Below are 57,671 nucleotides of genomic sequence, written 5' to 3' on the forward strand. Positions count from 1 at the left end.
AATCGTCAAAATGTACTTCAAAAGTGCTGCCATCGTAAGGTATCTCAACATTATATTTCCAATGAAATACACTGCCGTCACTTTTACCTGTCGCTGTACCTAGGACATCAGAGGCTGTTCCTGTTAAAGTATTATCGTCATTTAAAACGATTTTCCAAATACGTTTTTGGGTCTCGCCGTCATCATAAACAAAGTCCTCTTCAATCGTCCCTTGATTGCCATCCCAGGTGGCACTCAAATCTACAACAAGCTTACGGGTTAGCTCCCCTTTATAGTCCTGTACAACGCCATAGGCTTTTAAATCACCGCTAAAAAAGCGCTTAAAATCAAAATTTGGTTCTGAGCCTTTGTAATGTTCAACATGAGGCGCTGAGCAGCTGGCAATAAAGAAACTTAAAGCCAATAGCATGGCTACTTGAATGCGTTTTAAATTAATCATATTAAATCCCTAGTAGTTGATTTCTTATCGATGGTTCTGAGGTATTTTCACTTAGCCAAATAGCTAAGAAGTCCTCGGCAAACGTGTCATCTTCAATGCGACCTATTTGGTTATCATTGTGAAAAAAAGTACTGTGCCCTTGCTCATCTGTCAGTAAAGTTAACGACTCACCTTTTTTGATGTCTGGCCATATTGCCAATAATTTGTCAGCATAACGTGCTGTTAATTGCGGTTTGCCTAAATGTTGCCATTGTTCATTGGTTGCTTTTACAATGTCTTTAGCATCAAAATCACGCAAATAGGTTAATTTAAATTTAACTGGGGCTTGGTTAGCAGTGTAAGAACCAGTAGGAGTATAAAGCGTTGCGTCATAAACATCCCAAAACAGATACTCCATTCGCGCTTCACCGACCTTGTTAAACTGAGTATCGGCAAAAGCCGTATTAATCGATACAACGTAAATCAGTAATAAATAGAAAAATGATGTTTTCATGATTATCTCCAAACATTAATGTCATTTTATTAATGTTTTAAAAAAGTGCCTATTTTGCTATTTAAAAACAAAATTAAAGTAAATGTGGCAGCCCATAGAGCGCCGTACAATGGCCAAAATTGCCACAGTGGCAATCCTAAATCTAGCACTTCAAACCGCGAACCCGCCCAGTAACTGCCCGGAGCAAATGCTAAGCACACAATAAACGCTTGCCAACGTTTAAGCGTAGTTAAAAACGACATAGACGTATTTATACACAGTAGTAATGCCATCCATAAAAGCACTAACCAATAGGGAAATGGGTCTACCTTAAATTCAAATAAGCCTAACTGAACTGCAATAAATTCAGTGAATAACGCAAGCGGTAAACATATTAGAACTAATAATACATCCTGCTTTTTTTGTGCCGATAGGTAAAACATAATAGCTATCACAATAGCAGAATAAGCCAGTGAATTTTGCTCAAGTAGCAGGCACAAAAACCACACTACTTGAAACAACACAAAGTTAATAAGCGAGTGCAATTTCATCATTACTACTCGTAAAGCGGGGTTTGCGTGCCATTAAATGTACCGTACTGGTTACACGCGTTCTAAATGCGCCCTCGCAATAAGCAAGATAAAATAACCATAAGCGATAAAAACGCTCATCAAACTTATTACTGTCTAAATTTGGCCAACTTGCCATAAAGCGCTCTCGCCAATCGGCCAGCGTTCGTGCGTAGTGAGCACCAATATCATTAACCGTATGAATATTCATATCGGTGTTATTTTTAATCTGCTCACTCATTTCGTTCAATGAAGGTAGGCAACCACCAGGAAATATATATTGTTGGATAAAGTCTGAATTTTTTAAGTAATGCTTGTATCGCTGATCACCAATGGTAATGGCTTGAATTAACATTGCACCGTCTTCTTTTAACAGCTGACCACATTTTGTGAAAAAACTGGGTAAGTATTCATGGCCCACCGCCTCTATCATTTCAATTGATACCAGCTTATCGTACTTACCGGTTAGTAATCGGTAGTCTTGCTTAAGCAGAGTGATTTTATCTTCAAGCCCTAACTCTTTAATTTTATTAGCAACATAGTCATGCTGCTCATCAGAGATGGTTGTTGTCGTTACGTGGCAGTTAAAGTGAGTAGCAGCATAAATTGCGAACGCACCCCAACCTGTGCCTATTTCTATAACTGTGTCACCTTGCTTTAGCTCTACTTGTTCACAAATACGCTGTAACTTATATTGCTGGGCTTGCTCAAGGGTTGCGTCTTTGCTTGGGTACACAGCGGATGAATAAAGCATTTCTTTACTCAAAAAAGATTCGTATAAATCATTACCCAAATCATAATGAGCAACAATATTCTTTTTTGAACCAGCGTGTGAGTTCTTGTTTTTAATGTGATTTATACGGTGAGCAATATTGCTGAAAAAAGCGAACTTCTTTTCAAAGGCATCAAGCTGATCCTGATTAATGGCAAAAATCTCAATGAGGCGTGTAAGGTTATCACACTGCCATTGCCCTAAAATATATGATTCACCTGCGCCTATACTCCCTGAAAGCGCAAACGCTTTGTACATTGCGGTATCATTAACAGTAACCGTTACTTTATACTCTGAGGAGGTGTCACCAAACACTGATTTTTGGTCATCATCAATTAGCACTATTTGACCAGTTTCAATTGACGAAAATGCTTTAAACACTAACTTTTTATACACGTTAGTAAACCAACTGGTGCGCTCTTGGCAACGTAAACCTGATACTTTTTCCATACACTGACCTATATTATTGTTATTACTTATTTAACAACATAAATTAATAAATTTTATGCTCTACCTGAATGACCCAAAAAAGGAACTTTTTTAATAAAAAGTTTGAATGCCTGATAATATATACCTTTAAAAATAGACCACGTCATCGCCGGAAAACGTTTAAACAAGCTGTTTATTTGTGCACGAGATAAAACTTGTCGTTTTAATCTTAATGACGCATCAAACAGCAACGTCTCTTGGCGTTTATTTTCTATACGTATCAGGATATTGTCTTTGCTTTGTCGAACTGTCCAATGGTAGTTCATATCCAAATCTAAAAACGGTGATACGGAAAACACTTTCTTAAAGTTCACTTTTTTTTGTAATGGTACTAAGTAATAGTGGCATTCATTCCATGGTGTGTTACTCACCTCAGCAATAATATAACTAAATTTATTATCTTGATGGCCAAAAAAATAAAAATTTACTGGGCTAAAGTAAACCCCAAAACAGCGCAACTGCCCTAGCATGTAAACATGACTAAATTTTTCTTCTATACCGAGCGCAACTAATTGAGCGTGGGCACGCTCACTAATTGGCTGATGCAAAACATCTGAAAGTCCTTTTAAATAGTCAGATTGCTGAAACTTTAACGCCTTAAACCCTGAGGTACCCAACTGCTTGTGGACGCCGTTGAGTGCTTGAGTATTATTTAAATCAACCCACATCATATAAAGCGGATAACTAAACGCATGATGTTTTACAGCAAAACGGCGATGCTTTACATCGCCTACATACACTGCACTAGTCAAATTCAACTCCAAGTTGTTTGGCAACATCTACAGCACTGCGAACACCGTCTTCATGGAAACCGTTATACCAATACGCACCACAGAAATACGTATTATTTTGTCCGTCAACGGTATTTTTTAGTTGTTGAGCAGCAATAGATGCCCGATTAAACACTGGGTGGTGATAAGTAAACTCTCGTAAAATTTTACTTTGATTAATGCCATCTAAATGATTCAAAGTAACGCAAAACTGTGTATCAGACTCTATCCCTTGCAGTATATTCATTTGATAAGTCACCACGGCCGCTTTGTCAGTATTATTGTTTAGTAAATAATTCCAACTTGCCCATGCCGCTTTTCTATCGGGTAATAATGATTCGTCGGTATGAAGAACAACTGAATTTTCTGTATACGGGATAGCGCCCAGAACGCTAGTTTCTTGCTCGCAAGGATCGCCAAGTAACGCCAAAGCCTGGTCTGAATGACAAGCAAAGATAACTTTATCAAACCGCTGCTGATTTTCATCTGCAAAGGTAATAGTTACCCCCTCGGGATTTCTTGTTACTGATTTAATATCGCTGTTGAGTTTAATTTTGTCAGCAAAACCCGTAATTAATGGGTTTATATACTCTCGAGACCCCCCGGGAATAACATACCACTGCGGGCGGTTAGTAATGTCTAATAAACCATGATTAAAGAAAAACTTCACAAAAAATTCGACACCAACATCTTCCATTTCTTTGATGCTTGAAGACCAAATAGCAGCGCCCATCGGTAAGATATAATGGTATTTAAAAAAATCATTAAAACCGTTTTGTTGTAAAAGCATGCCTAACGATTGCTCAGCATATTTGCCTTTATGATGCAGCTGTTTACACAATTTATTAAAACGCACAATATCGTACAATAGTCGCCAAAACTTAGGTCTTACTATATTGCGTCGTTGGGCAAATAAGCTGCTAAATGTATGGCCGTTATATTCAAACCCCGTTGCTTCGTTGTGAACACTAAAACTCATTTGGGTTGGCTTGCGTTTTATACCTATGCGGTCAAGTAATTTTTCAAAATAGGGATACGTTCTATCATTAAATACAATAAAACCAGTATCAATCGCGTAGTTTATACCACTGTGTTTAACGTCTACTGTTGCTGTGTGGCCACCAATATAATCATTTTTTTCAAATAGTGTGACATCATAATGTTTATGCAGTAAGTGCCCGCACGTTAAACCAGATACGCCAGTCCCAATTATTGCTATTTTTTTCAACGAGTTAATCCTTTTGCAATTTTAAGCCAAAGCGGCAAAGGGAGTATGCGCAATGCTTTTAAAATAAGCGTAAAACGGTAAGGGAAATGAACTTCTTTACGACGTTTACTTACGCCTTTAATTATATAATCAGCTGCTTTTTCAGCCGTAACAGCCATAGGCATAGGAAAATCATTTTTTTCAGTCAGCGGTGTTTTTACAAAACCTGGATGCACAAGGGTCACATCAACATCGGTTAAATCGACTGCAAGGCACTTAGCTAAATAACTGACGCCTGCTTTTGATGCACCATACGCTTCTGAACGTGGCAATGGTAAATAAGTAACACTTGAACTGACAATTACCAGCTGACCACCTGTGACTATTTTGGGTAGAAGTGCCTCTAAGCAATAGCCCATTGATAATAAGTTCACGTTAATAACACGCTCAAATAATGCACTATCAAAATTGCGCGCATCATCAACGTATTCGCAATTACCTGCATTGAGAATAACACGATCAAATTGAGTGAACCCTATTGTCGCTGTTTTGATAGCTTGTAAGTTAGTTGCATCAAATTGACAAGTTTTAATGTTATCGTGTTTAGCAAGCTCAGCAAGCTTTTGAGTATTTCGCCCACACGCTATAACGGTATCACCTTGCTGAGCATATTTTATAGCAAGTTGCTCACCAATACCGGATGTAGCACCTGTAATAAGCGTAATCATAGTTAGCCAGCCCTTTTGTCAATAAAATTAATGATATTGCCCAGTATAGGGATATGTTTATACAACAGCTCTGCAGCATTGAAGTAATCGCGGTGAATTATAATCTTATCGCCATCAAACACTAGTTTGCTATGTCCCTGAACTGAAATACTATTTCCCGAGTTTAATTTTGGATGAGCGTAATGCATTGTCCAGTAGATAAACGCATTATTGTCTTTGGTAAACGAATCTGTTATGTCAAATCGACAATGCTTTACATTAGAATATAGACCAAGGAAATAACGCCTTAAATCCTCGAGACCATGAATTTCATGCAGTGGATCTATAAATTGTATTTTTTGAGCGTAAATTTCATTTAACAGCTCGAGATTGTTTTTATCAAGTTTCTGATATATTTCTACAAATTTATCAACTGATAACTGGTTATTCATATCACACCTTAAACGCGGCGATAGCTCTTGCTCGTGCCGCTTTATGATCAACAATTGCCGGCCAGTAAATTTTTTCATTTTGCCCTATTGCTGCTAAGTAGGTATGCGGGAAATGAATATGTTTATCTGGCACTTTTTCTAATTCTGGCAGATATTTACGAATAAATTCACCACTTGGATCAAAGCGTTCACTCTGTGTGATTGGATTGAATACTCTAAAGTAAGGTTGTGCATCACACCCGGTGCTTGCCGCCCATTGCCAACCGCCATTATTAGAAGCTAAATCGCCATCAATAAGGTGCTGCATAAAAAATTGCTCGCCTTTACGCCAGTCAATTAATAAATGCTTAGTTAAAAAGCTAGCAACCACCATTCTTAATCTATTATGCATCCACCCTGTTTGTAACAGTTGTTTCATAGCAGCATCAACCAGTGGATAACCTGTACGTCCTTCACACCAAAGTTTAAATTCAGCCTCATCATCGCGCCAACAAACACTGTCGTACTTTTCATTAAAATTAGCACCACGTGATAACTTCGGAAATTCAGCAATTAAATGTTTGTAAAATTCACGCCAAATAAGTTCATTCACCCAGGTAAAGGTTTTACTTTTAGAGGTAGTCAAAATGTCAGGATAGTGCTGTTGTATGTTGACCATTAACTGCTTACTACTGACAACCCCAAGGGCTAAGTATGGGCTCAAGCCCGAGGTTCCTTTTACACTTGGTATATCACGAACATCATCATAGCTTGTTAGCTTATCGAGAATAAAGTTATCGACAACGCTTGATAGGGTTTCATCATCAACAGGCCATTTATTTGAACTATTATCACCACATAACAACTCGCAAGGGTTAATTTCAATAGGGTCTTGTGATAATGGCCACGCGGGCAAACTAAATTGAGTATCTTGATACTGCTTAAGCCACGCACGCTTGAAAGGCGTAAATACCTTATACATTTCGTTATTTTGAGTGCGAACGCTGCCTACGGGGGCAATGATTTCACCCTCATATAGCGTAAATGCTATTTGCTGTTGGTCACATTGTGCTTGAATCGCTTTATCACGATTAAATTCATTCAGCTCATATTCTTTACTGGCTACTATATGTTTAATATTATGCTGCTGACAAAAATCGAGAAGTTTAGTTTTGCAATCAGCAAAATAAGGGGCCTCTATAACATGTAAATTAACACCGTAGCGGGCTAATTGTTCACGAAGATAACTTACTCTGCGTTTTAGTAAGTCAATTTGAATTGCGGCGGTGTTATGCTGTGACCATTGTTTCTCGCACACAAAAAAAATGGCGTGTTTAGCACCATTGTTTAACGCTTCGATAAGCGCTTCGTTAGAAAAAAGACGCAAATCGCGCCTAAACCAAAATAATGTATTCATTACAAACCGTAGCGTAATTTGAGATCATTAGGATAAGGATTAAAGTATACCTGCTTGTTTAAATATTCATTAGGATGAACTTTTAAGTGATGCCTAAGCAAGGTAAGCGGCACATAAAGTGGCACCAACCCTTGGCGGTATTCGTCTATCGCTTCGCTCATTTCTTGTTTTTCTATTTTAGATAGGTATTTTTTAAAGTAACCCTGCAAATGCATTAGCGTATTAGTGTTATTTTTACGAGATGCTGGGCGTTTTAATGCCATCATCAACCCTAAAATATAATCATTGGCAAGTGCGCTCACATCATCCGCAGTAAAAGTGCCCAAACGTTTACCTAACTCTCGATAAGCTTGGTAATTATGCGACATTAACAGGTATTTATATCGAGAATGAAATTGAGTTAAACAGTGAACGGTAATGGGCTCTTTAACTAACTGCTGCCAGTTATATAATGTGTACACACGCATTACAAAATTTTCGCGAAGGTGAACATCGTTTAACCGACCGTTTTCCTCACAAGGCAGTAGCGGGTTGTACTTCATTATTTGCTCAGCAAAAAAGCCAATACCTTCAGATGTATTGCCTGTGCCAGCATCATTATAAATTTTTACCCGCTCCATACCACAACTGGGGCTTTTTGCGCAAAAAACGAAACCACTTAGCTCCCCTGCTTGCTCAGTCGCAATTTTTTTACCATATTCAGTTAGCTGAGGGCCAACATCACCAGACCCGTCAGGACGACACACTTTGATAGTATCAGCTGTTTTCACTTGACGAATAGTGGGCCGAGGTACCGGTAAACCTACCGCTACCTCAGGGCAATACATTTTATATTCAACGTGTTTTGCCAATTCATCCATACAAAAATTAGATTTTTTATGGCCGCTATCAAATCTTACTTTTTCGCCTGCTAAGCAGGCGCTAATACCTATTTTTATTGTTTTTTTGTGCATAGATTCTCTTAATAAATCAAGCCACCAATTGGGTTAAGTAACTTGCTTAATCCTTTATTGAAATGTAATGCGCTACTGACAACAGTAAAGCATAAGCATCCCTCTTTTGTTAAAGGCGTGTGTTGATGACGACCATCTTGCCAAATGAAATCACCAGCAACATACCGGCCTTCTTCATCTGTAAACTCACCGTCAAGTAATAGGGTTACTTCAAAGCCTGTATGTGTATGCTCAGGTATTTCACCGCCAGCATCTATGTGTAACAAACTTGAGCGTAAATGACCATCTTCTAACGCAATACGTGCTCGAGCAAGCTTACCGACTTGCGTAAATTTGCCATGAGAAAAACGCGTCAAAGCCCTTGGTAAATTATAATTATAGTTGTTAACTTCAATGCTGACAGGTTTAATGGCGTAAACTTCATCAATTGAGTCATCAGCTGTAATTAAATTTAAAAGGTTTGACTCAACTACTTCGTTGTCCTGTGAGTCGGCCACGGTATTTATATCGTCATTAAATACACTGTTTGCATTACTTGCCTCTAATTTAGCAACTTTTGCTTGGCATAATGGGCACATGTCAACATGAATGGAAACAGCTAGGCTCAATGATGCTGGAAGCGATGCTGCACAATATTGTGAAAGTAATGTTTCACTTGGATGGTGTTTAATCATGCTGTTCTCCCATTTCATTACGTAATTTTTGCAAGGCTAAACGTAATCGTGATTTTACCGTGCCTACTGGAATATTTAACTGTTGCGCAAGTTGCTCTTGCGACATGTCTTGAAAATAAACTCCACGAACAACTTCTCGTTGTGCTTGAGGTAATTTATCTAAGTAACGTTTTATTTGTTGATCTTCAAGGTGATCACTAAATTCATGATGCGAGTCTTCAGATTCATTCAACAACGGCCAGATATCTTCACTGATATTTTCTTCTTTATTGCTCTTCATTTTTCGGAGCATATCAAAAGACGCGTTACGCATGACAGTGTAAACCCATGTCGTTGCAGCGCCTTTATCGCTGTTATATAAATGAGCTTTGCGCCACACAGACGTTAATGTTTCTTGCACTAGTTCCATTGCTTGTGCTTCTACGCCAAATTGCTTAATGCCAAAACGTTTAATTTTGGGCGCAAAATATTCAAACAAATAAGCGAATGATTTTTTATCACGGGTTTGAGCAACACTAACGAGTGCTTCTCTTAATTCCGTACTGGGTGTCTCTGGCATGGCAGTGTACTTACCTGTGTTAGGTTCACAACTTAGTTGTTGACTCACCATAGTAATTTATCCCGTTATTGCTCTGTTGTGTAATATTACGAGCAAAAAACATCAGTGGATCAAAATTATTAGGCAAATTCATTATTAATCACAGTATGGAGGAAATTCAGCAAATTTTCAAAGTTAGTTTCGAATGCAAGTTGTTGTTTTTTCTCTATTGAGATGGGGAGTAACTCAAGCCATCTAGCAACAACCCAGGATAACTGATCACATTTAGTTTGCTTGTAAAGAGACTGTAGCTCTTTATTACTAGCAAAAACATCTTCTAGAATCGTTTGAAGACGGAGATGTTCACCAATTTCATAATTATCTTTGTTGTACCAATACGGTGTGTTGCATGCTGATACGACACCATGACGTAAATCGTTTTCATCTTGATATACATTGTCTATTTGCACGCTTTGTGACGCAAAAACATCAATAAGTAACGTGCCGCTTTCGTCTTGATCAAAATCAATAATGTCCATTAGGCAACCCTGAGCGCTAATATTGAACGGCGTATCGTGCTCATAAGTGCACAGCACAAAACCGCTATTAGCTTTTAATGCGTTTTTTACCATGGTCAAATAACGAGGCTCGAATATACGTAAACGCGTGTAGCCTTCAGGTAATATAAATATTGGTAGTGGAAAAATCGCACTTTTCATAAAGTCTACTTCTTTGAACATTCTGCCTTTATTTACGTGCGTTTGATTCAAGTCGATCAGCTTTAGTTACATCGATTATTTTAAACTGTAAAAGCACTTAGTAATTTAATATTGTTCCTACATTTTTAATCATGTAAACCAAGTAATATGTAGTTAATATACTTGCCACCGGTGCCAACAACAGGGCTAACAATTCGAATTCATTACTCATAACGTTAATTTCCTAATCCTTTATAGACTTTTTTGCTGCGCTGTTAACACAACTTGCTTTGCATTAATGTCATCGTTATCAGTAGGAGGAGTTGCTTCAAGTAAGCTATCCAACATAGCTTGTGCATTAAAAGAAACGGTTTCTTTTAGTGACTTTTCAAGTTCATTACTTGCCTGTGATACATACGTTGTTATCGTGGTCGATAACATATCTGTAATATTAACATCTACTTCTGTTGCGTGAGCCTGCGAAGCACCTAATACAAATAAACTGGCTACTGTAATTTTAATTGAAGTTTTCATAATGGTATTCCTTGTTTGTTAGTTTATTGATTAATACATCAATACTCTTTCAAGGGATGTGCCATAAAAAACAAACTCATAACAGGTTGTTTTTTATTAGTTTTTATAAAAAAAGTTTCATGCCGAACACTGCATTAGTAAATTTGACCAATAGATTTAAAAATAAAACTAAATAATAGTGAATTTATAAACAAGTGGAAGCGACTGCATAAAACCGCGTTGAATATTTAATTCTGGATTGAAAGCTTCAGCGTACACTTGTACACTAAACACAAATAAATAAGTGGTAGGATCTGTTATGTCTATGGAAGCTCCCTATTCCAAAAAAGAAGAATTATTAAATGTTATTACACATGGTTTAGGCGTTCTATTTGCTATTTTTGTAATCTGGGATCTATTTAAACAAGCAAGTACAATCGAAAGCTATATCAGTACAACTATTTACGGCAGCAGCGTATTAATTTTATTTTTATCTTCAACGCTTTATCACGCCAGTGTACGCCCAAGGTTGAGAGCGTTTTACAAAAAATGTGATCATTGCGCCATTTATTTACTGATTGCAGGCACCTACACGCCCTTTTTGTTGCTGTCGTTATCTGGGGTCTGGTCTTGGGCTACCTTAGTCTTTATTTGGACGGTAGCGTTTGCGGGCATCGCTTATAAGCTACTGGTTAAAAATGGCAATAAGAAAGTATCACTGGCTACTTATTTAATAATGGGATGGTTTGCATTAGCCATTGTGTATCCGCTTTATTTAAACGTGCCTATCAATGCACTTTATTGGCTATTAGCTGGCGGCTTATTTTATAGTGTAGGTACTATTTTTTATAGTGCTAAAAGTACTCAATATAGCCATGCTATTTGGCATCTTTTTGTTATTGGTGGATGTGTTAGCCATTATATTTCGATCAGTAATTATGTTTATTAGGCAGGTTAATCCATTTAGATTGGTCTAGTTTGAGCGAAATATAGTCATTCAGGTGAGTTGTCATTAGCTTGGTAATATTAAGAGGACACTTTCCTTTTTTTTTTGCATGTTATATAAACTGTATAAAGCATAATATTTATAGTTGGCAATAATTTAAACTATTTTCTATTAATATACGTTCACAAAATAAGGACGTTTTTGCGCTAAAATAGGAAATTGTCCTCTGATAAAGTTGTTATAAAAAAGGAGAAATACATGGCAAGTTTAACCAGTTTTAATATTACAAAAACCTTTCCAATGATTGTAAGTGGTAATAGTTACACAATCAGGTTTTCAGAAAATTTAGATGAATTTGTAATTTTTGTATCAAACGACAGCAATGGTAAGCAAAACAAATATCACTTTGATAGAGATACGGCTTCAGATTTTGAACGTTATCACGATGAAGATTTGCATAATCAGGTCTTGGAGATTATCAGAAGTGACATACAAAATGGAATTGTTTGAAGTTGGGGGATAATTTTTTATAACAAAAGCTTCAAACCGTCAAACAACGCGTGGCATATTTGGTTTGCGGTCATTATAGTGTTTAAGGTCTAATGCAGCGGCTTGGTTTGTGCGTTGTCTGCGGTGTAAGCTGGCGTTATGTATCTAATGGTGTATCAAATATTAACTTTTTATATAATGCGCAAAATTTAGAATAAGTGGTTTATGGATGCCAAGTAAAATCGTTTCTCTTGCTGAATACAGAAAAAGAATACAAAAACTCGAAACGCGTGTAGCTTGGAATGATTTCCCTCCTGTTTTTATTTTTTGCCCTTTAGGAACCGCTAAAAATCATCCAGACTATGATGAAGCCAAGAAAAATGGAAATAATGGGGCTGCTTATAGCTTAGTTAAAGACATTGTCCCGTTGGCTAAGCTAAATGAATTAAAAGAAGTTATTGGAGAGTCAAACCCTCTAATTCTTCCCGTTCATGCTATTGAAGAGTTTGGGACCAATAAAATCCCAGCTGCTTTAGCTTATTACTTATCTGTGAAATTAAAGTGTGAGTTGTGTAGCGATATAGTGCAGGCAAATAAGCCTCAGCGAACGGATAAAGGTGCATTTTATCGTTTATCTCAATATCCATTTTTCGATGGGGATGTACAGAAAGGATCTGATTATGTTATATTGGATGATACATTATCGATGGGTGGTACATTAGCTTCGCTAAGAGGCTACATTGAAAACAAAGGCGGTAATGTTATATTAGCAGGGCAAACGGGTAAAAAACATACAAGTACTTTTTGATCATTTGACCGATCCTAATGATCGTGGTTTATAATAGTCTTTGCCTGTACAAAACATGAAAGAAACGACTATCAGCCAAGCTTTTAATCAACTAACCGATCCAAGAAACTCTGCCAGTGTCCGCCATCCACTTATTAATATTCTGAGTATCGCTATTTGCGCTATTATCAGCGGTTGCAATAATTTTAACGAGATAGAAGAATACGGAAAGTCAAAAGTAAAGTGGTTACGGAAATTTTTAGACCTGAAAAATGGTATTCCTAGTCATGACACTTTTAATGACGTACTCAATCGCCTCAACCCAACTGAATTTAACAGCGCATTTACCAAATGGGTCACTGAAATAAGTAAGAATAAAGAAGGAGTGATTGCTCTGGATGGTAAAGTAATGCGCCGTACATTAGATAAAGCCTCAGGTATGCCCGCAACTCATTTAGTCAGTGCATGGTCTGTTGAGAATAATTTTTGTTTAGGACAAGTTAAGGTTGCTGATAAATCGAATGAAATAACCGCTATCCCCATTTTGCTTGAGCTCCTTGACATAAAAGGAGCGACAATTACAACAGATGCCATGGGATGCCAGTATAAAATCGGTGAGCAAATAATCTCTAACGAGGGTAACTATGTGCTTGGACTTAAGGGGAATCAAGGGGAGATTTATGATGACGTTAAACTACATTTAGATACCCAGCTCAACACGCAATTTAAAAATATCCCACACAGCGTGCATCGTTCACTAAATGGTGATCACGGGCGAATAGAAAATAGAGAGGTTTGGTTAACGACAGAAGTAGATTGGCTGGTAGCACGACATCCACGATGGAAAAGCTTAAAAAGTATTGCCGTAATATGCTCAACACGAGAGGTAAATGGTGTAAGTTCGAATGAGAAGCGGTATTATCTTAGTAGCCATAAAGATAAAGACGCTGCATTTATTGCTGATGCTATCCGTAGTCATTGGCATGTGGAGAATAAATTACATTGGCAACTCGACGTTAGCTTTAATGAAGACCAAAACCGTTTACGCAGTGGGTATGCAGCTCAAAACATCGCGTTAATTAATAAAATAGCACTTAATCTATTGAAGAACGAAAAAAGTGCAAAGGTTGGAGTGAAAAGCAAGCGCTTGAAAGCGGGTTGGGATAATGTTTATATGATGAAAGTGCTAACCGTTGGGCTAACTGTATAAAATCAACCCGTTTGCCCTGGTTATATTAGCAGTTGCCTTGACAGGGCATGATGGCGCTGCTTTACTTAATATTAAAGAAACAATGCTAAATAAAATACTTAGCAAGCATGGAGATGAACTTGATGAATGGTGGAAAAAAGAAGTTGGCTTTGGTGTGGACAAACTCACGCAAGGTGAAGCTGGACACCTCAAGAAACCAAGCTTTGAAGAAATCAGAAATAGAATCTTTGAGGGCAGACCTCAAGAATAGTTTCAATGCGTTTGCTCTGAGCGATTCAGGCCTCGTTGAAGCCTAATAAAAATATTTGAAAGAGCCTGTGTTTTACACGGTTTTTTTTGTGCCTGAAAGATACATAACAAGGCGTTTAAACCGTCTTTCCGCACCCAAAAAAATTAACAAAAAAGCTTGACGACGATCTCCATTTTTGATCTATTACTTATCTTTAAGTGGTGTAAAATTTATGGCGTCTTATTCAACAAAAAGTCTTGATCATTTAGGTTTAGTCGCAGGTATGAACAAAGAACTTGGTATTGCTAAGTTAATTGATCAATCACTCCCTGAGCAAAGCCCTGATAAGTTGATTTCTTATGGTCAACTTGTTGAAGCCATGTTTTAAATGAAAGTAAACGGGGTCAAATCCTGACGAATCCCCACAATTTGATAATATAAATCAATAAGATAATGTAAAAAATAGTTGAAGTGCACAGCCAATTTTGATCTTATATGTTTTTTCCAACCAAAGAAATTACAAAGTAAATCGACTATGCACTTGAGTAAATTATTACATAAAACATTTTCTAATACAGCGGGTATTATTGATAAGCGTAACCACTGCACATTAATGAAAGCGGTAGAAACACTCTGCCAACATAAGTTCTTATCCATTGCTGCTTTAGGGCGAAAACTAAAGAGCAACGCGAAGGTTAAACACACTATTAAACGAATGGATAGGTTATTTGGCAACCCTCGCGTCCAGCACTCCCGCAACCACTATTACCAAGAAATCACTCGCCGCGTAATTGGTCAAATTAGACGTCCATGCGTGACGATTGATCTGTCATTCCGCACCCTAAATCTGAATTAAATTAGTTCATTAAATGAGCGGTTGATCGAATTTTGTTAAAAAATACTTGACGGCGATCCCCATATTTGATCTATTACTCTCTTTTGAGAGCGCGTATTTATGTCTATCCCTTATGCCCAAAAACTCGAACACCACGGCTTAGTTGCTGGATTTTGTCACGATCTAGGTTTTGTCGATATTATTGATAACGCACTCGGTGGCGTGGCGCCTGAGCGCAACATCAGTTGTGGTCAATTAGTGTTGGCTATGGTGCTAAACGGCCTAGGTTTCACTGGTCGCACACTGCATATGTACAGCGAGTATTTTCAAGGCAAGCCGCTTGATAGATTAATTGGTGAAGGCGTAAAGTCCGAGCACATCAACGACGATGCGCTTGGTCGCTGTTTAGACACCTTATATGAATACGGCGTATCGAAGCTGTATCAACAATTGGGCGAGGCGGTGGTAGAGAAATTAGGGTTACAAACCCAAGCCTTACACCTTGATTCGACAAGCTTTCATTACGATGGCAAAGCGACAAGCGAGCCTGATGATGACGAACCAAAACCTATCCGTATCGCGAAAGGTTATTCGCGCGACCATCGCCCTGAGCTCAACCAAGTGATACTCAATCTTATCTGTGAGAACCAGTCAGGCATTCCGGTTTATATGAAGCCTGCCAGTGGCAACAGCAATGATATGGAAGGCTTTAAACAGATTGTAAAGGCACATATTGGCAGTTTAAAAGCCGCGCAAGCCAGCCGCTACTTTGTGGCCGATGCCGCCTTGTATGTGCAAGAAACCATTAAAGATTTACATACTCAAGGCCAACTGTTCATTACGCGGGTACCGCAAACCCTCAAAGAAGCTAAAACCCTTGTTAAGCAAGCGCCTAACTTGAATTTCACCCCTATCTCACCTGGCTATGAAGGCGTGAGTTATGACAGTGAATACGGGGGGGTGAAACAAAAATGGCTACTCATTCGCAGTGAGCAGGCGTATAAGCGAGAGCAGCATAACCTGAACAAGCGTATGCTAAAAGCCGGAGAAGTTGCCCGCAAAAGCTTTAAAAAACTGTGCCAACAACGCTTCGCTTGCCAAAATGACGCACAAAGCGCCCTTATAAAATGGCGAGGTAAACAAGCGGTATGTGATGTGGATGCAAATGTTGTTGAAGTAGCCATTTTTAAGGGAGCAGGACGCCCTAAAGCAGGGCAGTTACCTGAGCGTATCGAGTATCAGATTACGGGTGCATTATGCACACCACTGGCATCCAGAAAAGCCGCTTTACAACAACTGGGGTTATTTATTATTGCCACCAATGATGTTAGCGACCATCTTGACATGGCAAACTTGCTGAGCAGCTACAAAGCGCAGCAGAATGTAGAAAAAGGCTTTCGCTTTTTAAAAAGTCCCGACTTCCTTACGAGCGCTATTTACCTGAAAAAGCCTGAGCGCATTGAAGCGTTACTCATGGTAATGACTTGCTGCCTAATGGTGTACGCGGGGTTAGAGCACCAAATCCGTAAAACCTTGGTCGAGAAAAACTGCTACTTCCCCACAATGAAATACAAGCCGGGCCAACGCCCCACGGCACGCTGGGTGTTCCAGTGCTTCGAGCATATCATCATAATGTATTGGTCTGATAAGCCACCCATGGTGGCGAATATGCAGCCGCGCAATCAAACCATTGTTGATTGCTTGGGTGAAAAATATCAGCGGATTTATTCTTAAAATGGGTGCGGAAGATCGGATTGATTGGTCTGGGTTAACACCCTGTGGCGAGTTTCATTTATTACGAGCAGCAGTCCCAGTTAAAGGTCGAGCAATGACAATCTATGAGCAAAGTTTTCGTGAATGTGAATACATGAAGCAAAGCGTGCATAAGGATTTCCTCAAAACACTTAAATCAATATTGCCTTCTGAGTGCAAGCCGATCATCGTTACCGATGCAGGATTTCGCAATCCTTGGTTTAAGTTAGTGCTTAAATTTGGTTGGGATTTTGTAGGCAGAGTGAGGCATCAAACACAATATCAAAAGCCAGAAGATGATACATGTTGGTCACCAGTCAAAACACTTTACTCAAAAGCAACTGCAAGACCCGCTTATTTATTTGAAACACAACTCGCTAAAGCCAATTCATTGAGTGGTCACTTTTACTTATATAAATCAAAACCTAAACAAAGAAAGAAGAAAAATCTTCGAGGAAAAACTATTCGCAGCAGCGTAAGCTTGAAACATGCTAAAGGTGCGACGGAGCCATGGTTATTATTTACCTCATTGTGCAATATTAATTATTCAGCACAAGATATTGTTAAAATTTACAGTCAACGAATGCAAATAGAAGAGTCCTTTAGAGACTTAAAAAACACAAGTAATGGCTTGAACTTACGTCATTGTCGTAGCTATGAAAAAGGCCGCTTGAATGTCGCATTATTGATTGCATTAATTGCTAATTTTATCCTTTGGCTAGCAGGTTTAACGGCAAACATATTGAATGTGCATAGAAGCTTTCAGGCGAATATGATAAGGGATAGAAACGTGCTGTCTTGTTTTAGTTTAGGAACGCAATACTTCGAAAAATTTGGCTATAAAATAAAATTGAAAACGTTTTTAGAAGCACTCAATCAATTAAATAAGGATTGCCGTGAGTGCTTGTAGCTTGGATAAAAAATGTGGGGATCCCTTAGGGTCAAATCTTGACTTCATACATCAAAAATCTTCAATGACTGCTTATGGCACTCTCTAGTCAATCGACAACATAAAATGTTGAGAATTATTGGCAAGGTATTTTACTTTGTCGGATGGCGCTTCGCTTATCCGACCTTCGCGGGCACTTATCTGCCGAGAGTGGTTATATCACTCCCATCTACACTCGCGCATATTCACTTTATTATTCTTAAAACTGACACCTTCTAATAACAGTTTTTGTCGTTGTTCTTGGTATTTATCTGTCATTCCGCACCCTAAATCTGAATTAAATTAGTTCATTAAATGAGCGGTTGATCGAATTTTGTTAAAAAATACTTGACGGCGATCCCCATATTTGATCTATTACTCTCTTTTGAGAGCGCGTATTTATGTCTATCCCTTATGCCCAAAAACTCGAACACCACGGCTTAGTTGCTGGATTTTGTCACGATCTAGGTTTTGTCGATATTATTGATAACGCACTCGGTGGCGTGGCGCCTGAGCGCAACATCAGTTGTGGTCAATTAGTGTTGGCTATGGTGCTAAACGGCCTAGGTTTCACTGGCCGCACACTGCATATGTACAGCGAGTATTTTCAAGGCAAGCCGCTTGATAGATTAATTGGTGAAGGCGTAAAGTCCGAGCACATCAACGACGATGCGCTTGGTCGCTGTTTAGACACCTTATATGAATACGGCGTATCGAAGCTGTATCAGCAATTGGGTGAGGCGGTGGTAGAGAAATTAGGGTTACAAACCGAAGCTTTACACCTTGATTCAACAAGCTTTCATTACGATGGCAAAGCGACAAGCGAGCCTGATGATGACGAACCAAAACCTATCCGTATCGCGAAAGGTTATTCGCGCGACCATCGCCCTGAGCTCAACCAAGTGATACTCAATCTTATCTGTGAGAACCAGTCAGGCATTCCGGTTTATATGAAGCCTGCCAGTGGCAACAGCAATGATATGGAAGGCTTTAAACAGATTGTAAAGGCACATATTGGCAGTTTAAAAGCCGCGCAAGCCAGCCGCTACTTTGTGGCCGATGCCGCCTTGTATGTGCAAGAAACCATTAAAGATTTACATACTCAAGGCCAACTGTTCATTACGCGGGTACCGCAAACCCTCAAAGAAGCTAAAACCCTTGTTAAGCAAGCCCCTAACTTGAATTTTACCCCTATCTCACCAGGCTATGAAGGCGTCAGTTATGACAGTGAATACGGTGGTGTGAAACAAAAATGGCTACTCATTCGCAGTGAGCAGGCGTATAAGCGAGAGCAGCATAACCTGAACAAGCGTATGCTAAAAGCCGGAGAAGTTGCCCGTAAAAGCTTTAAAACTGTCATTCCGCACCCCTATTTTGAATTAAACCTGCTCATTAATTGAGCGGTTAGACTGTTGTTGTTAAAAAATACTTGACGGCGATCCCTATATTTGATCTATTACTCTCTTTTGAGAGCGCGTATTTATGTCTATCCCTTATGCCCAAAAACTCGAACACCACGGCTTAGTTGCTGGATTTTGTCACGATCTAGGTTTTGTCGATATTATTGATAACGCACTCGGTGGCGTGGCGCCTGAGCGCAACATCAGTTGTGGTCAATTAGTGTTGGCTATGGTGCTAAACGGCCTAGGTTTCACTGGCCGCACACTGCATATGTACAGCGAGTATTTTCAAGGCAAGCCGCTTGATAGATTAATTGGTGAAGGCGTAAAGTCCGAGCACATCAACGACGATGCGCTTGGTCGCTGTTTAGACACCTTATATGAATACGGCGTATCGAAGCTGTATCAGCAATTGGGTGAGGCGGTGGTAGAGAAATTAGGGTTACAAACCGAAGCTTTACACCTTGATTCAACAAGCTTTCATTACGATGGCAAAGCGACAAGCGAGCCTGATGATGACGAACCAAAACCTATCCGTATCGCCAAAGGTTATTCGCGCGACCATCGCCCTGAGCTCAACCAAGTGATACTCAATCTTATCTGTGAGAACCAATCCGGCATACCGGTTTATATGAAGCCTGCCAGTGGCAACAGTAATGACATGGAAGGCTTTAAACAGATTGTAAAGGCGCATATTGGCAGTTTAAAAGCCGCGCAAGCCAGCCGCTATTTGGTGGCCGATGCCGCCTTGTATGTGCAAGAAACGATTGTAGATTTACATACTCAAGGCCAACTGTTCATTACGCGGGTACCGCAAACCCTCAAAGAAGCTAAAACCCTTGTTAAGCAAGCGCCTAACTTGAATTTCACCCCTATCTCACCAGGCTATGAAGGCGTGAGTTATGACAGTGAATACGGGGGGGTGAAACAAAAATGGCTACTCATTCGCAGTGAGCAGGCGTATAAGCGAGAGCAGCATAACCTGAACAAGCGTATGCTAAAAGCCGGAGAAGTTGCCCGCAAAAGCTTTAAAAAACTGTGCCAACAACGCTTCGCTTGCCAAAATGACGCACAAAGCGCCCTTATAAAATGGCGAGGTAAACAAGCGGTATGTGATGTGGATGCAAATGTTGTTGAAGTAGCCATTTTTAAGGGAGCAGGACGCCCTAAAGCAGGGCAGTTACCTGAGCGTATCGAATACCAGATTACGGGTGCATTATGCACACCACTGGCATCCAGAAAAGCCGCTTTACAACAACTGGGGTTATTTATTATTGCCACCAATGATGTTAGCGACCATCTTGATATGGCCAGCTTGTTGAGCAGTTACAAAGCGCAGCAAAACGTGGAAAAAGGCTTTCGCTTTTTAAAAAGTCCCGACTTCTTAACCAGCGCCATTTACCTTAAAAAGCCTGAACGCATTGAAGCCTTACTCATGGTGATGACCTGCTGCTTAATGGTGTATGCAGGGCTGGAGCACCAAATCCGTAAAACCTTGGTGGAGAAAGACTGCTACTTCCCCACGATGAAATACAAGCCGGGCCAACGCCCCACGGCACGCTGGGTGTTCCAGTGCTTCGAGCATATCATCATCATGTACATACCAGATAAACCACCCATAGTGGCGAATATGCAACCGCGCAATCAAACCATTGTTGATTGCTTGGGTGAAAAATATCAGCGGATTTATTCTTAAAATGGGTGCGGAAGATCGGTTAAAAAACTGTGCCAACAACGCTTCGCTTGCGAAAAAGACGCACAAAGCGCCCTTATAAAATGGCGAGGTAAACAAGCGGTATGTGATGTGGATGCACATGTTGTTGAAGTAGCCATTTTTAAGGGAGCAGGACGCCCTAAACTCGGACAATTTCCTGAACGTATCGAATACCTGATTGCGGGTGCATTATGCACACCACTGGCATCCAGAGAAGCCGCTTTACAACAACTGGGGTTATTTATTATTGCCACCAATGATGTGAGCGACCACCTTGATATGGCCAGCTTGCTGAGCAGTTACAAAGCGCAGCAAAATGTGGAAAAAGGCTTTCGCTTTTTAAAAAGCCCGGACTTTTTAACCAGCGCCATTTACCTTAAAAAGCCTGAACGCATTGAAGCCTTACTCATGGTGATGACCTGCTGCTTAATGGTGTATGCAGGGCTGGAGCACCAAATCCGTAAAACCTTGGTGGAGAAAGACTGCTACTTCCCCACGATGAAATACAAGCCGGGCCAACGCCCCACGGCACGCTGGGTGTTCCAGTGCTTCGAGCATATCATCATCATGTACATACCAGATAAACCACCCATAGTGGCGAATATGCAACCGCGCAATCAAACCATTATTGATTGCTTGGGTGAAAAATATCAGCGGATTTATTCTTAAAATGGGTGCGGAAGATCGGATTTATCACTTCCTTCGGGAAACGATATTTTACCTTGGCTATTAACCACTCGATGCCAAGGGATCGCCGAATCTTTTGGCATCTCTTTTAATAAACGACCTACCAACCTAGCATTATTAGGATAACCCGCAAGTGCTGCTACTTGGCCATAACTGGCAACACTGCCTTTGGGTATATTGGCTATGATAGTGTAAATAACCGTTTCTTTATTAACATCCATTCTTGCTTAAATACTCCTGACTGAGTAATTTAAATTGCTGCCAAATTTTGCGCGCAACAGGGCCGTGATGTTTAGCATGTTGGCGAAATGCACGAATTTGCGCACTAAATTGATGCTCCCTGTCGGTGACTATTATTTGTTGCAGTGAGCCTGCCGCTATCTCTTTTTTACAATGACCTAAACTCATCATTGCCCACCCCGCCCCTGAAAGTAAAAAAGACTTTAAGGTAGAAATATCATCAATTTTCATCACAGCAGCGCCCTTTGAATAAGAAAGCCTGTCGCTGTCTATGCTCAAGCCACTTTCAAACATAGCTAAACAAGGGTAAAGTTGCAGCTCATCATAGCTAAGCTGAGCCGGTAGTACACCTTTAGCACCTACAATACCAATATCTAATTTACCTATGGGTAAACTTTCTAAGTCACCTGTTGCATGAAATAGGTCAAACCAGGGACCAATGCCTAGCTCGGCTTGCCCTGAATTAACTTGCTCCAAAGACACAAAGCGTTTACCACTGGTTAAACTAAACTCAGTACTAGAAAAGTGTTTAAATGTATTACTAATAATTTGGTTGTAACTTTGTACATGACAAATTTGCTCGTAACAAACTCTGTATTGTGCCTCGTTCCCTAATGCTAACTCTGTTGCTAATTGAGTAAGTTGTTCGTTAGCATTTAAAAGCTGTTTTGCTTCACGATGAAAAATACGGCCTTTTTCTGTCAGTTGTAACCGATATTTAGAACGGTCAAGTAGTTCAAAACCCACTTTTTCTTCTAAGCTTTTAATGGCAAGAGTGAGTGCTGGTTGGGTTTTGTGCAGTTTTATAGCTGCCACACTAAGACTAGCACTTTGTACAATAGCATCTAAAATCTGTAATTGATTAAGTTTCATCACTTCTCCAAAAAAAACATAAGTAAAACTTATTGAGTTTCTAAAATTTAATGAATTTTATTTTATATGTTTGCGGAGTATGCTGCATTCAATTATTTAGTATTTTTATCATGGAGATAACATGCCACTGTTTCGCTTATGTTTACTGTCTGCGACATTACTGAGTTTAATTGGTTGTTCAGAGCCTGAGCTAACTATTAAAGAGGATCCTATTCGCCCCGTTAAATTATTTAGTATTGGCCATGATTCACAAATAAACATGCGTAGTTTTCCTGCGGAAGTGGTTGCAAACCAAGGCTCATACCTTGCTTTTAGAGTGAATGGCGAGTTAATTGAGTTTCCTGTTTTAGCAGGCCAAGAGGTTAAAAAGGGACAACTTTTAGCTAAATTAGATCCCGATGATTTTCAATTACAATACAATGAACGTAAAGCACGTTATGAACTCGCTAAATCGCAATTAAAACGCATTAAACAGCTATTTGATAAGAATATAACCAGCCAATCAGAACTTGACCAAGCCGTGGCTAATGAACAAGTGGCTGAGTCTGCTTTTGAAATAGCGCAAACTAACTTAGCGTACAGTGAACTGCGTGCTCCTTTTGCGGGCATTGTGGCTAAGGTATTTGTAAAAAACTTTGAGAGTATTCAGGCTAAACAAAATGTACTTCGCTTAGAAACGCGCGACTTTATGGACGTAAAAATACAAGTACCTGAAAAAATCGTTGCTCGCATTCAAAAAGATACTCAATACCAACCCATGGTTGAATTTGACGGTTACCACGACAAACAATACAAACTGACACTTAAAGAATGGGATACGCAAGCAGATCCCGCGACTCTTACTTATAAAGTCGTATTTTCATTACCAATACCTGAAGATTTTAACCTGTTAGCAGGTATGTCGGGGCAAGTAATGATAGATTTAAGTAAAGTGACACGTTCACAAACCCCCTACACTATTTTACCTATCGAGTCTGTGTTTTCAGATCCTAACCAAAGCCCAGAGCAAAATGCCTATGTTTGGGTTTTTAATCAAACGACACAAACCATACATAAGCAAGCAGTGGTTGTGGGTCAACTTCATGACGATACTATTGAAGTACTTAGTGGCGTCAATGAGGGGCAAATGATTGTATCCGCCGGTGTGCACTCTTTAAAAGAGGGAATGTCTGTTCGTCCTTGGAATAAAGAGCGAGGCTTATAATCATGGGCTTTGCACAATTATCCATTGAGAAAAAAGTAATCAGCTGGATGTTTACACTGTTGTTGTTAATTGGTGGCAGTGTCTCTTATTTCGATTTAGGCCAGCTTGAAGACCCTGAATTTACTTTAAAAAAAGCCATGGTGATCACTCTCTATCCTGGTGCATCTCCACAGCAAGTTGAAGAAGAAGTAACATTCCCAATTGAAAATGCCATTCAACAACTACCCTATGTTGATTATGTCACCTCTGTTTCATCTAATGGTAAATCGCAAATTACCGTAGAAATGAAAAGCACTTATCGTAAGCAAGAGCTCAGACAAATATGGGATGAAATGCGGCGTAAAATTAATGATCTTAGCCCCTCCCTGCCAAGCGGTGTTTACCCAAGTAATATCATTGATGACTTTGCCGATGTGTATGGCGTAATGTTTGCTGTTACTGGCAATGGCTACTCATACGATGAATTAAAAGACTACGTAGATTATCTAAAGCGTGAACTCGTGCTCGTTAAAGGTGTGAGCAAAGTAACAATTGCGGGGCAGCAACAGCCTCAAGTGATGGTGGAGATATCAACCCGAAAACTTGCACAACTCGGGATTGCTCCAAGCCATATTTACAGCTTATTACAATCACAAAATACAGTGTCTAATGCGGGGCGAATTCGAGTGGGTGATGAGTCTATTCGCTTGCACCCTACCGGTGAGTTTAAAGACGTTAATGAGCTCGAAACATTACTCATTTCTAAACCTGGCGAAAACGAACTCATTTATTTAGGCGATGTTGCTACGGTTTATCGTGAATATGCTGAGATCCCCTCAAATATAATTCATCATAACCAGCAACAAGCGCTGCTTATTGGTGTTTCGTTTATGTCTGGGGTAAATGTAGTTGATGTGGGTAAACACATAGATGAGCACTTGGCATCCCTTGAATACCAGCGCCCACATGGCATAGACATTAACCCTGTGTATAACCAGCCTAAAGAAGTTGAGCAGTCTGTAGAAGGTTTTATCATTAGTTTAGTCGAAGCGATTGCAATAGTGATTGTGGTATTACTTATTTTTATGGGTATTAAAAGTGGCATATTAATTGGCGGTATTTTATTGCTGACCGTATTAGGCACCTTTATATTTATGAAACTCTTTGCTATAGACCTACAACGCGTATCGCTCGGAGCGCTCATTATTGCACTAGGAATGTTAGTTGATAATGCGATTGTTGTTACCGAGGGCATCCTAATAAACTTAAAGCGCGGACAAACAAAGTTAAAAGCAGCGACAAATATTGTTGATCAAACTAAGTGGCCATTGCTGGGCGCAACCGTTATTGCCATAACCGCCTTTGCACCTATAGGTTTAAGCTCAGATGCCAGTGGTGAATTTGCCGGTAGCTTATTTTGGGTGTTGTTTATCTCATTACTGCTGAGCTGGATCACGGCTATTACCCTTACGCCATTTTTTGCTGATTTAATGCTTAAAGAAACTGAATTAAAACACGAACAAGAGCATCAAGACCCTTACCAAGGTGTTATCTTTAACACTTATAAAACTATTTTAAACACCGCAATGCGATTTAGAAAAACAACTCTGCTTTTAATGGTGGTGCTTTTATGCAGCGCAGTAGTGGGTTTTGGCACAATTAAACAATCTTTTTTCCCTGCCTCTAACACCCCCATGTTTTATGTTGATTACTGGCAAGATCAGGGCGCTGATATTCGTTCTACTTTGGAGGGGATTGAACAGCTCGAAAAATATTTATTACAAGATGAACGAGTAACTCAAATCACTAGTACAGTTGGCCAAGGCGCACCACGCTTTATGCTAACCTATGCCCCAGAAAAATCTTACCCTGCGTATGGGCAATTAATTATTAGGGTCACTGATCGTGAGGCAGTAGCAAAAGTAATGCAAAATGTCCGTGATTACGCAAAACAACACCCACTTTCCGCGAAATTAAAAGTAAAACCTATAGAATTTGGCCCATCAACAGATGCTAAAATAGAAGCACGGTTTTCAGGCCCTGATCCTGTTATTTTAAGGCAGCTTTCATCACAGGCTAAAGAAATTATCGCCAGTGATGAGGGTGCTTTTAATATTCGAGATGATTGGCGTGCGCGCACAAAAATGATTCGCCCGCAATTTAACGAGCAAAAAGCACGCCGTTTGGGGATCACCAAGTTTGATCTTGACCAAGTACTGCTCACTAGTTTGTCTGGTAAGCAAGTGGGCGTTTATCGTGATGGCACACAATTATTACCTATTATTGCACGCTCACCGGCCAGCGAGCGCTTACATGTAGACAGTGTTCACGATTTACAAATTTATAGCCCGGTTTTAAAGGTATTTGTGCCAGTAACCCAAGTAGTTGATAAATTTATTGTTGAATGGGAAGACAGTTTAATTATGCGTCGCGATCGTAAACGCACAATAACCGTTATGGCCGATCATGATGTACTCGGTGATGAAACACCTGCTAAATTGTTCGCACGCATTCGCGCTGATGTTGAGGCTATTGAATTACCAAAAGGGTATGAGTTACAGTGGGGCGGCGAATATGAATCATCAAGCAAAGCCAAAAAAGCCATTTTTGGCTCTTTACCACTGGGTTATTTAGCAATGTTTGCGGTAACCGTATTGCTTTTTAACTCAGTGAAAAAACCTTTGGTTATTTGGGCCACCGTACCACTGGCAATTATTGGTGTCAGCGCCGGCTTATTGGTGATGAATGCGCCATTTAGCTTTATGGCCTTGTTAGGGTTATTAAGCTTAAGTGGCATGTTAATTAAAAACGGCATTGTACTGGTCGATCAAATCAACTTAGAACTCAGCGAAGGCAAATCGCCATATCAAGCCGTATTTGATTCAGGCGTAAGCCGTGTACGCCCTGTATCCATGGCAGCTATCACTACAATATTAGGGATGATCCCGTTACTGTTTGATGTGTTTTTTCAATCGATGGCGGTGACAATTATGTTTGGTTTAGGTTTTGCCACCATACTAACACTTATTGTAGTACCGGTTTTATATACTATGGTATTTAGAATTGATTACCCTAAACAGTCATAACGGCTGTTAAAATTAAAAAACGCAGCTTAGGCTGCGTTTGCTATTTTAAGCCGCGATTAAACGGCCCCTAATTTGAGTAAATTTCTATCTGCAAAGGTCAAAGACCCAAAACAAAACAGGGTCATTTACTTTTTTAAGCTTAACGTGCCATTGCCTTTGTTGTTTGCAATAGTATTTGATTTGCCAACATAGGTGGTTGAACGTTTCTGATAAGGGGTGTGTCGACTATTATTTTTAATTTGCTTATGTTGCTCGTTATTATTTGAACGACGTGGACCATGGTCTTTAAAATCAGCGTTAGTTTTACTCGCCTTAGGATACTCGTGACTATCAAACAATGAATGCTCTTCGGTTTTACCTGAATCGCTTATGGAATCGTTGATCACGGCCATTTCAGCATCGCTTAAATGACGCCATTGCCCTACCTTCAAACCTTTGAGGGTTACGTTCATGATGCGCACACGTTTTAATGTGACTACTTCGTAACCTAAATATTCACACATACGACGAATTTGACGGTTTAACCCTTGTGTCAAAATAATATTAAATTGTTGTGCGCCAGTTTGTGTCACTTTACATTTTTTAGTCACTGTATCTAAAATAGGAATACCGTTGGCCATTTTATTTACAAATTGACGATTCAACGGTTTATCTACGCTAACCACATATTCTTTTTCGTGATTATTGCCGGCACGTAAGATTTTATTAACAATGTCACCTTCATTGGTCAAAAAAATCAACCCTTCTGAAGGCCTATCTAAACGCCCGATAGGAAAGATACGATCAGGATAATTAACCGCTTTTACAATATTACTTTGTATTTTACGCTCTGTGGTGCAGGTAATGCCTACGGGCTTGTTGTAAGCAATGTACACGCGCTTAGGTGGGGCTTTTAATGGTTTATTGTCCACTAATACCACATCAGATTGCGCGACTTTAACGCCCATTTCTGGTAATTCGCCATTAACGGTAACACGACCTTGCTCAATATATTTATCGGCTTCGCGGCGTGAGCAAAATCCCGTCTCACTAATAAATTTATTTAAACGCTTTAAGTCTGTCATCTGGCAAATCTTCTTAAATATAAAGGCGCATAGTTTAAACTACTCGAGCTATTTTTTCGCGGTTAATTTGCGCTAATTTACGCCACAGGTATTCAAGTGGACCTTGCTTAAAATAACGACAATATACAGCCGTAAATATAAGTTGCACAACCACTAAGCCAAAGACTACAAGCCAATAATCGAGGCGATTAAAATTGAGCGCCCACTGAGGGAAAAGCACTTTAAATAATAATAACTGCATAATGGTTTGGCTTATGTATAAAGTAAAAGCTAAACGCCCTACTTGCTGAATAAGTGTGCCTACCTGAGCGCTGTTGTTGCATAATTTAACAATTACATGAATATAAAGTAGCGCAACACATAAGGCAGCAAGTTCATTAACGGGCTCTTGTAATGCGAACCCAATACCTTGATTATATGGCTCTAATATTAACCGTAAACCAGTGAGTATTACACTTAAAATACTAACCTTAATAAGTTGCCCTCTACTGAGGCCTGTACTAAATATGCCGTGTTTGTAAGCAACAATACCAATAAGCATAAACCCAGCACTTATCCACAGTAATAAAATGGGCACTGTTAGCAACATAAAAACGCTCATTGTTATATTTTGGCTAAAATGAGCACCAATACTTTGATAATAACTATTATATATTTCAAGAAATTCGGGGGAATTTCTGTGTAGTGGCTCTTCATTAAGCCCTAACATCACCATTGCTGTGGCAATTAAAGAAATAAAAATAAAAAAGGCAGCATGCTTTTTAAGCTCAATATGTGTGCTATCTAAATAGCGTAATATAAATAATGCCGACACCCCATATAAAAATAAAATGTCGCCCGCCCAAAACAACAACGCATGCACTAAGCCAAACACAATAAGCCAATATAATCGTTTTTTTAAGGGGTTAATAGCGCGGTGAAACTGGTATTGAATATAAAGACCGGCACCAAATAATAACGTAAATAAAGTACGAAAACGGCCCTCAAAAAATATAAGACTGAGGGAGTGTAATAATTTGTCACTTGCTGGAGGTGTTGTAAGTGGTGTGTAATTGAGTTCAAAAATTGCAAATGAATAGCAATTAACATACACGAGGCCAAGCACAGCAATGCCTCTGATAAAATCCATATTATAATTGCGCAAGGCCTTAGTCCCTTAAATATTATCTTTGTAGCTATCGGCCCATCGTACCGCTTGTTTATATAATTTTGGTAAAAAAGCACTGTCTAAATTTATTAATAAAACTGCTTTTTCAAGTGCCCACCAACTTCCCGTTTCGTAGGCTTTTACCGTTTCAAGAATATAATATAAGTCATTTTTTTCACCCATTAACGCCGCTTTAATTTCATCTGGAAAAGGTAACTTACCAACAAGTAATTCCATCGGTTGATCTAAAATGGCATCAAGCAGTGAAAATAGCCCAGTTAAAAATGCTTCACTTTGAACCTGTTTAGCTACTTTAGTGGCAATTAACTCACAAAAACGTGCACGAATAACACACATCTGCATAAGCTCTACAGGCTTATCACGGGCAGTGTGAGCGGTTACTATTAAGCTAACAAACTTTTTTAAACGCGCTTGCCCTAGGTAAACTAACGCTTGTTTTAATGACGATATTTGGCTTTGCAGTGGAAACACACCACTATTTAACAAGCGTAATAATTTATAAGCCAATGCGGCATCAAGCTCAAATAACCCAGTGATCACTTTAACATCAGGATCTGGTTTCATTACCTCAGTGTATATTGCTATAACAAGTCCATAATTATAGTGTATATCTCTTTGTTCTATCATTGTTGGGCGCGCAAAGTAGTAACCTTGAAAATAATCAAACCCCATTTTTCGAGCTAATTTATATTCTTCATCTGTTTCTATTTTTTCAGCCAGTAACTTTATGTTTTTATACTTTTTAAGCTTATTAACCACCAGCGGAATGTCAGCCAATGGCGTTAAACGAATATCAAATTTTATCAAATTAACCAGTTTTAAAAAGCGTTCCCACTGCGGTTTGTAAATAAAATCATCAAGCGCCAATTTATAATTTTTATGAAACAGCTTACGGCATAATTCATAAGTATCGTCAGTGGGCTCAATAGTTTCAAGTAATTCAATGACCACATCTTTGCAGGGTAAAAAATCGCATAAATCGAGTTTTAGCGACTCTGGACCAATATTTATCAGTGCTTTTTTACCCGACGTAATATGACGAGTGCCTAAGTTCAGCTGATTTTGCATAATCAGTCTTGCGGTTGCCTTACCATCAGACACACCAGGAAAACAATTTTCGGGACTATCGCGAAACAGTAATTCGTATGCTACTACATGTTGATTACGATTTAGTATTGCTTGTCTTGCTACAAATACAGACACATTACCTACTTTTAATTTTTTCTACCAGACTAAGTAATTAAAGCGTAAATAGAAACGGATGTCACTGAACTTTATAATTTTTTTGTAACCTACTTGTACAATTGTGCCATGTATTGCAGTACACTATGTGACCAGCTAAATCGTGTTTTTTTGGCACATGCGCGTATTTTCTGCCATTGGTCTGGTTTCTTTTGCATAATCGTTAATGTTTCTTTTAAGCTATTTAGTAAGGCATCACTTTGCTCTGTTAAAGTTTGGCCATTAAAACAAAACCCGTTAACATTGTGCTCCACAGTATCTTTTAAACCCCCGACACTGTGTACTAAACAAGGTTGGCCTGCGCGCATCGCTAACATTTGGCTAATACCACAGGGTTCGAACGAACTAGGCATTAAAAACAAATCCCCCAATTGATACATAGAATCGCCAATATCTTGACCATAACCTTTTAAAAATAATAAGTTATTATTACGCGCCATGGCACTAGTAAACAACTGCTCAAGCTTTGTATCGCCAGAGCCTATAATAATTAAGCGACCATTAAACTGGTTTATAATCTGACAAACGCCATCGATGGTCAGTTTCTCATTGTGTCGCTGGCAAAGTAACAATACTTTTTGTTCTGTTAAGCGACCGACACTGGTGACTAACGGCCCTTTAGTGTTTTGCGCCATAAACTGTAAAACACGTTGATGGGCTATATAATGGCTGGTTTGTAATTGTTCACCTTTTGCCATCCAGCTAAATAATGTTGCCTCAATTTGCGCAAAAAGCTGACTATTGGTTATGTTGGTGTGTTTTTGTAGCGTGTAATCGCAACCATTAAGTATGCCAATCAACTTGCCCTGTTGACTCGCCTGCTGTAAATCTTTCTCAAGCCCTTCACCACCAAAAAAGCCATGTGCTTCATCACTTGCTATTTGCACTTCTTGGCTATAACTGGGTGAAACTACATGTACCTTATCGGCTAAATTAATGGCGCTGCGCATAGGATTAAAACAATGTGGATAACGAGGATCACATAATCGTTGTCCGTCGTAATTTAATGAAGGGAACCATGCCTCTAAGCTCGATTCATCCCCTTTAAACGGACGAATACCCTGCAAAGCAAGATTATGCACTGTGTACACTAAGCGTAATTTTTTGAGTTCACCATAACGAGGATCAAATTTAAGTAACACCGCCACACACGCGCTATGCCAATCGTGTAAGTGTAAAATAGTTGGTTGCTTTAATTTACCTTGTTTAAGTGCTTCACAAACCGCAGCATTAAACAGTGCAAATTTGGTGGCATCAGTGGCAAAGGGTCTATTACCACTGTCGTTGCAATAAATACTCTGTGATTGACTCAATAACGGATGACTTATTACTATTTGTTTAACACCCGTTTGCGCTTGCGGTATCTCAAATAAAGATAAAACATAAGGCGCTGAATTAAACGCAACCGTTATTTCACCAATAAAATGACGTTCACCTAGTTCAAATCCATAATCTGGAATAACCACATCCACAGTTACCCCCTGTACAGCGAGTGCTCTTGGTGCATCGCGAATAACATCTGCAACACCGCCTACTTTAGCATTTGCTAAGGCGTCATTTTCTGCAGCAACCATTAAAACATGCATTAATATACTCTTATTTTGTGTTTATTATTTTTAAACCAATTATTTTTCTTTTAATCTCATCAGCATATCTCGAGTAACCAGGACAATTCCTTTTTTAGATACTCTAAAACCATTCGCTTCATCTGTTTGACGATCAATGCCAATTTCTAATCCTGGCGGTATGACACAACTTCTGTCGATAATGGCCCGCTTAATTTTACAGCCTCGATTAACCACAGCGCCAGGTAAAATAACGGACTCTTCAATGGTACAAAATGAGCGAATATGCACATTAGAAAACAGTAATGACTTTCTAACTAAAGAGCCTGAAATAATACATCCTCCTGATACCGTTGAATCAACGGCCATGCCGCGGCGATCATCATCATCAAAAATAAATTTTGCCGGTGGTAGCTGCTCTTGATAAGTCCAAATAGGCCAAGTTGGATCGTATAAATCCAATTGAGGCTCAGGCATTACAAGTTCCATGTTTGCTTCCCAAAAGGAGTCTAATGTACCTACATCGCGCCAATAAGGCTGTCCTGGCTGCGCGGGATCTCTAAATGGGTAAGCAAACACATTATGCTCTTCGATAATTGCAGGGATAATATCATGGCCAAAATCACGACCTGAGCCTTCTGTTTGCGAGTCTCTTTGCAATTGTTCAAATAAAAACTCAGTATTAAACACGTAATTTCCCATTGAGGCTAGGCACGTGCCAGGCTTACCCGGAACAGAACTTGGCTCACGGGGTTTTTCATCAAATCGACGTACTCGGTTATCGTGATCAACGGTCATTACGCCAAAGGTTTCCGCCGCCTCTTCAACGGGCACTTCTAAACAACACACGGTCATGTCTGCGCCGTTTTCCACATGCTTTGCTAGCAAACCACCGTAATCCATCCGATAAACATGGTCACCTGATAAAATCATTACATATTTAGGTAGCTCATGGCGAATTATGTCCATATTTTGAAATACCGCATCGGCAGTGCCGCAATACCATTCATCACCATGACGTTGTGATGCAGGTAAAATTTCAACCGACTCGCCTAATTCCTTTTTAAAATGCCCCCAGGCTCGATTCACATGGCGAATGAGTGAATGGGATTTATATTGTGTTGCAATTCCTACACGCCTAACACCAGAGTTAATACAATTAGACAAGGGAAAGTCAATAATACGATGCTTACCGCCAAAATACACGGCGGGTTTTGCACGCCAGTCTGTCAGCTCATGTAAACGAGAACCGCGTCCGCCTGCTAATATTAATGCATAGGTCTCTCTGGTTAAATTACTTATATAACGATTTGCATAACTGGGCATATTACTCTCTCCGTTTAGTCTGTGCGATTATGTCAGTGTTTGGGGTTAACTTTGCTGTATAGTGTTTGATGGCTCTAAATGCCAAATATCTTCACAATATTGGCTGATCGTTCTGTCACTTGAAAATAAGCCGCTGGCAGCAGTATTTAAAATACTCATTTGCGTCCAATAGGTTTGATCTGCATAGGCTTTATCCACTTCGCGCTGTGCAGCAATGTAGCTGACAAAGTCGTGCGCGGTTAGCCATGGATCATTGTTACTTTTAATTGCATTAATAACATCATCAAATAAGCATGGCTCGCATAAATTAAAATGACCACTTTCAAGAAGGTGCATCACATTATTCAAATCTGAATTGTTAGCAATGACTTCTTTTGGATTGTACTGTGCTTTTATTTCTTCAATCTGCTGCGCCTGTGCGCCGAACAAGAAAAAATTATCAGCACCAACAGCATCACGTATCTCTATGTTTGCGCCATCTAAAGTACCAATGGTCAAGGCACCGTTCATCATAAACTTCATATTTCCGGTGCCAGATGCTTCTTTACCAGCCGTCGATATCTGCTCAGATAAATCCGTCGCCGGGCAAATAGTTTCCATTGCGGACACATTATAATTAGGCAAAAAAGCGACCCTTAAAAAGGGGGATACCTGTGGGTCTTTATTAATTACTTCAGCAACGTTATTAATGAGTTTAATTATTTTCTTTGCCATGTAATAACCTGGCGCGGCTTTTCCACCGAATAAAACACAGCGTGGAGCCAAGCCTTGTGTGTCACCCCGGCGAATGCGCTCATACAAATGAATAACATGTAACACGTTAAGTAACTGGCGTTTATATTCATGTATGCGTTTTACTTGCACATCAAACATCATATTTACATCAAATTCTACGCCACATGCTTGCTTAACTAAATCGACTAATCGTTGTTTGTTTTGCTGTTTTGCTTGTTGCCATTTGACGTGAAACTGTGAATCGTCAAAGTAACGCCGTAACTGAGCAATTTGTGAAAAATCACCTATCCAACCCTTGCCTATTTTTTCACTAATTATATGACTTAAACTTCGATTACAATAGGCAAGCCAACGCCGCGGAGTAACGCCATTAGTTTTATTGTTAAATTTATCAGGCCACAGCGCGTAAAAATCTTTAAACAAACCGGCCGTCAATAACTGTGTATGCAGTGCTGCCACGCCGTTGACTGAGTAGCTACCGACAATGGCTAAAAAAGCCATGCGTATTTGTGGCTCTGAACCCTCTTCAATTAATGATAAGTCGCGCTGTTTTTGTACATCTCCCGGCCACTGCATCGCTACCTCAGCTAAAAAACGAGCATTAATTTCATAAATAATCTCTAAAATACGCGGTAGTAATTTAGCAAATAACGACACCGACCACTTCTCAAGAGCCTCGGGCAGTAAAGTATGATTTGTATAAGCCATAGTTTTAGTCGTAATACGCCAGGCGTTATCCCAATCCAGTTCATAATCGTCAATTAAAATACGCATCAGCTCAGCAACCGCTATGCTTGGGTGTGTATCATTTAACTGAAATACATGATATTGAGCGAACTCTGTAAAATTTTTGCCGTTTTGCTCAATCCATTGTTCAAGTACATCTTGAATACTTGCCGATGATAAAAAATATTGTTGGCGTAATCGCAATTCTTTGCCATTTTCACTGCTGTCATTGGGGTACAACACCATGGTGATTTGCTCAGCAAGGTTTTTTTGTGCAACCGCTTCTGAATAACTTCCGGCGTTAAATTCGGCTAAATTAAACTCATCTGTCGCCTCGGATTTCCATAGCCTTAAGGTATTAACAACATTATTTTTGTAGCCCGGAATGGGAACGTCATAGGGTACTGCCAATACGTCTTGCGAGCTTACCCATTGACGATGCTCACGGCCATATTTATCCGTGTAGGCTTGTACATAACCAGAAAATTTAATCCGCTTAGCTTGCTCTGGTGCACTTAGCTCCCAGGGGTGTCCCTCTCGCAACCAATTATCCGGTTGCTCAATCTGATTCCCCTCTTTTATCGACTGATTAAACATGCCATATTCATAGCGAATACCGTAACCGACCACTGGCAGCGCTAAACTGGCACAGCTATCTAAAAAGCAAGCCGCTAAACGCCCTAACCCGCCATTTCCTAAACCGGCATCATGTTCGGCTTGTTGAACACTTTCCAGCTCAGTGCAGTAGGCTTGTAAAGCTAAAGACACTTGCGACTCTAAATCAAGATTTAAAACCGCATTGCCTAAGGCACGTCCCATTAAAAACTCCAGCGATAAATAAGCTGTTTTACGGCGTTTTTGTTGTTTTATTTGTTGATTGGTTTCGCGACAACGTGCCACTAATCGGTCTCTGATTGTCAGTGCCAGCGCATGATATAAATAAAGGTGCGATTTACCCACCACATCACGGCCTAAAGTGTAATAAAAATGCCGAGTCAAATCGTCATTTAAGGTACTTTCATCTATTACAGGGCCTGCTTGCCAGCCTTTTACTACACACATTTGCTCATCTTGTTTAGTCATAATCATCGCCTTCTAAGTTGGCACTAAAAACCCAGCTACTTTGTGCTGTTATATCCACATTAGCACCTTCTTTAACAAAAGAAGAAGCATTGTTTACACTTGATAAAACCAGTTCCCAGGGCGCATCGAAGGGTGATTTTGGTAATTCACACACTACCAACGCTTTACTAGAATTAAGGATAATAAGAAGAGCATGTTTACTCTGTTTGTCTAACAAGCTGTACATTAAAAATTGTCGTGTATCTTCATGCCAGTGTGCTTCATCCATTTTTTTACCGTTTTCGGTGAACCATTTAACGGTAAAGCGCTCATCAATATCATTTAAAAATACACTGTGTTTAAACGCACTATGCGCACGTCTAATTTTTAAAACATCATCAATAAATTGAATCAAAGAGTGATTAAATTGTGAGTCTTTCCATGCAAGCCAACTTGTGCGATTATTTTGACAATAAGCATTATTATTACCGCCTTGCGAGTGTGCCATTTCACTGCCGGAGGCAATCATGGGCACGCCTTTGGAAAGCAATAAGGTAAGTAAAAAGTTTTTTTGTTGCTGTAGGCGCAAGCTTACTATTTCAGCATCGCTAGTAAATCCCTCTACGCCACAGTTAAACGAATAATTAGCGCTGTGCCCATCTTGGTTGTTTTCACCATTGGCCTGATTGTGTTTATGCTCGTAACTGACTAAATCGGCTAATGTAAATCCATCATGACTGGTAATAAAGTTTATGCTATTTAATGGTCCCCGTTCACTGTGTTCAAAAATATCAAATGAGCCGTGTAAACGTTTAGCCACAACACTTATAATTCCTTGTTCTCCTTGCCAAAAACGCTTGATAACATCACGATACTGATCATTCCATTCTCGCCAAGGGGATGGAAAAGCGCCTAGCTGATAGCCTCCAGGGCCTATATCCCAAGGCTCGCTAATGAGCTTTACTTTATTAAGAATAGGATCTTGGGCTATTGCTTGTAAAAAAGTATGCGAAGAACTAAAGCCTGTACTTGAACGCGCTAAAATAGTGGCCAAATCAAATCGAAAACCATCTACCCCCATCACTTCCACCCAATAACGTAAGCTGTCTAAAACCAGCTGTAACGTTTTTGGGTGATCAATATTTAAGGTATTACCACAACCTGTATCGTTAATGTAAACATTTGGCTGACCGTTAATAGTACGATAATAAGTAAGGTTGTCGAGCCCACGCAAAGATAAAATAGGCCCATCACAGCCCCCCTCTGCGGTATGGTTATAAACAACATCTAAAATAACTTCGATATCGGCGCGGTGTAACTCGCTTACCATTTGTTTAAATTCAGTTATGTCGTCATTTACTAAATAGTCTTTATGAGGCGTAAAAAAGTTAAGCGTGTTGTACCCCCAATAGTTTTGTAAACCTTTAGTAACTAAAAACTGTTCACTAATAAACGCTTGCACAGGCAAAAGCTCAACCGCTGTTACCCCAAGACTTTTTAAATGTTCGATAAAGTTCGGGTGGCTTAAACCTAAAAATTTACCTTGTAACGCTTTGGGGATTTTGGGGTGACTACAGGTAGCTCCTTTGACATGGCACTCATAAATAATGGTATTTGTCCACGTATGCTGCGGTTTTGTATTCGTATATGCAACCGTTGCAGTGACTTTAGATTTAGGCATATCAATAGCGTTATTTACGTTACTTTTTATGCCAATGGGCATTTGTCCGTAATGACGTTCACTCCAAGTAAACTCACTAAATAGGTCTTTTCCATAAGGGTCAATTAACAGTTTATTTTCATTGAAAAAAAGGCCTTTTTCTGGATTGTATTCACCATCGACTCTAAAGCCATATAATGCACCCACGTTAAGTGGTGAAACATGCACACTCCACACACCACCTTCATTGATATTCATGGCTATTTTTAAAATTTCTGTGTGACCACTTTTATCAAATAAACACACATACGCTTGACTTGCTTTAGGGGCATAAAGTGAAAAATTAACGCCCCCATTTTGCGCACTAGAACCCAAAGGTAAAGGCGCCCCATGAGTAACCTCAAAGCAATTACTCATGACTCACCTTTTGAATATACAGTGTCGTTAATCCGCCAATAGCTATATTAATACTCTGCTTATAACCATGACTAGCGTGAGGTGTTGCTGCTATTAACTGCGCCTTGTCATTGGCAATTGAATAACCAGATCCATAAAACTGACGATCATCAGTGTTTAACACCACTTTATATTTTCCTTCGCTGGGTACCCCTATACGATAGTTTTGATAGCCCACAGGGGTAAAGTTTGCCAAAATAACCATAAAATCTTGAGCATTTTTTGCGTAACGAATAAAGCTTAAGATACTTTGCTCGTCGTTATTGTTATCTATCCATGAAAACCCTGTGGCACAGGTATCAAGTTCATATAACGCAGGATGGGATTTATATACATGGTTGAGTCGTTTAATACTTTGCTGAATACCCTGATGGCTTTGGTGTTCAAGTAAATGCCAATCAAGAGAATGGTCATGATCCCACTCTTTACGTTGAGCGAACTCAGATCCCATAAATAATAATTTTTTACCCGGATGAGCCCACATAAAAGCGTAATAAGCTCGCAAATTGGCAAACTGTTGCCAATCATCACCGGGCATTTTATTGAGTAACGATCCCTTACCGTGTACCACTTCGTCATGACTAAGTGGCAAAATATAATTTTCACTAAATGCATATACCATGGAGAATGTCATTTTATGGTGATGGTATTTTCTAAATAACGGATCCTGCTGCATATAATGCAAACTGTCGTTCATCCACCCCATATTCCATTTATAACCAAAGCCTAAACCATTGTGCTCAACACTTTGGGTAACCCCAGGCCAAGCCGTTGACTCCTCTGCAATCATCATAATGCCAGGATTATTTTTATAACTGCGGATATTTACTTGTTTTAGGCACTCTATTGCCCCTAAGTTTTCTCGACCACCATAACAATTAGCAACCCATTGCCCTTCTTTGCGACTGTAATCAAGGTAAAGCATTGACGCCACCGCATCCACGCGCAAACCATCTACACCAAATTGGCTAAGCCAATACATAGCATTAGATATTAAGAAACTTTTTACCTCAGGGCGGTCGTAATTATAAATATAGGTATTCCAATCAGGATGAAATCCTTGACGCATATCTGCATGTTCATATAAATGAGTGCCATCAAAGCGATGTAAGCCATGCGGATCGCTCGGAAAGTGCCCAGGTACCCAATCAAGTAATATGCCTATGTTGGCGCTATGACATTGCTCGACTAAGTATTTAAAGCTGTTGTAATCACCAAAGCGGCTAGTCGGTGCAAACAGCCCAACGGGTTGATAGCCCCATGAGCCATCAAACGGGTATTCACTTATGGGCATAAGTTGTAGGTGAGTAAATCCCATTTCAATAACGTAACTAACAAGCTTATCAGCAAGTTCAGTATAACTTAAGTAACGGTTGTGCTCACCGCGCTGCCATGAGCCTAAATGAACTTCATAAATACTAATAGCAGCATCAATATGGTTACGTTTTTGCCGATTTACAACGGCTTGCTCAGTGAGCGTTATAGCCGCTGGTTTGTACTGCAATATACTGGCAGTGCCGGGCGCTTGCTGCATTTTAAATGCAAAAGGGTCGGCTTTTTCGAGCACTTCGCCACTAAGCGTAATGATGGAGTATTTATAACACATGTCTGCGCTAAGACCCGGTATAAATAATTCCCAGACACCACAGGCCGGATGAAATCGCATAAAATGACGATTAGCCTGCCAAAAATTAAATTCACCAATAACGGATACGCTAGCAGCATTAGGGGCCCAAACACAAAAACGAACACCATCAATACCTTGCTGCGTACTAAAGTGGGCGCCTAAGTGTGTGTGCGCGTGCTCAAGGCTGCCTTCATTAAATAAGTACATCGCTTCTTTATCAAGCGTACTATTAAAACCATATTCATCGTAAAATGTAACATGACTGTTTTCATAGCTAGCATGACATTGGTAAACGCTGCTAGGCATGCTTGGTAACTTAACAATAAATAAATCGCTTTGTTTATAGCGAAGTGCATTAAATATACGATCATTAACTTGCACGGATAAGCTAAGTGCAGCAGGTAAATAAACTCGAATTTCTATCCCACTGTCGGTTTGATGCGCACCTAAAAAACTAAAGGGGTCTTTGAATCGCCCAGCATTTAATGCCTTTACTTGCGTGTCATAGTCAGCTAAGTGTGGTGCTCTACTTTTCTCAGCATGATTCATTTAAGCATTCCTTATTGAGCTAATAGCTGCCAAAAGGCTGGCATTATTGGTAAAAACAGTATCACTGGTATGAGTAAGTACACGTCGCCAATTTGGATATTCCTTATCAGTACCGGGAATATTCACAGGGTATTTTTGCTGATCTAAATCATCAATCTGTAATGCAAATAAGCGTGATGGAGAGTTTGCTAAACATAAAGCCAATGCACTATAAACATCAACGGCCTCGCTACTAATTAACAATTCAACATCAAAACTCGAGCCTTTAATAAAACGAAGCAGTTTTTGTTTTTCTTCGAGGCGTTGCAAAACTAGCTGCTGATATTGACTCTCATCAATCAATCCATAATGCTGTTTAATCATTAAGTCATCATGTTGCCACCAGCCAAAAAATGGCGGCACATCGTGATTAGCAATCATCAGCAAGCAATGCTCGGCGAGAGCATCTCGGTCAATAAATTCATCATTTGATTGTTTTTCGAAATAAAATAAGCTGTTTGAAAATATACCACTACTGGCTAACGCTTCTTTTACCTCAGGTGGCACAACCCCTAAATCTTCACCTATGACTACGGTTTTATTAAGCTGTGATTCTATTTTTAAAATTGCCAACAAGTGTTCAAATGGATAATAAACGTAACAACCATCTTGCTGATTGTCGTTAATAAAGCACCACCATAATCGCCGTATTGCCATAACATGATCAATACGAAGGCCTCCCACTGTTTGCATGTTGGCACGAATAAGAGAACGATAAAAGTGATAGTTATTGTCTGCCAAGCGCAGTGGATTTATAGCGGGCAACCCCCAGTCTTGACCATTTTGAGCCCATGGATCTGGCGGCGCACCCACACTGGCATATTGACTAAACAAGGCGTCTTGAAATGCATACTCGCTGCCTTCACTGCTACACCCTACAGCGAGATCATTAATTAACCCTATCGCCATTCCTTGCGCTATACACTGCTGTTGGCACATTAGTAACTGGCTATGAGCTTGCCATTGTAAATAGCATTCAAATGGCGTGTTATCACTCGCTAACATCGCCAGGACATCCGCATGCTGTTTACAAAACACAGAAAACTCATGTTTTCGGGCAGCACTGCCGTGCTGCAAAAAGTGTTCAAAAAGTAATTTAAACGCTGTGTATTTATGCTTCGTTACCTGCTCATAATCAATAAACTCGACACTATCCACATCGTGTATTTTTGTCGATTGCGTGCGCATAAAATCAGCAAGCGCGCTATTATTGAGACGCTCTTGAGATAAGTTAATCGCTATATAAATCGGGTTTAATAATGCACGGTTATTAGGGCTATATGGGCTAGCACGTTGCGCATTATCAGCAAACAATAAATGTAAGGGGTTAAGTAAAATGTAATCCATATTTTGCTGAGCGCAAAGTGTTGCTAACTCATATAAGTCATTAAAATCGCCTATTCCAAATCCCGCTTTATTTCTTAAAGTATACAGCTGAATTGATAAACCAAAGCGTTTAGTATTACTTATTTGATAAGCTTGCTCAGGCACGGACCAAATTTGGGTATGAACTACTTGCTCGCCCATACTCACAACAGCATCGTAATAGCCTGTGGGCAACAATGGCAACGAAAGCGCAATTTCAATATAACGCAAGCCATCAATATAATACTCGCCAAGTACATCACAATATGCTGGTTGATCAAACTGCAACGCTATACTTAGCTCCGCTACTTCAAGGTTTATGCTGTTGTGAAGATCGCTTTGTTTAAGGCGTACCTTGAGTACATTGTTTGGCTGCTCAACTAAGCTGATCGCGGGTACTAGCGTTAACCAAGTGCCAGCATCGAGCTTAGTATTCAATGTTTTGATTAATGCAGCATCTGTGGTATCAATATTACAACATTGCAACGCACGATTGCGGGTCTGCTCGCTAAAAACAACGTGCTCCCCCGTATAGCTTGTGTACTCATACCCTATTCCATGCAAATAAAGTAACTGCGATAATGCATCCATTCACTAACCTTAATTAATACGTTGTGTATTTACTATGCTATTTTCTGAACCAAAGTTATTGGCGATATATCCATCTGCATTATGATCGTTATCCCATAGCTGACCGTTGATCAAATAACGAAAATGAAATTCCTTATCGACAGGCAAACGCTGCTTACACTTAAAAACACCCCGTTTTTTATTGTGCTTCATTGGCACAGGTTGCCAATTATTAAATTCACCTAACAAGCAAACGTCATCGGCATCAGGGTGGGAAAACTCAAACGTTACTTCTGCTTCATTTTTTGTTTTAAAAAAACGTTTATTCAACATAATAGGCTCCAACTAAACCAAAAGGGTTATTCATCTTTGCCACAGGCCAAACAGCTTAAAAGGCGATGTGGAATCCATTCATTCACATAAAAAACAGCTTTAAAGTTAATCAACACGTTGTTTACGCATTATGACAGTGCGCTATTTATTTTTTTATTACTACATAAAAACTATAAAATCCTTTAGCTTAGCAACACCATCAGCGATAATACGCAATTACTTTGCAAATACGATAAACATTCAAAGACTATGTTGAAAAAAAGTATTCTTATTCTCTTAGCACTCGTTTTTATCACTATCACAGCGGTTGTTACTAGCTCAATTTATACACTATACAGTAAAAAAATAGTTTCTGTAGACCCTAAATTAAAAGAAATTTCTGGCATCGAATTCGATAAATATAAACGGCTTTGGGCAATAAATGACAGTGGTGATGAACCTAAGCTATATCGATTAAATAACGACGGGTCTATCGCTAAAGAAATTTTGGTGACCAATGCAAAAAATATTGATTGGGAAGATATGACTCAAAATAAATTCGGTCATTTCTTTTTAGGTGACTTTGGTAACAATAATAATCTTCGTAAGTGGCTGACAATTTATAAAATAGAAAACCCCATTGATATAAAAACCAATGCCACTGAAGCTGAAATAATTAAGTTCACTTACCCAGAATTAGATGGCAGCCCTATACAACCTGATCAACGCAATTATGATTTAGAGGCTTTTGTGGCGCTGGGTCGACATTTATATTTATTCACTAAAAATCGCACTGAGCCATTTGATGGTATTACTAATGTTTATAAGGTAGGTGATTATGCAGCGAACTTTGATGCACAACTGATAGATTCATTTAAAACTTGCACCACCTTGGAAAAGCTATGTTGGATCACCTCAGCGGCGCTCAGTCCTAATAGAAAAAAACTCGCATTATTAGATTCAACCAGTATTTGGCTATTTGAAAACTTTAAAGGGGATAAGTTTTTTTCAGGCGACGTTTTTAAAATTGACCTTGGTATTGTCACCCAAAAAGAAGCCATTACTTTTTATGATGATAATACCATCGCTTTTACCGATGAAGAGTTTAAAGGCATTGGCGGTAACGTGTATTTTATAAATCTAAACCAAGTTACAAAAGTTAAAGTGCAACGAAACTAAGTCGTTAGCTTAAATTAACGCTTAAATTTGGTTTCTAAAATAACCGATGAACGCGTGCGCTCTACCCCATCTAAGTTACCTATGTCATCAAGCAAATGACTCAACTTTTCTAAGTTTTGCGCTTGTACAATCGCGATTAAGTCAAATTCGCCGCTAATCGCATACAACTGAGAAATAGCATCAATTTGCTTTAATTCAATATTGGTTTTAGTGGCAAGCTTTTGTTTCACTTTTATTGATACATGCGCCGAGACTAAGCTATTTAAAAAGTCATCACCAAAGTCAACGCTATAGCCTTTAATGACCCCACTTTGCTCTAACTTAAGCATACGGCTTTGCACCGTTGAACGAGATAAATTTAAATGCCTTGCCAAGTCAGAAATGCTAGCACGGGCGTTCATTTTTAATACTGACAGCAGTTTTTCGTCTTGGGGAGTTATCATAATGCTAAATATGTTCGTTAATTTGGTTATTATTCTAATCATTTTTCACAAAATAGCACTGCAAATTTCATTCACAACCTTTGATAATACAATAAACGAGTAAAACACAATATATTGCTGAATCATCCTGACCTTATTGTTTTTTTTTCAGCAAAGTATTTTTTATGTGATTAATTTAGGTGTAAAAATGCAAGTAACCAGAGATTTATTTAACGACGTAATGGTCCCTAATTACAACCCTTCAGCGGTTGTTCCGGTTCGTGGTGAAGGCTCACGTGTGTGGGATCAGAACAATAACGAATTTATCGATTTTGCCGGTGGTATTGCGGTTAATTGTTTAGGCCATTGCCACCCTGCATTAGTAGCTGCACTTAAAGAGCAAGGCGAGAAAATTTGGCACTTAGCAAATGTAATGACTAATGAGCCAGCGCTTCGCTTAGCTAAAAAAATGGTTGATGCCACGTTTGCTGAGAAAGTTTACTTTGCAAACTCAGGGGCAGAAGCAAACGAAGCGGCATTAAAATTAGCGCGTCGCTTTGCGCTGGATAAATTTGGTGCTGAAAAGTCTAAAATAATCGCCTTTAACAAAGGTTTTCACGGCCGTACATTTTTCACTGTTACAGTGGGTGGCCAAGCCGCTTATTCTGATGGTTTTGGTCCAAAGCCTGCTGATATTGTTCATTGTGACTACAATGATATTGCCGCCTTTGAAGCCCTTATTGACGATAATACTTGTGCGGTAATGATGGAGCCATTACAAGGTGAAGGCGGTATTGTGCCACCGACAACTGAGTTTGCACAAAAAGTAAGACAGCTGTGTACTAAACATAATGCACTGCTTATTTTTGATGAAGTGCAAACCGGTGTTGGCCGTACAGGTCATTTATACGCATATGAAGGCCTAGATGTTATTCCTGATATCTTAACTACGGCTAAAGCCTTAGGGGGCGGTTTTCCAATTGGCGCTATGATCACCACCACTGAAATTGCTGCACACCTAAAAGTAGGCACGCATGGCTCTACTTACGGTGGTAACCCGTTAGCGTGCGCCGTTGCAGAAGCGGCGTTTGATACCGTTAATACCCCTGCGGTTTTAGATGGCGTAAAAGAGCGTGAACAAATCTTCCGTGATGGTTTAAATGCAATTAATGAAAAATACCATGTCTTTAGCGAAGTCCGTGGTAAAGGTTTACTGATTGGCGCAGTATTGAATGAAAAGTTTGCAGGCCGAGCTCGTGACTTTTTAGTAGCAAGTGCCAATAACGGCTTAATGAACTTAGTTGCTGGCATGGACGTTATTCGTTTTACTCCTTCATTAGTGATCCCATTTGAGGATATTAAAGAAGGCTTAACTCGCTTTGAAAAAGCAGTAAGCGACGTAGTAAACGGTTAATCACTAAGTAAAACATATAAAGTCCGGTGGTAAATAAATGCCTACTTCAGGGCATTATATGTTGTTGGAGCAAGTAGTTAATGCAAGTATTACGTCCTATTACTGTCAACGATTTTGCCGCACTTAAAGAGATTGCTATTGAGTCTGGCCATGGCTTTACCTCTTTACCTGTCGATGATGGGCAACTACAAGAAAAAATTGAACGTGCGCAAAACAGTTTTACTAAACATGTAGATAAGCCCATCGACGAAAGCTATCTATTTGTTTTAGAAGACAGTGAAACCGGCAAAGTCATTGGTACTACCGCCATAGAAGCCGCTGTTGGGTTATCTGTGCCTTTATATCATTACCACCTAGGTAAAACCGTTCATCACTCACCTACTTTAAACGTTTACAATACTGTTGATATTTTGAGTATGTGTAATGACTACACTGGCTGCTCAGAAATATGTACTTTATTTTTACGTGAAAACAGCAGAAAAGGCCTAACAGGGCGGTTTTTATCACGTTCACGCTTTTTATTTATGGCTCAGCACAGTGAACGCTTTGCCGACACGGTCATTGCTGAAATGCGTGGTGTTAGCGATGAAAATGGTCACTCACCATTTTGGCAGTGGTTGCAGGAACACTTTTTTAGCATTGAATTCCCACAAGCCGATCATTTAGTGGGCTTAGGCGATAAAGTGTTTATTAGCGAGTTAATGCCTAAATACCCAATTTATGTGAATTTACTGAGTAAAAAAGCACAGGCGGTGATTGGTCATGTGCATGATAAAACCAAACCCGCACTTAAGTTGCTTGAAAAAGAAGGCTTTGAACACCGAGGCTACGTTGATTTATTTGACGCAGGCCCCACTGTAGAGGCAAAGCTAGGTAATATTCGCAGTATTCGTGATTCACAGGTGTGCCCCATTACTATTGGCAAGCTTGAACATATTAACGAGCAAAGCTCAGACACCTTGGCTATTTGTAATCAAGGGGTGAGTGATTTTAGAGCCACATTCACAAAACATGCTCATTATAATCAGGCAAAGCACACCTTAGTTATCAGCCAAGAAGTGGCTGATGCACTTCATTTAAAACAAGGAGATGCAGCGCGATTTTTCCGCCTGTAACATTATTTATGAACACACAACTCATTAATAACCAATGGCACGCAGGCCAAGGCCCTGCTTTTAATTCTATTAATCCAAGTAATGGTGACATTGTTTGGCAAGGTAATAGCGCCAACCCAGAGCAAGTTGACCGTGCGGTTAAAGCAGCAAGAGCTGCGCAAATTCAATGGGCAGAGATGCCAATTGAGCAACGAATTACTATTTTAGAAAACTTTGTTGCCCAGCTAAAAGACCATAGCGAAGAATTTGCCAGTATTATTGCCCGTGAAACAGGTAAACCGCTATGGGAAACACGCACAGAAGTAGGCGCGATGACAGGCAAAGTGGCCATCTCAATTCGTGCTTACAATGAACGTACAGGCACAACTGAAAATCCAATGCCTGGCGCAAAAGCCTTTATTCGCCACAAACCGCATGGTGTAGTGGCTATTTTTGGCCCGTACAACTTCCCAGGTCACTTACCAAACGGCCATATTGTACCGGCAATTTTAGCCGGTAACACCGTGGTGTTTAAACCATCAGAATTAACTCCTCATGTCGCTCAATTTACCTTAGAATTATGGCTAAAAGCAGGCTTACCAGCAGGGGTTATTAACCTTGTTCAAGGTGAACTAGAAACAGGTAAAGCGCTGGCCTCACACCAAGATATAGATGGCCTATTTTTTACTGGTAGCTCAAACACAGGGCATTTATTACATAAACAATTTGCAGGCCACCCAGGTAAAATTTTAGCCCTTGAAATGGGCGGTAATAACCCACTCGTAGTTAAAGATGTTGCCGATGTAAGCGCCGCTGTGCACGATATAATTCAATCGGGTTTTATTACTTCGGGCCAGCGTTGTACCTGTGCACGCCGTTTATTTATTGAAAAATCAGCCAATGGCGATGCTATTTTAGAAAAGCTGATCAGCGCCACTAAAAATATCCTTGTAGACGATAGCTTTGCAAGCGATCAACCATTTATGGGCGCGATGATCAGCGAAAAAGCCGCCTTAGGCATGGTTGCGGCGCAAGCTGAGCTAGTTAAACAAGGTGCAGAGGTACTTGTTGAGCTTAAACAGTTAAAACCAGGCACTGGGTTTGTAAGCCCAGGTATTATTGATGTCACTAATATTAACGAAATCGCCGATGAAGAACACTTTGGCCCGCTAATTAAAGTATATCGTTACACTGATTTTGATAGCGCTATAAACGAGGCTAACAACACCCGCTTTGGTTTATCTGCTGGTTTACTTGGCGACAGTGAAGATGATTACAACCACTTTTTAAAACGCATTCGTGCCGGTATTGTTAACTGGAACCGCCCTACTACCGGCGCATCAAGCGCAGCGCCATTTGGTGGTATAGGTGCCAGTGGCAATCATAGAGCCAGTGCTTATTATGCAGCAGATTACTGCGCATACCCTGTAGCCTCTGTAGAAGCAGAAAAAGTGAATTTACCGCAAACCCTCGCGCCGGGCTTAATAATTGAATAATAATTTTAACCAAATTTAAGGATTTACCATGCATACCGATGTAAACACATTATTTGATAACCTCTGGCAAAACTACCTAACCGTAACGCCATCTGCTGATAAAATTCATGACCTATTAGGCTCAACGCAAAAAGACGACATAATTAACGATCATATTGCGTTGCGTACTTTTAATATCGAAAAAGTAGGCCTTGAAAAACTGGCTGCGCACTTTTTAGCTATTGGCTATAAAGAATGTGGTGAGTATCATTTTGAAGCAAAAAAACTCTACGCTAAACATTATGAACACAGCGATCCAAATCAACCTAAAGTGTTTATTTCTGAGTTGTTAGTTGAAAAATGTTCAACTGAGCTACAAGCCATTGTTACTGATATGGTCGCGCAAATTGACGAAAGCGCAGTGACTGCCGATAACTTTTTATATTCAGGAACACACTGGCAAGTAAGCACTGATACTTACAAAAAGCTATTAGCAGAGAGCGAATATGCGGCGTGGATGTCTGCGTGGGGTTACCGTGCTAATCACTTTACTGTGAACATTAATACCTTGGCTAAGTTTGATAACATCCATGATGTAAATCAAGCATTAAAAGATGCAGGCTTTGCACTTAATACCTCAGGGGGTGAAGTAAAAGGCTCGCCAGAGGTGTTATTAGAGCAATCATCCACGCTGGCTGATGAATACGCTGTCACCTTTAGCGATGGCGATATGCGTATCCCTAGCTGCTTTTACGAGTTTGCTATTCGTTACCCAAAACCCGATGGGGAAATTTACACCGGCTTTGTAGCTGCCTCTGCGGATAAAATATTTGAAAGCACCAACGCAAGATAACAAATAGTTTGCTGAAAAAGCCCATTTTTGGGCTTTTTTTGTCGCTAATTTAGCCTAAATCCATTTTTTATGGATAAAATTAAAACAACTCTATTTTTAAAAACTATAAAAACAGTGGTTTATAGTCATTTTCTAACTGCTCAAACGATAAGTCGCCAATAAATCGACCAAAACTGAGCCAGGTTGCAAGCCCTCTTAAATCTTTAAAATGTGGCGGCACAAATTGTGGATTTTCAATCACACCTAAGTCGTGTAACTGCGATATTAACCTGAAGTCATCAATGGATATTTTACCTACCAGCAATAATGGCAACTGATCAATCCGACCTAGCTGTATTGCCACCCTAATTAGGTTATAAACTAATACAAAGCCTTTTATATAAGCAATGTCTTTGGTAAATGGTAAACCGGTTGCGGTACTGCCTCTAAATACGCGTTGTGCAAGGGTATAGCTGTCGTCTTTTGATAACCCTTGTGCCACATAATCTCGGTAAATATCGATAAACTCAGCGCCATCAATTACTTTCGTCACCGCTTGAATACGGTTTACTAATTTTGATAAACGCCTAGGTGTAGATTTAAGCGTAATAATTTCCGTCAGTACCGCAAGCCCCTCTTGAGTCACCGTAGAGCTGGGAGTGCCTTTACTCAAGCAGGTTAAATAAGGCTGCGCTAAACCATTTTGCGTCGTGCCTACATGTATCCATCCTTCGTGCACCTCTAAAATATCAAGTTCTCGCTGAGAAAACTTAACATCTTGATTAAGTTTAATATTATTCGCACCAGCAGCGGCATCACTGACAATACCATCGCTAAGCATCACCTCAACATTAATACCTTGCATGCTAGCATTAACCTGCTCAGATAAAATACGCACCGCATCACTGGCATCAATATTTTTAGGATCTTCAGGTAGAATATTTGCATCAAGCAAGCTTTTTAGTGGCTGTTCAAGCATATTAGCCAGTTCAGACAGCGAGGGCTCGCCAGCATGAAACAGATCTTTAGGGTGACCAAATAACTCCACCGATAAATCATGAAATTCAGCCGTCCCCCGGTACTCGAGCATGTTTAGTACCGTTTTATATTCGCTACACATTTTCCCCATATACTGAGTGATGGGATTTAATTGGCCTAATTGATTAATAATATTTCGATGCAGTGTTGAAAAGGCTTGGCGCAACTCGCTGGGAACAAATCCCAAATCACGTTGCTGATAATAAGCACGATCAATTAACGGATTTTTTTGACATTTTTGCCTAAAAAACGCTTCTTTTGTCTGTTTATCCCAATTAATCGCATCGAGTATTCTAATCGGTGTTTGCAGCGCAATGAGTTGATCAGATAATTCTCGAGTTTTTATAAGTAACGCTTTGTCTATCATGGTAAAAGCTCAACAAAAAATGAACGATCAGCATAATTTATAAATTCAAAAATAACAAAGTAATATCATACTTTTTAGACTATTGCTTTTATGATGATCGGCCCTCATCTCTACAGCGTACTAGTGTGTAAATCTAAGGTGTAAATTATGAAAAATGAAATCGACAATAAACAAATATTAGCGGTATATGAACGTATTCAACAACGTGGGGAAGCCACAGAGAAAGGTAAGTTTTATCAAGGTATAACTGCATTTTCTGATATAGACGGTTACACGGTGTATTTACAAGGCAGCGGGGTTTTATTGCGCTTTGGCTTTCATAATACCTATCACCTTGATTATGAACATGACAAACACAAAGACGACTTTTTGAAAAAACTTTACAACATAGCTAATGAAGAGTAATGCGAGCACCAAACAGACGAAATAGACCAACAAGTTCGCGTAACTTACACTTTATCCACCAAGTTATTGCGCAATTAAAGGCAGACCCTAAAAAATTACAGCTAATTAAAAATAACCTTGCTTATTACCGCGCGCAAACATATTTAAAGCGCGGTTTTTTATTGGCAATAGAACGTTTTGATTGGGTGTTTGAAGCCACCGATAATATCGATGAAATATGCGCTCAAATTATGGCCGATGATTACATTGGCAATCGCTTAAGACGTTATCCGTTATTATTTAAAGGCGTTGTTGAAAGCTAAACAGCGCCCTTATTTACTTCGCTGTTGCGTTAACATTTATTTAAATTAATCTCTTATTTCCAAATCTAAATCATTTTTTAATCGAACTTCTCACAAATTCGCTTTGCCGCATTTAAAGCAACTTGCCTGCAAAAAATACAATTAGTACTCTAATAGTTATCATGCTAGTAAATAAATCATCAAAATCCAATAAAATTTGTAAACAAATAATTACACCATAAGGGTAAGTACAGAAAATACATATAACTATTTGTTTTAATTGATTTTTTATAAAGTAACACGTTGTTAATATTACGTTATTTTAGAGCGATTTAATTAATCATTTGTCCACATTTTGCGCTGTGATAATTTACACAAGCCTTGAATTGTTAGAGCTATTACCTTAAGCTTCTCTTTATTGAACGATCAATTAATAAAAAATATGCCTAAAGTTGGAATGGAACCTGTAAGACGTCAGCAGTTAATTGACGCAACTATAGAGTCAGTTGCTCAAAAAGGCTTACAGGCGACTACAATTAATAGTATTAGTAAAAATGCGGGAATGTCATCCGGCATCATAAGTCATTACTTTGGTGGAAAACAGGGGCTAATTGAAGCAACTGTGCGCTACTTACTTTCTAACTTGAAAGAAGACTTAATTAGCCGAGTTGATGAAAATACCACACCCACTCAAAGATTAATGTTTATTGTTGAATCAAACTTTGCACTAGTACAACAACGAAAAGACACCACGCGAACGTGGTTAAGCTTTTGGGCGCAATCGATGCACGATAGTGAACTTCACCGTTTACAAAATGTAAACAGCAAACGTTTACAAAGCAATTTAACCGTTTCTTTAAAGCAACTAATGCCGTTAACGCAAGCAACGCTCGCGGCTGAATTAACCGCAGCAATGATCGATGGCTTATGGCTACGTGCCGTGTTAAGCCAATCGGACGAAAATCAGTTTAAACACAGTGAATTACTGGCTAAAAACTATGTGCATTCACTTATCAAGCAATATGGAGCCTAACGTGACTACACCTATCTATCAAAACTTTATCAATGGTCAATTCCTTGCAAACAAAAGCGGCGAAACATTTGATGTAGTGAATCCTGCAACCGGCCAAGTAATTTATGCCGTTGAAATCGCAGACGAGTCTATTCAAAACGCAGCGATTGAAAGTGCAAAACAAGGCTTTAAAGTGTGGTCGACGATGACCCCGATTGAGCGCAGCCGTATTTTATTAAACGCTGTGGCTATTTTACGCCAGCGCAATGATGAGCTTGCACTCGTCGAAGTGCTTGATACTGGTAAACCAATGCAAGAAGCAAACTGCGTGGATGTTGAAACAGGCGCAGATGTTATTGAATATTTTGCAGGCCTTGCACCTGCCCAAGTGGGTCAACAACAAATGGTTGGCGATGACTTTTACTATACCCGTAAAGAGCCATTAGGTATTTGCGCGGGTATTGGGGCATGGAACTACCCACTACAAATAGCATGTTGGAAGTCAGGCCCTGCGCTTGCCGCGGGAAATGCGTTTATTTTTAAACCGTCTGAAGAAACGCCGCTTGGCGCAATCAAACTCGCTGAAGTATTTATTGAAGCGGGTGTACCGGCTGGCGTATTTAATGTAGTACAAGGCGCAGCTGAAGTAGGCCAATGGCTTACTGCACATAAAGATATAGAAAAAGTATCGTTCACCGGCGAAGTAGGTACTGGTAAAAAAGTAGTGGCCAGTGCTGCGGGCACATTAAAAGACGTGACCATGGAGCTCGGTGGTAAATCACCATTGCTCGTATTTGATGATGCTGACATTTCTCAAGCTGTCAGTGCTGCAATGTTAGGTAATTTTTACACTCAAGGTGAAATTTGCACTAACTGTACCCGTATTTATGTGCACAAAAATGTGTACCAGCAATTTATCGACGAGCTTAAAACGCGCACCGAAAATAATATTATTGCTGGTGATCCACAGGATTTAAACACCAACTTTGGCGCGCTTATTTCTAAAAAGCATCAAGACTTAGTAATGAGCTACATCAATAAAGGCCTTGAAGAAGGAGCCACATTGTTAACGGGTGGGTCAACACTTGCACCACAATCGGCGCCTAATGGCTATTTTGTAGCACCCACAGTGTTTATTGATTGCAACGATGAAATGACCATCGTTAAAGAAGAGATTTTTGGCCCCGTAATGAGCGTTTTAGTGTTTGATGATGAAGACGATGTCATTGCTCGCGCAAACGGCACTCACTTAGGTTTAGCGGCTGGCGTATTTACCCGCGATATTAAACGCGCTCATCGCGTTATTCATCAGCTACAAGCGGGGATTTGTTGGATCAATGCTTACGGTAACTCGCCAGCAGAAATGCCTGTAGGTGGCTATAAGCAATCGGGTATTGGCCGCGAAAACGGCATACAAACACTTGATCATTACACCCAGACTAAATCTATTTATGTAGGTATGGCTGATATTGAGAGCCCGTTTTAAGGAATCATTATGAACCACTCTTTTGATTATATAATTGTTGGTGCAGGCTCTGCTGGCTGTGTGTTAGCAAATCGTTTGTCTGAGAATTCAAGTAACAGCGTATTACTACTTGAAACGGGCGGCAGCGATAAGAGCATTTTTATAAAAATGCCCACTGCCCTGTCAATTCCTATGAATACCGATAAGTTTGCGTGGCAATTTCATACACAACCTGAGCCGCATTTAAATAACCGTGAAATGCATTGTCCACGCGGTAAAGTGCTTGGCGGCTCATCATCAATTAATGGCATGGTGTATGTACGTGGCCACGCTAAAGATTTTGATGAATGGCAACAGCACGGTGCCAATGGCTGGGATTATCAAGCCTGCTTACCGTATTTTAAAAAAGCAGAAAGCTTTTATTTGGGTGAAAACAGCCATCGTGGTGGCAAAGGCCCACTAGGTGTTAATAACGGCAATAATATGGAAAACCCGTTATATAGTGCATTTATTGATGCCGGTGCGCAGGCAGGTTACGCCACTACAGATGATTATAATAGCGCTCAACAAGAAGGCTTTGGCCCTATGCACATGACCGTTAAAAACGGTGTGCGCAGCTCTGCTTCTCGTGAGTATTTAGACCCTATTAAACACCGTAGCAACCTAACAATTGTAACCGATGCACTTGCCCAACGCGTTATTTTAGAGAATAAAAAAACAACTGGCGTTGAATATAAACTCAACGGCGCGGTTAAAACGGCACAAGCCAATAAAGAGGTTATTTTAAGTGCAGGCTCTATCGGCTCACCGCATCTATTACAGCTCTCAGGTATTGGCGATAAACACGCGCTTGAAAAAGCAGGCGTTGAAGTAAAGCATCATTTACCGGGTGTCGGCCAAAACTTACAAGATCACTTAGAGTTTTACTTTCAATACAAATGTAAACAACCCATTACCTTAAACGGTAAGCTAGGTGTGTTTTCAAAAGGTTTGATTGGCGCTAAATGGTTGCTTACTCGTAAAGGCTTAGGCTCAACCAATCACTTTGAATCATGTGCCTTTATTCGCTCAAAACCTGGGGTTGAATGGCCAGATATTCAGTATCACTTTTTACCTGCGGCAATGCGTTACGATGGCCGCAGTGCGTTTGCTGGGCACGGTTTTCAAGTTCACGTAGGCCATAACAAACCTAAAAGTCGAGGCAGTGTCACTATTGCATCAGCAGATCCAACGCAGCCACCAAAAATTGTGTTTAATTACCTTGAGCACCAAGACGACATTGAAGGCTTTAGAGCCTGTGTACGTTTGACTCGGGAAATTATTGAACAGTCGGCATTTGATAAATTTCGTGGTGAAGAAATTCAACCAGGGCAACAAATTCAAACTGATGAACAAATAGATACGTTTGTGCGTCAAGCTGTTGAAAGTGCTTACCACCCTTCTTGCTCTTGTAAAATGGGGGAAGATGACATGGCGGTGGTTAACTCACATACCCAAGTGCATGGCGTACAAAGCTTACGTGTAGTCGACTCGTCTATTTTTCCAACCATACCAAATGGTAATTTGAATGCACCGACTATAATGGTGGCCGAAAAAGCCGCGGATATTATTTTAGGTAACAACCCTTTAATTAACACAGACGTTGATGTTGTTAATGCCACAGCTTGGCAAACGACACAACGAAATAAAACTCTTTAAATTAAGCCTGTTTAAAGACTTTTTTCCAATAGGATAAAAAGTCTTTATGCGCCTTGCAGTGGCTCACATACATAAATAGGTTATGTGTGTGTTTGTGCAAGAAAAATATAAAAAATGGAGTATGTATGCATTACTTTTATTCATTCTGGGAGGGCGATAATGACTATTTGGCTTAATGCTGGCATTATTTTCACCTTACTTGCCATAGTGACTATTTTAATAAAATGGGGCAATGTACGTGTTGTAGGCGTCACACCAGTGAGAACATTCACTTTTATAGCGATCCTGTTTACCTCGGGCCTAGACGTTGGCCTTATCATGTTTCCTTTAACCGAATTTGCCGGTTATGCAGACATAAACGCAAGCCCAGAATATGCATTTGCCAACCCACTCTCAATAGAGTTTGGTTATTGGGGATTTTTAATTTGGGGATTTTATTTTCTTACGTGCTTTTATTTCTGTGTAATAGAACCTAAAGTGAAATTTTTTGAGATCCCTTGGGTTAAGTTTTTAAACAACGTTGTAATTATAGGTACCTGTGCGTTTACCGCTTACTTATTATTGACTAACCTACCCTGGTATTTACCTGAACTCGGTGATGGCTCAAGTGTCGTTCCTCTGTTTTACTTAATTGTATTGGCAGCCATTTGTTTTGCGGTGTATTCAAGTACTGATATTAAGTATGTACGCTTTTTAAGTATTGCGACTACGTGGTTGTTTTTAGCACTAATTGGCTTTATGTGGGCTGATGCCTTCTTATTTGGCGACAGTGAACTCTCTGCATTTACTAAAAATATAGGGATGATAGGTAATTACTTTACCAATATTAATGAATTTATTTTACCGCTTAACGATTATCATGAGTTCTACCTATTTTGGTGGTTTGCATGGAGTATCATGATTGGTCAATTTACTTCGCGTTTTGTTGGCGGCTTAAAAACCTATCAAGTATTAGCAGCTATGTTGATTTTCCCATCAATTCCAATTGCTATCTGGTTTAGTGTGTTATACCACTATCACGAAGCCGGTATACCCACCCAAGGCATTAAAAACTTTGCAATGGTATTTGTTGGCGTCGTGTTTGTTATTAACTCTCTCGATTCACTGATCCGCCTATACACAGATAACTTAAACTTAACTGTAAAACGTTTAGGTAAATTTAAATACATTGCTGGCAATATTGTCGCTTTATCACTTTTAACCCTATTATTTAAATTAGAGTTTTTACAGATACAGTGGGTAGGTGCTCTTGTCATTGGATTATTCTTTATTTGTGCCGGTTTTATTAGCTATAGCAAATTTAAAACCGTGAATGACATTGATAGTTCACCCAAAGCAAACAAAATTGATTACACAAAAATTGAAACCGTTCATTAAGGATCAACAATGAAAATAACATTAAAACAACTTTTTATCGCTTTACCATTAACTGTTTTATCAACAACAGCAGCGGCTGACTGGTCAACAACCGTCACAGCGGCTTCTGATTATACATTTAACGGTGTATCGCAAACAGATAATGACCCAGCATTACAAGCAAGCCTTGACTACGCCTTTGACAGCGGCGTTTATGCCGGTGTGTGGGGCTCTAATGTCGATTTTGGTGATGACACCGATTTTGAACTTGACGCCTATGTAGGCAAGTATGTACAACTAAATAAACACGTTAGCGTTGACTACGGTATTGCTTATTACACTTACCAAGGCGCTAATAGCGATGGCAACTACGCAGAAGCCTACACTAAATTTGGTTACGCCAGCGATTATGGCCAAACTGAACTTAACTTTTGGTACAGCTGGGATTACTTTGGTTATGATACCGGCCATGTGATTTCGATGATTGCCCACACTTATGAGCTTGCACCAAATCATGCAATTCGTGCCAGCTTTGATATTTCAAACTCGCTTGATGGTGATAAATTTGAGTGGGATGAAGCCAAAGGTGACAAATCGTATTATCACTACCGCTTAGCATACCAAACAAGCTATGAAGGGTTTGGTATTGAAGTGGCAGCTGAAAATACCAGCCTAGACTACGATTACGCAGATGAGCGAATTGTACTGGCCATCTCACGTACTTTTGACTTGTAATAATTAGCTTTTACTTTCTAGTAAACATGAAAAAACACGCTACTGGATAGCGTGTTTTTTTGCCTAGTAAACTCTTACACTACTTTTATATTATTTGTAGCGTTATAACTGCCACGCATAACTGACTTTAGTAAAGAACGTACGTTGGTCACGCTCAATACTTTTTAATGCATCATCCTGATAACCTTTATCTGAATACCCTAAGTAAAATAACGTTTGCGCGTTAATTTTGTACGAGTAAACCAGCTGACTTCCATAATCTTTGTTAACCTGACTAACCTGATAGAAGTAAGCGTCTTCATTTTTATCTATATCTTCAAACTGTAAAATCAGTTTGAGCATAGCGCGCATACTAAACTTATAATAAAGCCTAAAATCAACTAAGTTTGCCGTGAAAACGCGCTGCCCTTGATCATCGTCTAAG

Annotated in this window: 49 protein-coding genes and 7 pseudogenes (2 of these 56 only partly in view); 26 read left to right on the plus strand and 30 right to left on the minus strand. The window is 39.7% G+C overall.

Annotated features, from left to right (window positions below):
• The 14 genes from AC6H44_RS18435 to AC6H44_RS18500 all read right to left on the minus strand — a co-directional run.
• Window positions 1-439: the 5' portion of a DUF3833 domain-containing protein gene (locus AC6H44_RS18435; RefSeq protein ID WP_500738704.1), read on the minus strand. Its footprint begins 104 nt before the window's first position; 439 of the gene's 543 nt are visible here — the first part of the coding sequence; it begins with the start codon at window positions 437-439; the stop codon falls past the left edge of the window.
• 1 nt (window position 440) lies between these two features.
• On the minus strand, window positions 441-932 hold the full coding sequence (locus tag AC6H44_RS18440) for a chalcone isomerase family protein (RefSeq protein ID WP_500738706.1): 492 nt from the start codon (window positions 930-932) through the stop codon (window positions 441-443).
• A 29-nt stretch (window positions 933-961) separates the two neighbouring features.
• Window positions 962-1,462, minus strand: a complete 501-nt coding sequence (locus AC6H44_RS18445; RefSeq protein WP_500739143.1) for a DUF2878 domain-containing protein — start codon at window positions 1,460-1,462, stop codon at window positions 962-964.
• The gene (locus tag AC6H44_RS18450) at window positions 1,440-2,702 is read right to left on the minus strand and encodes a class I SAM-dependent methyltransferase (RefSeq protein ID WP_500738707.1); all 1,263 of its coding nucleotides are present in this window, start codon (window positions 2,700-2,702) and stop codon (window positions 1,440-1,442) included. The genes AC6H44_RS18445 and AC6H44_RS18450 overlap by 23 nt, the downstream gene beginning before the upstream one ends.
• A 53-nt stretch (window positions 2,703-2,755) precedes the next feature.
• Window positions 2,756-3,493 carry a DUF1365 domain-containing protein gene (locus AC6H44_RS18455; RefSeq protein ID WP_500738708.1) on the minus strand — a complete coding sequence of 246 codons (738 nt, stop codon included), beginning with the start codon at window positions 3,491-3,493 and terminating at the stop codon, window positions 2,756-2,758.
• Window positions 3,486-4,739 (minus strand): NAD(P)/FAD-dependent oxidoreductase, encoded by a 1,254-nt coding sequence (locus AC6H44_RS18460; RefSeq protein ID WP_500738710.1) that lies wholly within the window; start codon window positions 4,737-4,739, stop codon window positions 3,486-3,488. The genes AC6H44_RS18455 and AC6H44_RS18460 overlap by 8 nt, the downstream gene beginning before the upstream one ends.
• On the minus strand, window positions 4,736-5,446 hold the full coding sequence (locus AC6H44_RS18465) for an SDR family NAD(P)-dependent oxidoreductase (protein WP_500738711.1): 711 nt from the start codon (window positions 5,444-5,446) through the stop codon (window positions 4,736-4,738). The genes AC6H44_RS18460 and AC6H44_RS18465 overlap by 4 nt, the downstream gene beginning before the upstream one ends.
• A gap of 2 nt (window positions 5,447-5,448) precedes the next feature.
• On the minus strand, window positions 5,449-5,877 hold the full coding sequence (locus AC6H44_RS18470) for a nuclear transport factor 2 family protein (RefSeq protein ID WP_500738712.1): 429 nt from the start codon (window positions 5,875-5,877) through the stop codon (window positions 5,449-5,451).
• A gap of 1 nt (window position 5,878) precedes the next feature.
• Window positions 5,879-7,273, minus strand: coding sequence for a deoxyribodipyrimidine photo-lyase (gene phrB, locus AC6H44_RS18475; RefSeq protein ID WP_500738714.1), 1,395 nt, complete (start codon window positions 7,271-7,273; stop codon window positions 5,879-5,881).
• Window positions 7,273-8,226: a YbgA family protein gene (locus tag AC6H44_RS18480; protein WP_500738716.1), complete on the minus strand. Its 954-nt coding sequence runs from the start codon at window positions 8,224-8,226 to the stop codon at window positions 7,273-7,275. The genes phrB and AC6H44_RS18480 overlap by 1 nt, the downstream gene beginning before the upstream one ends.
• Window positions 8,227-8,234: 8 nt before the next feature.
• Window positions 8,235-8,900 (minus strand): ChrR family anti-sigma-E factor, encoded by a 666-nt coding sequence (locus tag AC6H44_RS18485; protein ID WP_500738717.1) that lies wholly within the window; start codon window positions 8,898-8,900, stop codon window positions 8,235-8,237.
• The gene (locus AC6H44_RS18490) at window positions 8,893-9,510 is read right to left on the minus strand and encodes a sigma-70 family RNA polymerase sigma factor (protein ID WP_500738719.1); all 618 of its coding nucleotides are present in this window, start codon (window positions 9,508-9,510) and stop codon (window positions 8,893-8,895) included. The genes AC6H44_RS18485 and AC6H44_RS18490 overlap by 8 nt, the downstream gene beginning before the upstream one ends.
• A 68-nt stretch (window positions 9,511-9,578) precedes the next feature.
• Entirely contained in the window at window positions 9,579-10,157 is a 579-nt protein-coding gene (locus tag AC6H44_RS18495) for an LON peptidase substrate-binding domain-containing protein (protein ID WP_500738721.1), read from the minus strand.
• A gap of 231 nt (window positions 10,158-10,388) precedes the next feature.
• A complete protein-coding gene (locus AC6H44_RS18500) occupies window positions 10,389-10,670 on the minus strand; it encodes a hypothetical protein (protein WP_500738723.1) in 282 nt (93 codons plus the stop codon).
• A 298-nt stretch (window positions 10,671-10,968) separates the two neighbouring features.
• Between AC6H44_RS18500 and trhA the strand changes: the two genes are divergently transcribed.
• From trhA to AC6H44_RS18545, 9 genes and pseudogenes are all read left to right on the plus strand, one after another.
• On the plus strand, window positions 10,969-11,598 hold the full coding sequence (gene trhA, locus AC6H44_RS18505) for a PAQR family membrane homeostasis protein TrhA (protein ID WP_500738725.1): 630 nt from the start codon (window positions 10,969-10,971) through the stop codon (window positions 11,596-11,598).
• 255 nt (window positions 11,599-11,853) lie between these two features.
• Window positions 11,854-12,105 (plus strand): hypothetical protein, encoded by a 252-nt coding sequence (locus AC6H44_RS18510; RefSeq protein ID WP_500738726.1) that lies wholly within the window; start codon window positions 11,854-11,856, stop codon window positions 12,103-12,105.
• 208 nt (window positions 12,106-12,313) lie between these two features.
• On the plus strand, window positions 12,314-12,892 hold the full coding sequence (locus AC6H44_RS18515) for a phosphoribosyltransferase (protein ID WP_500738727.1): 579 nt from the start codon (window positions 12,314-12,316) through the stop codon (window positions 12,890-12,892).
• A gap of 55 nt (window positions 12,893-12,947) precedes the next feature.
• On the plus strand, window positions 12,948-14,081 hold the full coding sequence (locus AC6H44_RS18520) for an ISAs1 family transposase (protein ID WP_500737093.1): 1,134 nt from the start codon (window positions 12,948-12,950) through the stop codon (window positions 14,079-14,081).
• Window positions 14,082-14,118: 37 nt separating this feature from the next.
• Window positions 14,119-14,331, plus strand: a complete 213-nt coding sequence (locus tag AC6H44_RS18525) for a hypothetical protein (protein ID WP_500738728.1) — start codon at window positions 14,119-14,121, stop codon at window positions 14,329-14,331.
• A gap of 211 nt (window positions 14,332-14,542) precedes the next feature.
• A pseudogene (locus AC6H44_RS18530) lies at window positions 14,543-14,692 on the plus strand (DUF4277 domain-containing protein); the annotation flags it as partial.
• 153 nt (window positions 14,693-14,845) lie between these two features.
• Window positions 14,846-15,142, plus strand: a pseudogene (locus AC6H44_RS18535) (IS4-like element ISPtu1 family transposase); the annotation flags it as partial.
• 123 nt (window positions 15,143-15,265) lie between these two features.
• On the plus strand, window positions 15,266-16,879 hold the full coding sequence (locus tag AC6H44_RS18540; RefSeq protein WP_500738046.1) for an IS1634 family transposase: 1,614 nt from the start codon (window positions 15,266-15,268) through the stop codon (window positions 16,877-16,879).
• Between the two features lie 19 nt (window positions 16,880-16,898).
• Window positions 16,899-17,807 (plus strand): annotated as a pseudogene (locus AC6H44_RS18545) (IS4 family transposase); the annotation flags it as partial.
• A gap of 198 nt (window positions 17,808-18,005) precedes the next feature.
• Here the strand turns inward: AC6H44_RS18545 and AC6H44_RS18550 are convergent.
• A pseudogene (locus AC6H44_RS18550) lies at window positions 18,006-18,101 on the minus strand (MGMT family protein); the annotation flags it as partial.
• Between the two features lie 125 nt (window positions 18,102-18,226).
• Between AC6H44_RS18550 and AC6H44_RS18555 the strand changes: the two are divergent.
• From AC6H44_RS18555 to AC6H44_RS18565, 3 genes and pseudogenes are all read left to right on the plus strand, one after another.
• A pseudogene (locus AC6H44_RS18555) lies at window positions 18,227-19,177 on the plus strand (IS1634 family transposase); the annotation flags it as partial.
• A 130-nt stretch (window positions 19,178-19,307) separates the two neighbouring features.
• Window positions 19,308-20,921 carry an IS1634 family transposase gene (locus tag AC6H44_RS18560; RefSeq protein WP_500735873.1) on the plus strand — a complete coding sequence of 538 codons (1,614 nt, stop codon included), beginning with the start codon at window positions 19,308-19,310 and terminating at the stop codon, window positions 20,919-20,921.
• Window positions 20,922-20,933: 12 nt separating this feature from the next.
• Window positions 20,934-21,608 (plus strand): annotated as a pseudogene (locus AC6H44_RS18565) (IS1634 family transposase); the annotation flags it as partial.
• Between the two features lie 20 nt (window positions 21,609-21,628).
• Here AC6H44_RS18565 and AC6H44_RS18570 read toward each other — a convergent pair.
• Window positions 21,629-21,847: pseudogene (locus AC6H44_RS18570) on the minus strand (MGMT family protein); the annotation flags it as partial.
• Window positions 21,837-22,739: a LysR family transcriptional regulator gene (locus AC6H44_RS18575; RefSeq protein ID WP_500738730.1), complete on the minus strand. Its 903-nt coding sequence runs from the start codon at window positions 22,737-22,739 to the stop codon at window positions 21,837-21,839. The gene AC6H44_RS18575 and the pseudogene AC6H44_RS18570, both read right to left, overlap by 11 nt.
• Window positions 22,740-22,860: 121 nt before the next feature.
• Between AC6H44_RS18575 and AC6H44_RS18580 the strand changes: the two genes are divergently transcribed.
• Together AC6H44_RS18580 and AC6H44_RS18585 are read left to right on the plus strand one after the other, a co-directional pair.
• Window positions 22,861-23,943: an efflux RND transporter periplasmic adaptor subunit gene (locus tag AC6H44_RS18580; protein WP_500738731.1), complete on the plus strand. Its 1,083-nt coding sequence runs from the start codon at window positions 22,861-22,863 to the stop codon at window positions 23,941-23,943.
• A 2-nt stretch (window positions 23,944-23,945) separates the two neighbouring features.
• On the plus strand, window positions 23,946-27,008 hold the full coding sequence (locus tag AC6H44_RS18585; RefSeq protein ID WP_500738733.1) for an efflux RND transporter permease subunit: 3,063 nt from the start codon (window positions 23,946-23,948) through the stop codon (window positions 27,006-27,008).
• 125 nt (window positions 27,009-27,133) lie between these two features.
• On the opposite strand, the gene rluF is transcribed toward AC6H44_RS18585, so the two are convergent.
• From rluF to AC6H44_RS18635, 10 genes are all read right to left on the minus strand, one after another.
• The gene (gene rluF / locus AC6H44_RS18590; RefSeq protein WP_500738735.1) at window positions 27,134-28,072 is read right to left on the minus strand and encodes a 23S rRNA pseudouridine(2604) synthase RluF; all 939 of its coding nucleotides are present in this window, start codon (window positions 28,070-28,072) and stop codon (window positions 27,134-27,136) included.
• A gap of 34 nt (window positions 28,073-28,106) precedes the next feature.
• Entirely contained in the window at window positions 28,107-29,216 is a 1,110-nt protein-coding gene (locus tag AC6H44_RS18595; protein ID WP_500738736.1) for a DUF418 domain-containing protein, read from the minus strand.
• A gap of 12 nt (window positions 29,217-29,228) precedes the next feature.
• Window positions 29,229-30,443 (minus strand): EAL and HDOD domain-containing protein, encoded by a 1,215-nt coding sequence (locus tag AC6H44_RS18600; RefSeq protein WP_500738737.1) that lies wholly within the window; start codon window positions 30,441-30,443, stop codon window positions 29,229-29,231.
• 89 nt (window positions 30,444-30,532) lie between these two features.
• Entirely contained in the window at window positions 30,533-32,068 is a 1,536-nt protein-coding gene (locus AC6H44_RS18605; protein ID WP_500738739.1) for a glycogen synthase, read from the minus strand.
• 39 nt (window positions 32,069-32,107) lie between these two features.
• The gene (glgC, locus tag AC6H44_RS18610) at window positions 32,108-33,373 is read right to left on the minus strand and encodes a glucose-1-phosphate adenylyltransferase (protein ID WP_500738740.1); all 1,266 of its coding nucleotides are present in this window, start codon (window positions 33,371-33,373) and stop codon (window positions 32,108-32,110) included.
• A 45-nt stretch (window positions 33,374-33,418) separates the two neighbouring features.
• The gene (locus tag AC6H44_RS18615; protein WP_500738741.1) at window positions 33,419-35,917 is read right to left on the minus strand and encodes a glycogen/starch/alpha-glucan phosphorylase; all 2,499 of its coding nucleotides are present in this window, start codon (window positions 35,915-35,917) and stop codon (window positions 33,419-33,421) included.
• On the minus strand, window positions 35,910-37,973 hold the full coding sequence (gene glgX, locus AC6H44_RS18620) for a glycogen debranching protein GlgX (RefSeq protein WP_500738743.1): 2,064 nt from the start codon (window positions 37,971-37,973) through the stop codon (window positions 35,910-35,912). The genes AC6H44_RS18615 and glgX overlap by 8 nt, the downstream gene beginning before the upstream one ends.
• Entirely contained in the window at window positions 37,966-40,188 is a 2,223-nt protein-coding gene (gene glgB, locus AC6H44_RS18625; protein ID WP_500738744.1) for a 1,4-alpha-glucan branching protein GlgB, read from the minus strand. Before glgB ends, glgX begins: the two co-directional genes overlap by 8 nt.
• On the minus strand, window positions 40,189-42,183 hold the full coding sequence (malQ, locus tag AC6H44_RS18630; RefSeq protein WP_500738746.1) for a 4-alpha-glucanotransferase: 1,995 nt from the start codon (window positions 42,181-42,183) through the stop codon (window positions 40,189-40,191).
• A gap of 9 nt (window positions 42,184-42,192) precedes the next feature.
• Window positions 42,193-42,495 (minus strand): isoamylase early set domain-containing protein, encoded by a 303-nt coding sequence (locus tag AC6H44_RS18635; RefSeq protein WP_500738747.1) that lies wholly within the window; start codon window positions 42,493-42,495, stop codon window positions 42,193-42,195.
• Between the two features lie 249 nt (window positions 42,496-42,744).
• On the opposite strand from AC6H44_RS18635, the gene AC6H44_RS18640 reads away from it, so the two are divergent.
• On the plus strand, window positions 42,745-43,653 hold the full coding sequence (locus AC6H44_RS18640) for a hypothetical protein (protein ID WP_500738749.1): 909 nt from the start codon (window positions 42,745-42,747) through the stop codon (window positions 43,651-43,653).
• A 14-nt stretch (window positions 43,654-43,667) separates the two neighbouring features.
• Here the strand turns inward: AC6H44_RS18640 and AC6H44_RS18645 are convergent, their stop codons facing one another.
• Complete coding sequence (locus AC6H44_RS18645; protein WP_500738751.1) at window positions 43,668-44,096, minus strand: Lrp/AsnC family transcriptional regulator; 429 nt, start codon at window positions 44,094-44,096, stop codon at window positions 43,668-43,670.
• Between the two features lie 187 nt (window positions 44,097-44,283).
• On the opposite strand from AC6H44_RS18645, the gene AC6H44_RS18650 reads away from it, so the two are divergent.
• The 4 genes from AC6H44_RS18650 to AC6H44_RS18665 all read left to right on the plus strand — a co-directional run bounded on the left by AC6H44_RS18650 (window position 44,284) and on the right by AC6H44_RS18665 (window position 48,911).
• Complete coding sequence (locus AC6H44_RS18650; protein WP_500738752.1) at window positions 44,284-45,489, plus strand: aspartate aminotransferase family protein; 1,206 nt, start codon at window positions 44,284-44,286, stop codon at window positions 45,487-45,489.
• Window positions 45,490-45,569: 80 nt separating this feature from the next.
• Complete coding sequence (gene astA, locus AC6H44_RS18655) at window positions 45,570-46,604, plus strand: arginine N-succinyltransferase (RefSeq protein ID WP_500738754.1); 1,035 nt, start codon at window positions 45,570-45,572, stop codon at window positions 46,602-46,604.
• A gap of 8 nt (window positions 46,605-46,612) precedes the next feature.
• Window positions 46,613-48,079, plus strand: a complete 1,467-nt coding sequence (gene astD / locus AC6H44_RS18660; RefSeq protein WP_500738755.1) for a succinylglutamate-semialdehyde dehydrogenase — start codon at window positions 46,613-46,615, stop codon at window positions 48,077-48,079.
• A gap of 28 nt (window positions 48,080-48,107) precedes the next feature.
• The gene (locus AC6H44_RS18665) at window positions 48,108-48,911 is read left to right on the plus strand and encodes a DUF1338 domain-containing protein (protein WP_500738756.1); all 804 of its coding nucleotides are present in this window, start codon (window positions 48,108-48,110) and stop codon (window positions 48,909-48,911) included.
• A 103-nt stretch (window positions 48,912-49,014) separates the two neighbouring features.
• Here the strand turns inward: AC6H44_RS18665 and AC6H44_RS18670 are convergent, their stop codons facing one another.
• Window positions 49,015-50,295, minus strand: a complete 1,281-nt coding sequence (locus tag AC6H44_RS18670; RefSeq protein ID WP_500738758.1) for a flavohemoglobin expression-modulating QEGLA motif protein — start codon at window positions 50,293-50,295, stop codon at window positions 49,015-49,017.
• 147 nt (window positions 50,296-50,442) lie between these two features.
• Between AC6H44_RS18670 and AC6H44_RS18675 the strand changes: the two genes are divergently transcribed.
• From AC6H44_RS18675 to AC6H44_RS18705, 7 genes are all read left to right on the plus strand, one after another.
• Window positions 50,443-50,700 (plus strand): DUF3081 domain-containing protein, encoded by a 258-nt coding sequence (locus tag AC6H44_RS18675; protein ID WP_500738760.1) that lies wholly within the window; start codon window positions 50,443-50,445, stop codon window positions 50,698-50,700.
• Entirely contained in the window at window positions 50,700-51,002 is a 303-nt protein-coding gene (locus AC6H44_RS18680) for a hypothetical protein (protein ID WP_500738761.1), read from the plus strand. The genes AC6H44_RS18675 and AC6H44_RS18680 overlap by 1 nt, the downstream gene beginning before the upstream one ends.
• 436 nt (window positions 51,003-51,438) lie before the next feature.
• Complete coding sequence (gene betI / locus AC6H44_RS18685) at window positions 51,439-52,014, plus strand: transcriptional regulator BetI (protein ID WP_500738763.1); 576 nt, start codon at window positions 51,439-51,441, stop codon at window positions 52,012-52,014.
• A 1-nt stretch (window position 52,015) separates the two neighbouring features.
• Window positions 52,016-53,479 (plus strand): betaine-aldehyde dehydrogenase, encoded by a 1,464-nt coding sequence (gene betB, locus AC6H44_RS18690; RefSeq protein WP_500738764.1) that lies wholly within the window; start codon window positions 52,016-52,018, stop codon window positions 53,477-53,479.
• Between the two features lie 9 nt (window positions 53,480-53,488).
• A complete protein-coding gene (betA, locus tag AC6H44_RS18695; protein WP_500738765.1) occupies window positions 53,489-55,156 on the plus strand; it encodes a choline dehydrogenase in 1,668 nt (555 codons plus the stop codon).
• 159 nt (window positions 55,157-55,315) lie between these two features.
• On the plus strand, window positions 55,316-56,533 hold the full coding sequence (locus tag AC6H44_RS18700) for a BCCT family transporter (protein ID WP_500738766.1): 1,218 nt from the start codon (window positions 55,316-55,318) through the stop codon (window positions 56,531-56,533).
• 9 nt (window positions 56,534-56,542) lie between these two features.
• Window positions 56,543-57,247: a TorF family putative porin gene (locus AC6H44_RS18705; RefSeq protein WP_500738767.1), complete on the plus strand. Its 705-nt coding sequence runs from the start codon at window positions 56,543-56,545 to the stop codon at window positions 57,245-57,247.
• A gap of 102 nt (window positions 57,248-57,349) precedes the next feature.
• On the opposite strand, the gene AC6H44_RS18710 is transcribed toward AC6H44_RS18705, so the two are convergent.
• On the minus strand, window positions 57,350-57,671 hold the 3' end of the coding sequence (locus AC6H44_RS18710; RefSeq protein ID WP_500738768.1) for a carbohydrate binding family 9 domain-containing protein. 1,922 nt of this gene lie beyond the right edge of the window; only the last 322 of its 2,244 coding nucleotides appear in the window; the start codon falls outside the window, past its right edge; it ends in the stop codon at window positions 57,350-57,352.

The organism is Pseudoalteromonas sp. TAP-3C, from assembly GCF_059888565.1.

Bases quoted from the DNA above. Each gene is read 5' to 3' on its own strand.
- AC6H44_RS18440 (WP_500738706.1), bottom strand. From the start codon at position 932: ATGAAAACATCATTTTTCTATTTATTACTGATTTACGTTGTATCGATT.
- AC6H44_RS18445 (WP_500739143.1), bottom strand. From the start codon at position 1,462: ATGAAATTGCACTCGCTTATTAACTTTGTGTTGTTTCAAGTAGTGTGG.
- AC6H44_RS18450 (WP_500738707.1), bottom strand. From the start codon at position 2,702: ATGGAAAAAGTATCAGGTTTACGTTGCCAAGAGCGCACCAGTTGGTTT.
- AC6H44_RS18465 (WP_500738711.1), bottom strand. From the start codon at position 5,446: ATGATTACGCTTATTACAGGTGCTACATCCGGTATTGGTGAGCAACTT.
- AC6H44_RS18470 (WP_500738712.1), bottom strand. From the start codon at position 5,877: ATGAATAACCAGTTATCAGTTGATAAATTTGTAGAAATATATCAGAAA.
- phrB (WP_500738714.1), bottom strand. From the start codon at position 7,273: ATGAATACATTATTTTGGTTTAGGCGCGATTTGCGTCTTTTTTCTAAC.
- AC6H44_RS18480 (WP_500738716.1), bottom strand. From the start codon at position 8,226: ATGCACAAAAAAACAATAAAAATAGGTATTAGCGCCTGCTTAGCAGGC.
- AC6H44_RS18485 (WP_500738717.1), bottom strand. From the start codon at position 8,900: ATGATTAAACACCATCCAAGTGAAACATTACTTTCACAATATTGTGCA.
- AC6H44_RS18490 (WP_500738719.1), bottom strand. From the start codon at position 9,510: ATGGTGAGTCAACAACTAAGTTGTGAACCTAACACAGGTAAGTACACT.
- AC6H44_RS18495 (WP_500738721.1), bottom strand. From the start codon at position 10,157: ATGAAAAGTGCGATTTTTCCACTACCAATATTTATATTACCTGAAGGC.
- AC6H44_RS18500 (WP_500738723.1), bottom strand. From the start codon at position 10,670: ATGAAAACTTCAATTAAAATTACAGTAGCCAGTTTATTTGTATTAGGT.
- trhA (WP_500738725.1), top strand. From the start codon at position 10,969: ATGTCTATGGAAGCTCCCTATTCCAAAAAAGAAGAATTATTAAATGTT.
- AC6H44_RS18510 (WP_500738726.1), top strand. From the start codon at position 11,854: ATGGCAAGTTTAACCAGTTTTAATATTACAAAAACCTTTCCAATGATT.
- AC6H44_RS18515 (WP_500738727.1), top strand. From the start codon at position 12,314: ATGCCAAGTAAAATCGTTTCTCTTGCTGAATACAGAAAAAGAATACAA.
- AC6H44_RS18520 (WP_500737093.1), top strand. From the start codon at position 12,948: ATGAAAGAAACGACTATCAGCCAAGCTTTTAATCAACTAACCGATCCA.
- AC6H44_RS18540 (WP_500738046.1), top strand. From the start codon at position 15,266: ATGTCTATCCCTTATGCCCAAAAACTCGAACACCACGGCTTAGTTGCT.
- AC6H44_RS18560 (WP_500735873.1), top strand. From the start codon at position 19,308: ATGTCTATCCCTTATGCCCAAAAACTCGAACACCACGGCTTAGTTGCT.
- AC6H44_RS18575 (WP_500738730.1), bottom strand. From the start codon at position 22,739: ATGAAACTTAATCAATTACAGATTTTAGATGCTATTGTACAAAGTGCT.
- AC6H44_RS18580 (WP_500738731.1), top strand. From the start codon at position 22,861: ATGCCACTGTTTCGCTTATGTTTACTGTCTGCGACATTACTGAGTTTA.
- AC6H44_RS18585 (WP_500738733.1), top strand. From the start codon at position 23,946: ATGGGCTTTGCACAATTATCCATTGAGAAAAAAGTAATCAGCTGGATG.
- rluF (WP_500738735.1), bottom strand. From the start codon at position 28,072: ATGACAGACTTAAAGCGTTTAAATAAATTTATTAGTGAGACGGGATTT.
- AC6H44_RS18605 (WP_500738739.1), bottom strand. From the start codon at position 32,068: ATGCATGTTTTAATGGTTGCTGCAGAAAATGACGCCTTAGCAAATGCT.
- glgC (WP_500738740.1), bottom strand. From the start codon at position 33,373: ATGCCCAGTTATGCAAATCGTTATATAAGTAATTTAACCAGAGAGACC.
- AC6H44_RS18615 (WP_500738741.1), bottom strand. From the start codon at position 35,917: ATGACTAAACAAGATGAGCAAATGTGTGTAGTAAAAGGCTGGCAAGCA.
- glgX (WP_500738743.1), bottom strand. From the start codon at position 37,973: ATGAGTAATTGCTTTGAGGTTACTCATGGGGCGCCTTTACCTTTGGGT.
- glgB (WP_500738744.1), bottom strand. From the start codon at position 40,188: ATGAATCATGCTGAGAAAAGTAGAGCACCACACTTAGCTGACTATGAC.
- malQ (WP_500738746.1), bottom strand. From the start codon at position 42,183: ATGGATGCATTATCGCAGTTACTTTATTTGCATGGAATAGGGTATGAG.
- AC6H44_RS18635 (WP_500738747.1), bottom strand. From the start codon at position 42,495: ATGTTGAATAAACGTTTTTTTAAAACAAAAAATGAAGCAGAAGTAACG.
- AC6H44_RS18640 (WP_500738749.1), top strand. From the start codon at position 42,745: ATGTTGAAAAAAAGTATTCTTATTCTCTTAGCACTCGTTTTTATCACT.
- AC6H44_RS18645 (WP_500738751.1), bottom strand. From the start codon at position 44,096: ATGATAACTCCCCAAGACGAAAAACTGCTGTCAGTATTAAAAATGAAC.
- AC6H44_RS18650 (WP_500738752.1), top strand. From the start codon at position 44,284: ATGCAAGTAACCAGAGATTTATTTAACGACGTAATGGTCCCTAATTAC.
- astA (WP_500738754.1), top strand. From the start codon at position 45,570: ATGCAAGTATTACGTCCTATTACTGTCAACGATTTTGCCGCACTTAAA.
- astD (WP_500738755.1), top strand. From the start codon at position 46,613: ATGAACACACAACTCATTAATAACCAATGGCACGCAGGCCAAGGCCCT.
- AC6H44_RS18665 (WP_500738756.1), top strand. From the start codon at position 48,108: ATGCATACCGATGTAAACACATTATTTGATAACCTCTGGCAAAACTAC.
- AC6H44_RS18670 (WP_500738758.1), bottom strand. From the start codon at position 50,295: ATGATAGACAAAGCGTTACTTATAAAAACTCGAGAATTATCTGATCAA.
- AC6H44_RS18675 (WP_500738760.1), top strand. From the start codon at position 50,443: ATGAAAAATGAAATCGACAATAAACAAATATTAGCGGTATATGAACGT.
- AC6H44_RS18680 (WP_500738761.1), top strand. From the start codon at position 50,700: ATGCGAGCACCAAACAGACGAAATAGACCAACAAGTTCGCGTAACTTA.
- betI (WP_500738763.1), top strand. From the start codon at position 51,439: ATGGAACCTGTAAGACGTCAGCAGTTAATTGACGCAACTATAGAGTCA.
- betA (WP_500738765.1), top strand. From the start codon at position 53,489: ATGAACCACTCTTTTGATTATATAATTGTTGGTGCAGGCTCTGCTGGC.
- AC6H44_RS18700 (WP_500738766.1), top strand. From the start codon at position 55,316: ATGACTATTTGGCTTAATGCTGGCATTATTTTCACCTTACTTGCCATA.
- AC6H44_RS18705 (WP_500738767.1), top strand. From the start codon at position 56,543: ATGAAAATAACATTAAAACAACTTTTTATCGCTTTACCATTAACTGTT.